This window comes from Salinarimonas rosea DSM 21201 (assembly GCF_000429045.1).
Classification (GTDB): Bacteria; Pseudomonadota; Alphaproteobacteria; order Rhizobiales; family Beijerinckiaceae; genus Salinarimonas; species Salinarimonas rosea.
The window spans coordinates 57,672-114,839 of sequence record NZ_AUBC01000015.1 but is presented as its reverse complement, the minus strand read 5'-3'; the positions used below and the strand labels follow the sequence as shown (position 1 = coordinate 114,839).

49 protein-coding genes and 1 tRNA gene (2 of these 50 running past the window's edge) are annotated in these 57,168 nt (G+C 70.3%); 11 read left to right on the top strand and 39 right to left on the bottom strand.

The genetic code is table 11. The annotated features are described in order from the left end of the window. The 5 genes from G407_RS27575 to speB all read right to left on the bottom strand — a co-directional run. On the bottom strand, window positions 1–645 hold the 5' portion of the coding sequence (locus G407_RS27575; RefSeq protein WP_043539729.1) for an ABC transporter permease. 96 nt of this gene lie to the left of the window's left edge; only the first 645 of its 741 coding nucleotides appear in the window; its start codon is at window positions 643–645; the stop codon falls past the left edge of the window. Beyond that, window positions 645–1,367, bottom strand: coding sequence for an ABC transporter permease (locus tag G407_RS0113080; protein WP_029031155.1), 723 nt, complete (start codon window positions 1,365–1,367; stop codon window positions 645–647). Before G407_RS0113080 ends, G407_RS27575 begins: the two co-directional genes overlap by 1 nt. Before the next feature lie 55 nt (window positions 1,368–1,422). After that, window positions 1,423–2,280 (bottom strand): transporter substrate-binding domain-containing protein, encoded by an 858-nt coding sequence (locus G407_RS0113075; protein WP_029031154.1) that lies wholly within the window; start codon window positions 2,278–2,280, stop codon window positions 1,423–1,425. A 214-nt stretch (window positions 2,281–2,494) separates the two neighbouring features. Next, the gene (locus G407_RS0113070) at window positions 2,495–3,340 is read right to left on the bottom strand and encodes a lysine/arginine/ornithine ABC transporter substrate-binding protein (RefSeq protein WP_029031153.1); all 846 of its coding nucleotides are present in this window, start codon (window positions 3,338–3,340) and stop codon (window positions 2,495–2,497) included. Window positions 3,341–3,443: 103 nt separating this feature from the next. Further along, window positions 3,444–4,487 carry an agmatinase gene (gene speB, locus G407_RS0113065; protein ID WP_029031152.1) on the bottom strand — a complete coding sequence of 348 codons (1,044 nt, stop codon included), beginning with the start codon at window positions 4,485–4,487 and terminating at the stop codon, window positions 3,444–3,446. 153 nt (window positions 4,488–4,640) lie between these two features. Between speB and G407_RS0113060 the strand changes: the two genes are divergently transcribed. From G407_RS0113060 to G407_RS0113050, 3 genes are read left to right on the top strand one after another with little or no spacing between them, the layout of a single operon-like run. After that, window positions 4,641–6,794: a thiamine pyrophosphate-dependent enzyme gene (locus G407_RS0113060; protein ID WP_029031151.1), complete on the top strand. Its 2,154-nt coding sequence runs from the start codon at window positions 4,641–4,643 to the stop codon at window positions 6,792–6,794. Between the two features lie 11 nt (window positions 6,795–6,805). Next, window positions 6,806–8,365: an indolepyruvate oxidoreductase subunit beta family protein gene (locus G407_RS0113055; protein WP_029031150.1), complete on the top strand. Its 1,560-nt coding sequence runs from the start codon at window positions 6,806–6,808 to the stop codon at window positions 8,363–8,365. Window positions 8,366–8,417: 52 nt separating this feature from the next. Continuing rightward, complete coding sequence (locus G407_RS0113050; RefSeq protein WP_052341338.1) at window positions 8,418–9,077, top strand: DUF2238 domain-containing protein; 660 nt, start codon at window positions 8,418–8,420, stop codon at window positions 9,075–9,077. A gap of 70 nt (window positions 9,078–9,147) precedes the next feature. On the opposite strand, the gene G407_RS0113045 is transcribed toward G407_RS0113050, so the two are convergent. Together G407_RS0113045 and G407_RS31760 are read right to left on the bottom strand one after the other, a co-directional pair. Further along, complete coding sequence (locus tag G407_RS0113045; RefSeq protein WP_029031148.1) at window positions 9,148–9,939, bottom strand: cyclase family protein; 792 nt, start codon at window positions 9,937–9,939, stop codon at window positions 9,148–9,150. 116 nt (window positions 9,940–10,055) lie between these two features. Beyond that, window positions 10,056–11,015, bottom strand: a complete 960-nt coding sequence (locus G407_RS31760) for a ChaN family lipoprotein (RefSeq protein ID WP_029031147.1) — start codon at window positions 11,013–11,015, stop codon at window positions 10,056–10,058. A gap of 132 nt (window positions 11,016–11,147) precedes the next feature. Here G407_RS31760 and G407_RS27570 point away from each other — a divergent pair, with 132 nt between their 5' ends. Further along, window positions 11,148–13,112, top strand: coding sequence for a glycoside hydrolase family 15 protein (locus G407_RS27570; protein WP_052341324.1), 1,965 nt, complete (start codon window positions 11,148–11,150; stop codon window positions 13,110–13,112). 118 nt (window positions 13,113–13,230) lie between these two features. Beyond that, a complete protein-coding gene (locus G407_RS27565) occupies window positions 13,231–13,746 on the top strand; it encodes a flavin reductase family protein (RefSeq protein ID WP_043539727.1) in 516 nt (171 codons plus the stop codon). Between the two features lie 6 nt (window positions 13,747–13,752). Here the strand turns inward: G407_RS27565 and G407_RS27560 are convergent, their stop codons facing one another. Both G407_RS27560 and G407_RS31155 read right to left on the bottom strand, forming a co-directional pair. Further along, window positions 13,753–14,610, bottom strand: coding sequence for an ion transporter (locus tag G407_RS27560; protein WP_043539726.1), 858 nt, complete (start codon window positions 14,608–14,610; stop codon window positions 13,753–13,755). Window positions 14,611–14,700: 90 nt separating this feature from the next. Continuing rightward, entirely contained in the window at window positions 14,701–17,976 is a 3,276-nt protein-coding gene (locus G407_RS31155) for a toll/interleukin-1 receptor domain-containing protein (RefSeq protein ID WP_156917580.1), read from the bottom strand. Window positions 17,977–18,114: 138 nt separating this feature from the next. Between G407_RS31155 and G407_RS0113015 the strand changes: the two genes are divergently transcribed. After that, window positions 18,115–18,190: transfer RNA gene (locus G407_RS0113015), tRNA-Lys, on the top strand. 830 nt (window positions 18,191–19,020) lie between these two features. On the opposite strand, the gene G407_RS32155 is transcribed toward G407_RS0113015, so the two are convergent. The 20 genes from G407_RS32155 to G407_RS0112910 all read right to left on the bottom strand — a co-directional run bounded on the left by G407_RS32155 (window position 19,021) and on the right by G407_RS0112910 (window position 35,687). After that, complete coding sequence (locus G407_RS32155) at window positions 19,021–19,293, bottom strand: hypothetical protein (protein WP_029031146.1); 273 nt, start codon at window positions 19,291–19,293, stop codon at window positions 19,021–19,023. A gap of 128 nt (window positions 19,294–19,421) precedes the next feature. Beyond that, window positions 19,422–19,730, bottom strand: coding sequence for a hypothetical protein (locus G407_RS0113005; RefSeq protein ID WP_029031145.1), 309 nt, complete (start codon window positions 19,728–19,730; stop codon window positions 19,422–19,424). Beyond that, window positions 19,711–20,568 carry a hypothetical protein gene (locus G407_RS0113000; protein ID WP_029031144.1) on the bottom strand — a complete coding sequence of 286 codons (858 nt, stop codon included), beginning with the start codon at window positions 20,566–20,568 and terminating at the stop codon, window positions 19,711–19,713. Before G407_RS0113000 ends, G407_RS0113005 begins: the two co-directional genes overlap by 20 nt. A 309-nt stretch (window positions 20,569–20,877) precedes the next feature. Further along, on the bottom strand, window positions 20,878–21,246 hold the full coding sequence (locus G407_RS0112995) for a hypothetical protein (protein ID WP_029031143.1): 369 nt from the start codon (window positions 21,244–21,246) through the stop codon (window positions 20,878–20,880). A 124-nt stretch (window positions 21,247–21,370) separates the two neighbouring features. Beyond that, complete coding sequence (locus tag G407_RS0112990; protein WP_169728785.1) at window positions 21,371–21,829, bottom strand: HK97-gp10 family putative phage morphogenesis protein; 459 nt, start codon at window positions 21,827–21,829, stop codon at window positions 21,371–21,373. Window positions 21,830–21,864: 35 nt separating this feature from the next. Continuing rightward, window positions 21,865–22,188, bottom strand: a complete 324-nt coding sequence (locus G407_RS0112985) for a hypothetical protein (protein WP_029031141.1) — start codon at window positions 22,186–22,188, stop codon at window positions 21,865–21,867. Between the two features lie 2 nt (window positions 22,189–22,190). After that, complete coding sequence (locus G407_RS31755; RefSeq protein ID WP_156917578.1) at window positions 22,191–22,349, bottom strand: hypothetical protein; 159 nt, start codon at window positions 22,347–22,349, stop codon at window positions 22,191–22,193. Between the two features lie 2 nt (window positions 22,350–22,351). Then, window positions 22,352–24,358: a phage tail length tape measure family protein gene (locus G407_RS0112975; RefSeq protein WP_029031140.1), complete on the bottom strand. Its 2,007-nt coding sequence runs from the start codon at window positions 24,356–24,358 to the stop codon at window positions 22,352–22,354. Between the two features lie 176 nt (window positions 24,359–24,534). Beyond that, window positions 24,535–25,836, bottom strand: coding sequence for a phage major capsid protein (locus G407_RS0112970; RefSeq protein ID WP_029031139.1), 1,302 nt, complete (start codon window positions 25,834–25,836; stop codon window positions 24,535–24,537). After that, window positions 25,833–26,345: a hypothetical protein gene (locus G407_RS0112965; protein ID WP_029031138.1), complete on the bottom strand. Its 513-nt coding sequence runs from the start codon at window positions 26,343–26,345 to the stop codon at window positions 25,833–25,835. The genes G407_RS0112970 and G407_RS0112965 overlap by 4 nt, the downstream gene beginning before the upstream one ends. Window positions 26,346–26,427: 82 nt before the next feature. Continuing rightward, a complete protein-coding gene (locus tag G407_RS0112960; protein ID WP_029031137.1) occupies window positions 26,428–26,955 on the bottom strand; it encodes a hypothetical protein in 528 nt (175 codons plus the stop codon). Window positions 26,956–27,478: 523 nt separating this feature from the next. Beyond that, on the bottom strand, window positions 27,479–28,597 hold the full coding sequence (locus G407_RS27550; protein ID WP_084327508.1) for an AAA family ATPase: 1,119 nt from the start codon (window positions 28,595–28,597) through the stop codon (window positions 27,479–27,481). Further along, window positions 28,594–28,881: a hypothetical protein gene (locus G407_RS0112950; RefSeq protein ID WP_029031136.1), complete on the bottom strand. Its 288-nt coding sequence runs from the start codon at window positions 28,879–28,881 to the stop codon at window positions 28,594–28,596. The genes G407_RS27550 and G407_RS0112950 overlap by 4 nt, the downstream gene beginning before the upstream one ends. Next, window positions 28,878–29,096: a hypothetical protein gene (locus G407_RS0112945; RefSeq protein WP_043539724.1), complete on the bottom strand. Its 219-nt coding sequence runs from the start codon at window positions 29,094–29,096 to the stop codon at window positions 28,878–28,880. The genes G407_RS0112950 and G407_RS0112945 overlap by 4 nt, the downstream gene beginning before the upstream one ends. A 2-nt stretch (window positions 29,097–29,098) precedes the next feature. Continuing rightward, complete coding sequence (locus G407_RS27545) at window positions 29,099–29,365, bottom strand: helix-turn-helix transcriptional regulator (RefSeq protein ID WP_043539722.1); 267 nt, start codon at window positions 29,363–29,365, stop codon at window positions 29,099–29,101. A gap of 92 nt (window positions 29,366–29,457) precedes the next feature. Next, window positions 29,458–30,171: a hypothetical protein gene (locus G407_RS0112935; protein ID WP_029031134.1), complete on the bottom strand. Its 714-nt coding sequence runs from the start codon at window positions 30,169–30,171 to the stop codon at window positions 29,458–29,460. Then, on the bottom strand, window positions 30,168–31,442 hold the full coding sequence (locus G407_RS27540; protein WP_043539721.1) for a tyrosine-type recombinase/integrase: 1,275 nt from the start codon (window positions 31,440–31,442) through the stop codon (window positions 30,168–30,170). The genes G407_RS0112935 and G407_RS27540 overlap by 4 nt, the downstream gene beginning before the upstream one ends. 867 nt (window positions 31,443–32,309) lie before the next feature. Then, window positions 32,310–33,131 (bottom strand): class I SAM-dependent methyltransferase, encoded by an 822-nt coding sequence (locus tag G407_RS0112920; RefSeq protein WP_029031133.1) that lies wholly within the window; start codon window positions 33,129–33,131, stop codon window positions 32,310–32,312. Window positions 33,132–33,174: 43 nt separating this feature from the next. Then, a complete protein-coding gene (locus tag G407_RS0112915) occupies window positions 33,175–34,722 on the bottom strand; it encodes a hypothetical protein (RefSeq protein ID WP_029031132.1) in 1,548 nt (515 codons plus the stop codon). 158 nt (window positions 34,723–34,880) lie between these two features. Continuing rightward, window positions 34,881–35,687: a phytanoyl-CoA dioxygenase family protein gene (locus G407_RS0112910; protein WP_029031131.1), complete on the bottom strand. Its 807-nt coding sequence runs from the start codon at window positions 35,685–35,687 to the stop codon at window positions 34,881–34,883. 191 nt (window positions 35,688–35,878) lie between these two features. Here G407_RS0112910 and G407_RS0112905 point away from each other — a divergent pair, with 191 nt between their 5' ends. The 4 genes from G407_RS0112905 to G407_RS0112890 all read left to right on the top strand — a co-directional run bounded on the left by G407_RS0112905 (window position 35,879) and on the right by G407_RS0112890 (window position 38,679). After that, window positions 35,879–36,193 carry a hypothetical protein gene (locus G407_RS0112905; RefSeq protein ID WP_029031130.1) on the top strand — a complete coding sequence of 105 codons (315 nt, stop codon included), beginning with the start codon at window positions 35,879–35,881 and terminating at the stop codon, window positions 36,191–36,193. Continuing rightward, window positions 36,190–37,131 carry a glycosyltransferase family 2 protein gene (locus G407_RS0112900; RefSeq protein ID WP_029031129.1) on the top strand — a complete coding sequence of 314 codons (942 nt, stop codon included), beginning with the start codon at window positions 36,190–36,192 and terminating at the stop codon, window positions 37,129–37,131. Before G407_RS0112905 ends, G407_RS0112900 begins: the two co-directional genes overlap by 4 nt. A 146-nt stretch (window positions 37,132–37,277) precedes the next feature. Next, on the top strand, window positions 37,278–38,261 hold the full coding sequence (locus G407_RS0112895) for a class I SAM-dependent methyltransferase (RefSeq protein WP_029031128.1): 984 nt from the start codon (window positions 37,278–37,280) through the stop codon (window positions 38,259–38,261). Between the two features lie 43 nt (window positions 38,262–38,304). Continuing rightward, on the top strand, window positions 38,305–38,679 hold the full coding sequence (locus G407_RS0112890; RefSeq protein WP_052341323.1) for a DMT family transporter: 375 nt from the start codon (window positions 38,305–38,307) through the stop codon (window positions 38,677–38,679). Between the two features lie 10 nt (window positions 38,680–38,689). Here the strand turns inward: G407_RS0112890 and G407_RS0112885 are convergent, their stop codons facing one another. The 6 genes from G407_RS0112885 to rfbB all read right to left on the bottom strand — a co-directional run bounded on the left by G407_RS0112885 (window position 38,690) and on the right by rfbB (window position 43,805). Next, window positions 38,690–39,628, bottom strand: a complete 939-nt coding sequence (locus tag G407_RS0112885) for a glycoside hydrolase family protein (protein WP_029031126.1) — start codon at window positions 39,626–39,628, stop codon at window positions 38,690–38,692. Window positions 39,629–39,630: 2 nt separating this feature from the next. Next, window positions 39,631–40,296, bottom strand: coding sequence for an acetyltransferase (locus G407_RS0112880; protein WP_029031125.1), 666 nt, complete (start codon window positions 40,294–40,296; stop codon window positions 39,631–39,633). Continuing rightward, window positions 40,293–40,970, bottom strand: coding sequence for a class I SAM-dependent methyltransferase (locus G407_RS0112875; RefSeq protein WP_052341322.1), 678 nt, complete (start codon window positions 40,968–40,970; stop codon window positions 40,293–40,295). Before G407_RS0112875 ends, G407_RS0112880 begins: the two co-directional genes overlap by 4 nt. A 98-nt stretch (window positions 40,971–41,068) precedes the next feature. Further along, window positions 41,069–41,797 (bottom strand): WbqC family protein, encoded by a 729-nt coding sequence (locus G407_RS0112870; protein WP_084327506.1) that lies wholly within the window; start codon window positions 41,795–41,797, stop codon window positions 41,069–41,071. Then, the gene (locus G407_RS0112865) at window positions 41,794–42,702 is read right to left on the bottom strand and encodes a sugar nucleotidyltransferase (RefSeq protein WP_029031122.1); all 909 of its coding nucleotides are present in this window, start codon (window positions 42,700–42,702) and stop codon (window positions 41,794–41,796) included. The genes G407_RS0112870 and G407_RS0112865 overlap by 4 nt, the downstream gene beginning before the upstream one ends. Further along, window positions 42,699–43,805, bottom strand: coding sequence for a dTDP-glucose 4,6-dehydratase (gene rfbB, locus G407_RS27535; RefSeq protein ID WP_043539720.1), 1,107 nt, complete (start codon window positions 43,803–43,805; stop codon window positions 42,699–42,701). Before rfbB ends, G407_RS0112865 begins: the two co-directional genes overlap by 4 nt. A 184-nt stretch (window positions 43,806–43,989) precedes the next feature. Here rfbB and rffA point away from each other — a divergent pair, with 184 nt between their 5' ends. Further along, complete coding sequence (gene rffA, locus G407_RS0112855) at window positions 43,990–45,120, top strand: dTDP-4-amino-4,6-dideoxygalactose transaminase (RefSeq protein ID WP_029031121.1); 1,131 nt, start codon at window positions 43,990–43,992, stop codon at window positions 45,118–45,120. A gap of 224 nt (window positions 45,121–45,344) precedes the next feature. On the opposite strand, the gene G407_RS27530 is transcribed toward rffA, so the two are convergent. The 4 genes from G407_RS27530 to G407_RS32555 all read right to left on the bottom strand — a co-directional run. Continuing rightward, complete coding sequence (locus G407_RS27530) at window positions 45,345–45,998, bottom strand: toxin-activating lysine-acyltransferase (protein ID WP_052341321.1); 654 nt, start codon at window positions 45,996–45,998, stop codon at window positions 45,345–45,347. Between the two features lie 94 nt (window positions 45,999–46,092). Then, entirely contained in the window at window positions 46,093–47,559 is a 1,467-nt protein-coding gene (locus G407_RS0112845) for an HlyD family type I secretion periplasmic adaptor subunit (protein WP_052341320.1), read from the bottom strand. A gap of 2 nt (window positions 47,560–47,561) precedes the next feature. Beyond that, the gene (locus tag G407_RS27525) at window positions 47,562–49,268 is read right to left on the bottom strand and encodes a type I secretion system permease/ATPase (protein ID WP_156917576.1); all 1,707 of its coding nucleotides are present in this window, start codon (window positions 49,266–49,268) and stop codon (window positions 47,562–47,564) included. 15 nt (window positions 49,269–49,283) lie between these two features. Next, window positions 49,284–57,168, bottom strand: partial view of a tandem-95 repeat protein gene (locus tag G407_RS32555; RefSeq protein WP_169728784.1) — the 3' portion only. 2,321 nt of this gene lie beyond the right edge of the window; 7,885 of the gene's 10,206 nt are visible here — the last part of the coding sequence; the start codon falls outside the window, past its right edge; its stop codon occupies window positions 49,284–49,286.

Below are 57,168 nucleotides of genomic sequence, written 5' to 3'. Positions count from 1 at the left end.
GATCGCGCGGGTGACGGCGAAGTTGATGAAGAGATAGATCGCACCCGCGACGACGAACACCTCCACCGCGCGGAAGCTCTGCGCGATCAGCCTGTGGGCGAGGCCGGTGACCTCCATCAGCGTGATGACCGAGGCGAGCGAGGTCGCCTTGACCATCAGGATGATCTCGTTGCCGTAGGCCGGCAGCGCCTGGCGGACGGCGATGGGCAGGGTGATGCGCCGGAAGCGCTGGAGGCGCGACATGCCGCAGGCCTTCGCCGCCTCGATCTGGCCGTGCGGCACCGAGAGGAGGCCGCCGCGGAAGATCTCGGCGGCATAGGCGGCGGTGTTGAGGGTGAGCGCGAAGACGGCGCAGTAGAACGGCTCGCGGAAGAACCACCACAGCCCGACCTCCTGCAGCGCCGGGCGGAACTGCCCGAGGCCGTAGTAGATCAGGAAGATCTGCACGAGGAGCGGCGTGCCGCGGAAGACGAAGATGTAGGACTGCGCCGTCCAGTCGAGCACGCCGACGCCGGACAGCCGCATCGTGGCGAGCAGCAGCGCGAACACGGCGCCGATCGAGAGCGACAGGCCGGCGAGCTCGAGCAGCAGCGGCACGCCCTCGATCAGCGTCAGGAAGGTGCGGCCCATGAAGGCGAGATCCATCAGCCCGCCCTCCGCACGCCGCGCATGGCGCGGTTCTCCGCCTTCTGGAAGGCGATGGTCGAGATCGTGGTGAGGGCGAGATACAGGATCGCCGCCGCCAGGAAGAAGTAGAACGGCTGGCGGGTGGAGCCCGCGCCGATCTGCGCCTGGCGCAGCAGCTCGACGAGGCCGATCACCGAGATCAGCGCCGACTCCTTCAGGGCCAGCTGCCAGACGTTGCCGAGACCGGGGATGGCGTAGCGCATGACCTGGGGCACGACGATGCGCCGGAACATCAGGAAGCGGCTCATGCCGACCGAGCGCGCCGCCTCGAGCTCGCCCTTCGACAGAGAGAGATAGGCGCCGCGGAAGACCTCCGCCTGGTAGGCGCCGTTGACGACGCCGATCGCGAGCGCGCCGGTGACGAAGACGGGCAGGCCCAGGAAGCCGTCGTAGCCGAGCATCCGGCCGATATTGGTCAGTGCCAGCGATCCGCCGAAATAGAACAGGTAGATGACGAGCAGGTCCGGGATGCCGCGCAGGACGGTGGTGTAGAAGTCCCCGATCGCGGCGGCGAGCCGCAGCCCGGACAGCTTCGCGGCCGCGGCGAGCGCGCCCAGCACCGAGCCGACGAGGAAGCCGCACACCGCGACCGCCAGCGTGACGCCGGTCGCCAAGAGGAGCGCGGGCCCCCAGCCGCGCTCACCGAACCCGACGATCTCGAAGAAACCGAGTGGTGTCATGTGGTCCCGCAGCGTCCCGGCGCCGGCGCGGTGCCGGGACGTCCGTTGGGCGGCGTCAGCCCGCCGGGGTCATGTCGAGGCCGAACCACTTCTCCGACAGCTCCTTGATGGTGCCGTCGGCCTTGGCGTCCTCGATCGCCTTGGTGAACATGTCGCGCAGGTCGTCGTTCTCCTGGCGCAGGCCCACCGCCACCCCGCGGCCGAGCACGCCGCCCGACAGGCCCGGCCCGACGATCTTCATGTCCGCGAACTCGGGCTTCTGCATCGTGGCGTTGAAGGCGGAATGCGCCGCGAAGATGCCGTCGAGCCGCCCGGCGGAGAGGTCGAGGTCGTGCTGCTCGGTGGTGCCGTACTCGCGGATCTCGACGATGTCGCCGAGGTATTCCGTGAGGAAGTTCGCGTTCGTGGTCGAGCCCTGCACGCCGATCACCTTGCCTTCCAGCATCGGCGTCCACTCGGCGATCAGCGCCGCGACCGCGTCGGGATCGCTGTCGAGGGAGAGGCGACCCTCGCCCGGCAGGTCCGCGAGCGGGCTGTCGGCCATCACCGCGAGCCCGTGCGGGCCGCCGGCGTAGGGGATCGAGAAGTCGATCACCTCCATCCGCTGGTCGGTGATGTTCATGCCCGCCATGATGGCGTCGTACTTGCCGGCCTGGAGCGCGGGGATGATGCCCGCCCAGTCCTGGACCACGATCTCGCAGGTGACCTCCATGCGCGCGCACAGGTCGTTGGCGAGATCGATCTCGAAGCCGGCGAGCGAGCCGTCGGCGTTGGAGAAGTTCCACGGCGCATAGGCGCCTTCCGTCGCGATGCGGACGGTCTCCCAGCCCTGCGCCGCGACCGGCTGCGTCGCGAGCGCGAGCGCCACGACGGCGCCCGCGAGCCCCGGCCCGAAGGCCTTCGACTTCGACATGCTTTCGTTCCCCTCTGGAGGGATCCGCTTCCCGCGGATCTCCTGTCCCGGGCGCTCCGGGCGTCCGTTGCTGCCTACCTAACAGGCAGCGGCCGCGGGCTGGCAAGCACTACTTTTTTGCTAGGGAGGCGACGAACCGCCGAAAAAACGGGCTTTAGAAACTCGAGGTGGCGGAACCAGGGGTTCCGCCACCTCGTACCGAAGCCCCAACGGCTCACATCGCGGGCGTCAGGTCCGTGCCGAACCACTTCTCGGAGAGCTCCTTGATCGTGCCGTCGGCGGCCGCAGCGGCGATCGCCTCGTCGAAGCGGTTGCGCAGCGCCTCGTCCTCCTGGCGGATGCCGACGCCCACGCCCCGGCCGAGGATGCCGCCCACGTAGCCCGGCCCGACGATCGAGAACTCGCCCTGGAATTCCGGCTTCTGCATCGTCGCCTGGAGGGTCGGCGCGTCGGCGAGCACCGCGTCGATGCGGCCGGCCTGCAGGTCGAGGTCGTGCTGCTCGGTGGTGCCGTACTCGCGGATCTCGGCGATGTCGGCGAGGTACTCGCGGGCGAAGTTGGCGTGCGTGGTCGAGCCCTGGACGCCGATCGTCTTGCCCTCGAGCAGCGGCTTCACCTCCTCGAGCGCCGCCATGGCGGCCTCGGTGTTGGTGTCGAGATTGAAGCGCTCGCCGGTTCCCGGCATCTCGGCGAGGTCCGAGCCGTTGGGCACGAGGAAGCCGTTGGGCGAGAGCGTGTAGGGGCTCGAGAAGGAGATCACCTCCTCGCGCTCCTCCGTGATCGACATGCCGGCCATGATGGCGTCGTAGCGGCCGGCGGTCAGGCCGGGGATGATGCCGTTCCAGTCCTGCGCGATGATCTCGCAATCGACGCCCATGCGCTCGCACAGGTCGCGGGCGAGCTCGATCTCGAAGCCGTCGAGCGTGCCGTCGGGATTGGAGAAGTTCCACGGGGCGTAGGCGCCCTCGGTTGCGATCGTGACCTTCTCCTGCGCCGTCGCAGCGCCGAGCGCGAAGGCGGAGGCGGCGACCGCGAGGCCGAGCGTCTTGAGAAAGCGCATGTCGTTCTTCCCTCGTATCTCTTGGTTTTCCGGCCCCGAACGGGGCGGGGCGGGCCCCCTCGGCCCGCGGATGGCGCAACTCAAGCCGTTCGGGCGCCCGCGGTCAATCGCGCTCAGACGGCGCCCTGCTCATCAGCGACAGAATCTCCAGCAGCATCTGCCCGGCGACGTGGGCGGTGTTCGTGGTGGCGTCGTATTGCGGAGCGACCTCGACCACGTCGCCGCCGACGATGTCGAGCCCGGCGCAACCCCGCATCAGCGCGAGCACCTCCCGCGGCGTGAGCCCGCCGACCTCGGGCGTCCCCGTGCCCGGCGCGAAGGCCGGGTCGATCGAATCGATGTCGAAGGAGAGATAGGTCGGCCCCTCGCCGACGACGGCGCGCGCCTTCTCCACGATGGCCGGGATGCCGAGCGTATCGACCTCCTCGGCGTGGATCACCGTCATGCCGCTCTCCGTCGAGAACTCCCAGAGCCAGTCCGCCGAGCCGCGGATGCCGATCTGGATCGTACGCTCGGGATCGAGCACGCCGTCGAGCACCGCCTGGCGGAAGGGGCCGCCGTGGTGGAACTTGGTGTCCTCGTAGGGGCCGGACGTGTCGGCGTGGGCGTCGATGTGGATCATGCCCACCGGACGGCTCGCGCCGCCCGCCTTCAGGATCGGCAGCGAGATCGAATGGTCGCCGCCCACCGCCAGCGTGCGCACGCCCGCCTCGACGATGCGCCGGGCATAGGCCTCGATGTCGACGTGGCAGCGCGCGAGCGAGAAGCGGCTCTCCATCGGCACGTCGCCGACGTCGGCGACCCGCAGCTCGTAGGTCGGCAGCGCCTTCAGGACGTGCTCGTAGGGGCCGATCCGCTCGATGCCGCGCACCGCCCGCGGGCCGAAGCGCGTGCCCGTGCGGTTCGTGACGCCGAGGTCCATCGGCACGCCGAAGATCGCCACGTCCAGATCGGAGAAGCCGTCCTCGAGCGCGTTCGGGCGCCAGGGTGCGCCGAGAAAGGTCGCGACATCGGCGAAGGGCCAGCGCCGGCGCTCGCCGTCGCGAAACTGCGTGTCCGCCACCGCCTTGAAGGCGGGATCGTGGATGTCCCCGCCCTTGGCCTCGCCGTAGCGGGCGCGCAGGCGCGCGAGCTTGTCCTCGTCCATTCCGGTTCTCGCCTTCGGTCGGTCTCGATGCGCCGGCGATCAAAGCACCGTGCACGACCGCTGGGAAGGCCGACCGTGACAAGCGGGCGGGGCCACAATACGACTATGTCGGCGCACCCAGCCGGGGGTACGCGCTCCGGCGGGAGGGAGGCGATGGCGGAACGCTCGTTCGCGCGCGAGGTCGAGCACCTGAAGCTCGGAGACGGCGACGTCTTCCGCGGCGAGGGCATCCTCGCCATCACCAAGGCGCTCCTGCAGGCGGGCGTCTCCTATGTCGGCGGCTACCAGGGCGCCCCGATCTCGCACCTCATGGACGTGCTCGCCGACGCCGAGGACGTGCTCGACGAACTCGGCGTGCATTTCGAGAGCTCCGCCTCCGAGGCCACCGCGGCCGCGACGCTGGCGGCGTCCGTGATGTACCCGATCCGTGGCGCGGTCACCTTCAAGTCGACGGTCGGCACCAACGTCGCCTCCGACGCGCTCGCGAACCTCGCCTCCGGCGGCGTGACCGGCGGCGCGATGATCATCGTCGGCGAGGATTACGGCGAGGGCTCCTCCATCATGCAGGAGCGCTCGCACGCCTTCGCGATGAAGTCGCAGATCTGGCTGCTCGACCCGCGCCCCAATCTCGAGACCATCGTGAAGATGGTCGAGGAAGGCTTCGAGCTCTCCGAGGCGTCGAACACGCCCGTCATGCTCGAGGTGCGCATCCGCACCTGCCACGTCCACGGTCACTTCAGGACGAAGGACAACAGGAAGCCGAGCTTCACGCTGCGCCAGGCGCTCGAGAACCCCAAGCGGGACGTCGGCCGCATCGTGCTGCCGCCCGCCTCCTACCTGCACGAGAAGGAGAAGATCGAGAAGCGCTGGCCCGCCGCCGTCCGGTTCGTCGCGGAGCGCAAGCTCAACGAGCACTTCGGCCCGGCCGAGGGCGAGACCGGGATCATCGTCCAGGGCGGCATGTTCAACAACACCATGCGCGCGCTCCAGCTGCTGGGCCTCGCCGACCTCTACGGCGAGACGACGGTGCCGGTGCACGTCCTCAACGTCACCTACCCGCTGGTGGAGGACGAGCTCGCCGCCTTCTGTGCCGGCAAGGCGGCGGTCCTGATGGTCGAGGAGGGCCAGCCCGAGTTCCTCGAGCAGGCGCTCGCCCACATCCTGCGCAAGCGCGACATCCAGACGAAGCTGTCGGGCAAGGACGTGCTGCCGATGGCGGGGGAGTACACGACCCAGGTGCTGCTGAAGGGGCTCGAGGCCTTCTTCGCCGCGCACGATCGCCCTGTGCTCGGCAACGAGCCGCCGATCCCCGATCCGGAGCCGGTGCTCTCCGACCCGACCGTGAAGGCGCTGGCCGAGGTGGTGCCGCCGCGCCCGCCGGGATTCTGCACCGGCTGCCCGGAGCGGCCGATCTTCGCTGCGATGAAGCTCGTGGAGCAGGAGCTCGGCCAGCACCACGTCGCCGCCGATATCGGCTGCCACCTGTTCTCGATCCTGCCGCCCTTCGACATCGGCGCGACGACGATGGGCTACGGGCTCGGGCCCGCCTCGGCCTCGGCCTTCAACGTCGAGGCGGACAAGCGGCCGATCTCGATCATGGGAGACGGCGGCTTCTGGCACAACGGCCTGAGTTCCTCCGTCGGCAACGCCGCCTACAACAAGCACGACGGCGTCATCATGATCGTCGACAACTATTATTCCGCCGCCACCGGCGGGCAGGACATCATGTCCTCGCGGGCGCAGAGCAAACGGCGCGCGACGAACAACTCGATCGTCGACGCGGTGAAGGGCGTTGGCGTGAAATGGGTGCGCCAGATCGACCGGACCTACGACGTCGCCAAGATGCGCGATACGCTCCGTGAGGCGCTGACGACCGAGGAGAAGGGCCCGAAGGTCATCGTCGCCTCCTCCGAATGCATGCTCAACAAGCAGCGTCGGGTGAAGCCGCTCCTCGCCGAGGCCGCGAAGGCGGGCAAGCGGCTGGTGCGGGAACGCTTCGGCGTCGACGAGGACGTCTGCACCGGCGATCACGCCTGCATCCGGCTCTCCGGCTGCCCGTCTTTGTCGATGAAGCACCTCGACGACCCGCTGCGGGACGATCCCGTGGCGTCGATCGACCAGTCCTGCGTCGGCTGCGGCAATTGCGGCGAGGTGGCGGAGGCGGCCGTGCTCTGCCCGTCCTTCTACCGGGCGGACGTGATCGTGAACCCGACGGGGCGCGACCGCCTCCTCGCGCGGGTGCGCCGCGCCGTGATCTCCTGGCTCGCCGCGCGCCGCGACCGGCGCCGCATCGCCTTCCCGGGCTGAGGACGCGCGCGATGACCCGCCACGAGACGTTCGCACAAGCGCTCTCCACGGACCGGCCGATCACGATCGCGATCCTCGCCATGGGCGGGCAGGGCGGCGGCGTGCTGGCCGACTGGATCGTCGGCATGGCCGAGGCGCAGGGCTGGACGGCCCAGTCCACCTCCGTCCCCGGCGTCGCCCAGCGCACGGGCGCGACGATCTACTACATCGAGATGGTCGAGGCGCCGGACGGCGCCGTGCCGATCCTCGCGCTGATGCCCACGCCCGGCGACGTCGACGTGGTGCTCGCCGCGGAGTTCATGGAGGCGGGGCGCTCGATCCTGCGCGGTCTCGTCACCCCCGACCGCACGACGCTGATCGCCTCGACGCACCGGTCCTACGCCGTCGCCGAGAAGCAGAAGCCCGGCGACGGCGCCGCCGACCCGCAGGCGGTCGTCCGGGCGGCCCGCGTGGCGTCGAAGCGGGTGATCGCCTCGGACCTGGACGCGCTCGCGGCGCGCCACGGCAGCGTGATCTCGGCGGCGCTGTTCGGCTCGCTGGCGGGGGCCGACGTGCTGCCCTTCCCGCGCGAGGCCTTCGAGGGCGCGATCCGCGCCGGCGGCAAGGGCGTGAGCGCGAGCCTCGCCGCGTTCTCCGCCGCCTTCGACCGTGCGCGCCACCCCGAGGCCCATGCCGAAGCCCATGCCGAGCCGCCGGCGCCGGCGAAGCCCGATCCGCTCGGCGACGTCGGCCACGCCGGCTACGACGCGCTGCTGGCGCGGGTGCGCGCGGACTTCCCCGCCGAGGCGCAGCCGCTGCTCGCGGCGGGGCTGCGCAAGGTGGTGGACTTCCAGGATCTCGCCTATGGCGGCGCCTATCTCGACCGGATGCGCGACCTCCTCGCCGCCGATCGCGCCGCGGGCGGCGCGGCGCAGGGCCACGCCTTCGGCACGGCCTGCGCCAAGTATCTCGCCGTGGCCATGGCCTACGACGACGTGATCCGCGTCGCGGATCTCAAGACCCGCGCCAGCCGCCACGAGCGGGTGTCGCGCGAGGTCGGCGTGAAGGGCGAGGAGATCCTCTACACGACCGAGTTCATGCATCCGCGCATGGAGGAGGTGATCGGCACGATGCCCGCACGCCTGGGCCGCTGGCTCGAGGCGCGCCCGGGGCTGGTGCGGCGCCTCGATCGCGTCGTCTCGCGCGGACGACGGGTGCGCACGGGGACGATCCGCTGGTACCTCACCCTCTACGCCGTGGCAGGATTGAAGCGCATGCGCCTGAAGACGCTGCGCCATTCCCGCGAGACGGCGCATATCGACGCCTGGCTCGGCCGGGCGCTGGAGGTGCTGCCGCGGAACTACGCGCTCGCCGTCGAGATGGTCGGCTGCCGCCGGCTGGTGAAGGGCTATTCCGGCACGCACGCCCGGGGCGAGGCCAAGTTCGACAGGGTTCTCTCCGCGGTGCCTCTCCTCGTCGCCCGCGAGGATGGGGCCGACTGGCTGCGACGCCTGAAGCAGGCCGCGCTGATGGACGAGGAGGGCACCGCGCTCGACGGCGCGCTGAGGACCGTGCAGTCGCTGGCGGACTGAGCAGCGCCACGGCCGGCTTCACCCCGCGAGCGCCTCGCGTATAGTGCTCCGCATGAGCGACGATCCGCGAGACGAGCCGTCCTGGGCGCGCCGCCAGCACGGGGTCACCTACCTGGTCTGGGCCCTGCTCGGGATCGCGGCGGGCGGGTCCGCCTGGGTCGGCAACTGGGCCACCGCCTTCGTGGCCCTCGCGACCTTCGCGCTGACGCTGCTGCCGATCCTGGCGCAGGACTGGACCGGCGTTCGGCTTCCGGCGGGCTTCGTCGGGGCCGTCGCGGTGTTCATCGTCGGCACGCTCTTTCTCGGCGAGGTCGGCGACTTCTACGAGCGGTTCTGGTGGTGGGACGTGCTGATGCACAGCGGCTCGGCGGTCGGCTTCGGCATGATCGGCACCGTGCTCGTGCTCCTGATCGTGCGCGGCGATCGCCTGCGGGCACCGCCCTTCCTCGGGGGGCTCCTCGCCTTCACCTTCGCGGTGGCGATCGGCGCGCTGTGGGAGATCTTCGAGTACACGATGGACCAGGTCTTCGGGCTGAACATGCAGAAGTCCGGCCTGCGGGACACGATGTGGGACCTGATCGTCGATTGCGTCGGCGGTCTCGTCGGCGCGCTCGCCGGGTACGGCTATCTTCGCGGACGCGGGGGCGGCCGGCTCGCGCGCGTGATCGCCCGCTTCGTCGAGGACAACCTGCACCGCCGCGACGGCGCCTGAGGCGCGACGGGCGTGCGCGCTCGTCGTCGGGTTCGGAGGCGCGCAGCGCCTCGGCGAGGTCCCGCGCCCGTCAGCCGGGCACGAGGGCGAGGACGCGCACCGGGCTGCCGGTGCCGTTGACGAGCTTCAGCGGCGCGGCGACCAGGATCGCGCCCTTGGGCGGCAGGCGGTCGAGATGGGCGAGGCTGGCGAGGCCGTAGCGGTTGGCCTGATGCATCAGGTAATGCGCCGGGAAGGGCGGGTTCATCCCCGCGGCCGCGCCCGCGTCGGTGCCGACGCACTCCGTGCCCCAGCCCATGATGCCTTTCGAGACGAGATATTCCATGCAGTCGACCGACGGTCCCGGCGAATGCGGCCCGTTCTCGTCGGCGTTGAGGAACGTCGCGGCGCTGCCGTTGCGGCGATGCCAGTCGGTGCGCATGAGCACCCAGCTGTCGCGCTCGATCGGCCCGTGCTCGCCCTCCCAGGCCTTCACGCCCTCCGCGGTGAGCAGGAAGTCCGGGTTCTCGGCCGCCTCGCGCGAGCAGTCGACGACGTTGACGGGACCGACGAAGTTGCGCGGCGGGATCGTGTCCGTCGAGCCGTCGCTCGTGTGGTCGCGCCCGGAGATCCAATGGATCGGGGCGTCGAAATGCGTGCCGGTGTGCTCGCCGAGCTTGAGCCAGCGCCAGGCCCAGTAGGGGCCTTTTTCATTGTACCAGGAGATCTCGTGCATCTCGACGTTCGGCGTGTTCACGCCGATCTCGGGCGGCAGGTAGAGCACCGGCGTGTCCGGCCCCAGCGGCGCGGAGAGGTCGACGACGGTGATGGACCCGCCCGCCAGCCCGGCGGCGAGGTCGGTGAGCGTCTGGCGTGCGGTCATGCGTGCCTCCCGGTGCGTCGTTCTTCTCGCCGCTCCGGTGGCGCCCGGGGCGGACGGACATCGTACGTGCGACGTCCGCGAATGCAAGGAACGGCCGTGCTTCGGCGGGAGGCGCCTCAGCCCCCGCCGAAGCGCGCCCGCAGGTCGGCGCAGACGTCGCCGCGCTCCACCCCCGGCGTGAACCAGGCGACGTCGTAGGGTGCATCCGGCCCGCCGAAGCCGGCGACGAGATCCGCCGGCTCGACGACACCCGGGGGCACCTCGACGAAGGCGATGGAGAGAACCTCGCGCTCGGGCGCACGGGCGTCGAGATAGAAGGGCACCGCCTCGGTGCCGACGTGACCGGCGCCCGCGATCAGGACGGCGGGGGAGGGGGCGGCGAGGAGCGCGTCGGCGAGCACGGCGTCGCGCAGGCGCTGGGCGACGGCGAAGCCCGGCACCGCCGCCTCCGGCAGGAGCCCGCAATGACCGTCGACGATCGCCTGCTCCATGCGCAGCCGGCCCGGCTCCGGCAGCGGCCGATCGAGCGCCAGGCGGGCGCGCTCGTCCGGTGCGAGCGCGTCGGCGTCGCCCTGCGCCAGCGCCGTCATCAGGGTGCGCTCGACGTCGCCGGCGTGGAGCGTCCAGCCGGCGTCGAGGGCGGCCTCGAGCACGGGCGCGTACATCGAGAAGTCCGGCCAGCCGCTCTCCTCCCAGCCGAGCGCCTCCCCGAGTGCCGTGACGTCACCGGCCTCGGCCTCGGCGAGCGGCCCGCCCTCGTCGCGGCGCACCATCTCCAGCACGAGCCCGCCCGCGGGCGCCTCCGCCGCGGCGACCGCCACGGCCCAGGCCTGGAGGGCATGATGGTCCGGGTTGTCGTGCCGCTCGCCGAGGAGGACGATCTCCGCGCCCGCGATCCGCGCGGCGACGTCGGCGGGCGTCAGCGCCGCGCCGGTGCGGGCGTCCCGGATCGCCCCGACGAGCGGCGCGTCCGCCGGCGTCCCGCCGACGAAGGCGGGAGGCGCGGGGGCACCGGCGGCGGGCGAGGCGATGGCGGCGGCGAGGCCGGCGAGGAGGGCGGTCGTGATCGGGCGCATCGGCGGCACATAGCGCGACGCGGCGCATCGCGCGAGGGCACTGCGACCTCCGGCCTCTCCCGCGCCGACGGCGCAGGCGAACGGCCACGCTCGCCATGCGTTGTCCGTCCGTCCCGCGATCGAGGAGAGCGCATGGCCGCCGAGATACCGCCGAACGACGTCCCGCCCTACGTCCAGCCGCCGATCGAGGATTATGCGCTCATCGGCGATTGCCACGGCGCCGCGCTCGTGTCGCGCGCCGGCGCCATCGATTGGCTCGCGCTCCTGCGCTTCGACGACGACCCGACCTTCTTCCGCCTGCTCGACGGCGGGCAGATGGGCGACCATGGCGGCGGCGCCTGGGAGATCCTGCCCGACGGCGTCCGCGAGGTCCGCCGCGCCTATGTCGAGCGTACCAACGTGCTGCGCACCACCTTCGTCTGCGAGACCGGCGTGCTCGAGGTCACCGACTTCATGCCCGTGGGGCGCACCCGCGCCGCGACGGTGCACGACTACGTCGACCTGAACGCCCCGGGCTGGCTGGTGCGGCGCCTCGCCTGCACCGAAGGGCGCGTCGGCGTGACCACCCGGTTCTCCCCGCGCGGACCCGGCTTCTCGAAGGAGCCGCTCCGGCTCGTGGCCGAGGAGGGGCGCATCGCCGCCCGGGGCGGGCTGATGCTCTGGTGCGGCGGAGACGTCACCGAGCGCGACGGCGCGGCGCTGATCCGCCACGAGATCGCCGCGGGCGAGGTGGTGCCCACCGTCCTCACCCACGTGATGCCGCTGTTCGACCCGCGCGAGCGGGTGGAGCACCTGCTCGAGGTCACCTGCGCCTTCTGGCGCGAATGGGCGGCCTACGTGCGCTATCGCGGTCCCTATGCCGAGCACGTCACGCGCTCGGCGCTGGCGCTCAAGTGCCTGACCTACGCGCCCACCGGCGCGCTGGTCGCCGCGGCGACGACCTCGCTTCCGGAGGAGCTCGGCGGCGGGCGCAACTGGGACTACCGCTTCTCCTGGCTGCGCGACGCGTGCTTCGCGCTGTTCTCGCTCTCGACGCTCGGATTCAGCGGCGAGGCGGCGCGGTTCTCGGACTTCCTGACCCGGCGCTGCCTGCGCGAGGGCTCGACCATGCGCATCGTCTACGGCATCGACGGCCAGCCCTTCCTGCCCGAGAGCACGCGCGACGACCTCGCCGGCTATCGCGGCGCACGGCCGGTCCGCGTCGGCAACGAGGCGGCCGAGCAGCGCCAGCTCGACGTCTTCGGCGAGGTGCTCGACTGGGCGGACCTGCGCCGGGCGCTCGGCGCCGACCTCGGCGCGGACGAGCGCTCGCTCATGGCCTCGATCGCCGACCACGTCTGCCTGACCTGGCACCTGCCCGACCAGGGGCTGTGGGAGATGCGCTCCGGGCCGCAGGACTTCGTCCAGGGCAAGGCCATGGCCTGGGTCACGCTCGACCGCGCGGCGAAGATCCTCGGCGACCGCCCGCTCTGGCGCGAGAACCGCGACGCGATCCTCGCCGCCATCCTGGAGAAGGGAACGGCGGGCGACCCGCCCTACCTCACCCAGGCCTTCGGCACGGACGCGGTCGACGCCGCGCTGCTGCAGGTGCCGCTGCTCGGCCTGCCGCTCGACGCGGAGATCCTGGCCGAGACGGTGCGCCGGGTGGAGGCGGACCTCAGGGTCGGCGACCTCGTCTACCGCTACCGCGGCGAGGACGGGCTCACCGGCGGGGAGGGCGCCTTCATGATCACCAGCTTCTGGCTGGTCGAGGCCTACCTGACGATGGGGCGCGGGGAGGAGGCGCGCGCCCTGTTCGAGCGGCTGCTGGCGCGCGCCAACGACGTCGGTCTCTACGCCGAGGAGATCGACCCGGCCACCGGAGGCTTCCTCGGCAACTTCCCGCAGGCCTTCACGCACCTCTCGCTGATCTCGAGCGCGGCGCTCCTGCATCTCTACGAGATCGGCGGCGCGGAGGCGACCCGCGGCACCAACGCCGACCGGGCGCGCGCGCTCGTCGGCGCGACGGAGGGCGCCAAGGCGCTCGTCTACGCGCTCGTGCGCAACCGGTCGGTGAAGCTGTTCTCCTCGCGCGAGAGCGTGCTCGCCCTCGACTGAGAGCGCCCGCGCGCGCGTCCTCGAGCCTTCCCTTCGCGGGCGGGAAAGCCATATTGGGGCAGAGACGTCCGTTGATCCCGCGCCCGCCCGCGCCCACAGCCCGCGAGAAGGATCGCCCTTGAGCGCCCGCCCCGATGCCGCCGCCGACCCCGAGGCCCTGGACGCCGGCGCCTTCCGCGAGGCGATGAGCCGCGTGCCCGGCGCCGTCCACGTGGTGACGACGCGCGGGCCGCAGGGGCGCGCCGGCTTCACGGCGACCGCCGTCACCGCCGTCTCGGACCATCCGCCGTCGCTGCTCGTGTGCGCCAACGCCGGCAGCGAGAGCACGCAGGCGCTCGTCGAGAGCGGGATCTTCTGCGTCAACACCCTGTCCTGGGACGACGAGCCGCTGGCGAGCCTGTTCGCCGGACGCACGGAGCTGCGCGGCGACGCCCGCTTCGCCCACGGCCGCTGGAGCGCGCTGACCACCGGGGCACCGGTGCTGGAGAGCGCGCTCGTGTCCTTCGACTGCCGGCTGGTCTCCGCCGAGATCGTGGGCACGCACCACGTGGCGGTGGGCGAGGTGGTGGACGTGCGGGTGGGCCGGCATGCGCGCGCGCTGGTCTACCGCGAGCGCGCCTTCCACGGCCTGTGAGGCCGGCTATTCCGCAGCGTCGCTGCGCCCGCTGTGGTCGCGCAGCGCCGCCACCTCGCGCCGCAGCGCCCTGATCTCGTCGAGCAAGACGGAGTTCACCTCCTGCATCGCGCCCGCGGCGGCGGCGACCTCCTCGCTCGCGGCCTTCTCCGCCGCGATCGCCTCGGCGCGCTCCGCCTTGGTCTCCTCCTCGTGCACCGCCTGCATGGCCGAGACCACGATGCCGATGAACAGGTTGAGCACCGTGAAGGTGGTCACCACGATGAAGGGCACGAAGAACAGCCAGGCGTAGGGGTAGACCTCCATCACCGGGCGCACGATGCCCATCGACCAGCTCTCCAGGGTCATCACCTGGAACAGCGTGTAGGCCGAGGCCGGGATCGAGCCGAACCAGTCCGGGAAGGAGGCGCCGAACAGCTTCGTCGCCATCACCGAGAAGACGTAGAAGACGAGGGTCAGCAGCACGATCACCGACCCCATCCCCGGCAGCGCCCCCACCATCGCCCCGACCACGCGCCTGAGCGATGGCACGATGGTGACGAGGCGAAGCAGGCGCAGCACGCGCAGCGCCCGCAGCACGGAGAAGGCTCCGGTCGCCGGCACCAGCGCGATGCCCACGACGAGGAAGTCGAACACGTTCCAGGCGTTCGTGAAGAAGCGCAGGCGATGCACGAGAAGCCGCGCGCCGATCTCCACCACGAACACGGCGAGGATCGCCTTGTCGAGCGCCAGCAGCACGGCCCCGAACCGCTCCATCGCCGCCGGCACCGTCTCGAGCCCGAGCGTGACCGCATTGACGAGGATGAGCACCATGATCACCCGCTCGACGACGCGGGATTCGACGAAGGATTTCAGGCGGTCCACGGGGGCGGGTCTCCGAAGCGCGAGGGTGGCGCGGGAGGGAGATGCGGGGGGCGGGGCGGTTCGTCAAGCGGCGGATGATCGAGCGGCGACTCAATCGAGCGCGGTCAGCCTGGCCCGCACAAACGTCGGCAGGGCGTCGTACTGGGACGGCAGCTTGCCGCTCGATTCGAGGGGCGCGATCAAGGACAACGCCTCTTGGAGATTACGTTTCGCTCCTGGATCAGTATCGATCTCTGCAATTCTCACGAGCTTCAAGGCAACATCTATTGTCCATAGAACATTCTCCGGATCAGAAGCGGATACTATCCGTGCAATTTCAAGACTCTTGGCATATGTCTCGCGTGCAGCGTCCAATTCAGCGAGCGCTACGAAAAGATCTCCGAGGGACGAGTATCCGGCCGAAAGGTCACGCTTCCAAAGGGTGTTGCTCGAGTCGGAGTCAACAAGTCCTCGACTAAGATCTATCCCTTGTTCGTAGAAAGTTTTTGACCGAGGATCTGCGAGATCCTGCATCACCTGGCCAATTTTATAATAAGTGATTGCTAAATCACGTTTCGGTTCGGGGTAGTCCGGATATTGGCTATGGATCTGTTCCTGTATTCGTGCGGTCTCTTGAAAGGCGGCGAGTGCTCGAGGCAGTTCTTTGTGCAGTGCGTGCATATCTCCGATCCTCGCGTGCGCAATCGAAATACCTCGTTGCCAGTCCAAGCTCCCCGGCTCCTTACTGGCAAGATGCTCCATTATCTCAAGAGATTTTTCATAATCTGCCAATGCTCCTGGATAATCTCCACTCATACGCTTAAGGTCGGCACGGTTCAACAAAACGACGCTTATGTCGTGCGAGAGAATAAGTTTGTCAGGAGCCGCTTCTGAAAGTTTCGCAAAAATACTTAAACTCTCATCGTATGCATCATTTGCCGATTCGACATCGAACATGGACGAGTAAACATTCCCGAGTCTACTCAAGGCTACAGCGCGGCTGCGCTGAAGCTCCGGGTCGTCCGGGAAGTTCTTGCTCAAATCTTCCTGTAGCTGGCGCGCCACGTTGAGGATGGTCGTCTGCGTCGCAGCAGGAATTCCACTGTTTCGAAATCCAATCGCTAGCTCGAATACGAGCGTATTTGCCGCATTCGTCGCGTCACGAAGTGCGGTTCTCTCTCTAGCACTCGCTTCTTTTGCAGTATCGAGTGCCACAAGTGCTGCATTCCGCTGCGTGAAGGCATATGCTCCGACTCCGGCCGAAACCGCCAGGAGGAACAGCGATGCGACGAGCCCGCCGACCAGCCACTGCCGCTCGCGCCGCTCCGCCTCGGCGCGCCGTTGCTGCTCGTCGGCGATCCGTCGAGCGTCGGCGATCTTCTGGCTTTGCCGCGCGTCGTCCGCCTTCCGGCAGGCGGCGAGATAGGCCCTCTCCACCATCCCGAGGCGCGCCCACAGGTCCGGCCGTTCGCTCAGCGCTTCCGCGTCCTGCAGGCGGTCGGTCGCGTGGGCGAGGCGGCTGTCGGCGTGGCCGGCGTCCTCCCATTCACGCGTGGCCTGCAGCACGCGTTCGAGGGTCACCAGGCGCCCGGCATCCTCCGCCAGCCAGCCGCGCAGCGCCCCCCATTGCCGCAGGAGCGATTCGTGCGCCGGCTCCACCACGGGCTCGCGCGCCTCGTCGGCGGTGACGTCCGTCGTGAGCAGGCGAACCTCCACCAGCCGCTGGATCAGCGGCCGCGCCTCTTCCGGGATCTCCGAGAGCCGCGCGATGCGCCGGCGCAGCTCCTTGGTCGCCATGTCTATGCCGGCGAGCCAGGGGATCAGCCCCCGGCGCAGGCGAACGAGCCGTTCGGCGGCATCGCGCGGCACCTCCGGGTCGGCGTCCGCCGCGGCGAGGGCGCGGGCCACCGCGGCCTCGATGGCGCCGCCGAGCCGGCCGGAGCTCTCGTAGTCCGCCAGCGTCAGCCGGCCCGCGGCGCCGAAGTCGCGATACAGCCGCTCCAGCGTGAAGGCGAGGAGCGGCAGCGCGTCCGGGCCGGCGTCGCGCTCGACGTCCTCGAGCAGCGCCGCCGTCAGCGCCGGCTCGACGACGAGCGGGCTGCGGGTCGCCGCCGTGCGACGGCGGGCGGGGCCCTCGATCACGGTCTCGAACGCGCCGCGCGGCATCGGCGCGAGGCTGAAGGTCGCCTGCGCGATCCCCTCCAGCGCCGGCGCGGACTGGAGCGGCGCGTAGGCGTCGGTGCGGATCGTCGCCAGCGCGAGCACGCGCAGCGCCGCGCCGCGCGCGCCCGCGGGCACGTCCCGTTCGAGCAGCGTACGAAGCAGGTCGAGGAAGCGCGCGCTCTCGTCCGCGCCGTCGGCCTGGAACAGCTCCTCCGCCTGGTCCACCGGCAGCACGATCAGGGGCGGGGGCGCCGGCGCCTCGCCCGGCAGCGGCGGCACCGCGACCGCCTCCGCCAGCGCCGAGAGCGCGCCGGCGAGCGCCTCCTGGTCATCGGTGAGATTTTTCACGGCCGCGCGCGCCGTCGGCATGCCGGCCTCCGCGAAGGCGCGGACCAGCGATTCGACGAGACCGGTCGTGCCCGACAGTGCCGCGCCGGCGGGACGCACCACGGGCAACGGGCGGAACAGCCGGTCCTCGCGGGCCAGCCGCGGCATCAGCCCCGCACGCAGGAGCGAGGACTTGCCCGCTCCCGATGCGCCCTGCACCACCAGGAGCCGCGGCGCCGCCCGCTCGGCGAGGCCGCGCAGCGTGTCCAGCGCCCCCATGAGCGCCGCCTCGCGCCCGTAGAAGATGCCGGCGTCCTCCGCCTCGAGCGGCGCGAGGCCGCGATAGGGCGCGCGGTCCGGCTCTCCCTCCGGCGGCCAGGCGAACCAGCGCGGGTCGAGCCCGGCCTTGGTCAGGCCGGCCTTCAGCCGCGCGAGGCCCGCGCGCGAGAAGGTGACGTGCGCCTCCCGGCCGTCCAGCGGCACGGCGACGCGGTGGATCTCGTGGTCCTCGCCCGCGCACAGGTCGGTGAGCTGCCAGGTGCCGGAGAAGCGCTCCGGCAGGTCGCCGGGGCGCAGGTCGTCGATCAGCACGCCGAACAGGCGCTTGTCGAGCTTCCGCGCCAGGTCGAATTCGCGCCCGCACCAGCCCGAGGCGAGCCAGTTCCGGCTCACCAGGAAGACCACCGCCTCGCAGCGGTCCGCCGCCTCGTGCAGTGCCCGCTCCCAGCGCTCGCCGGCGGCGATGCCGCGCGCGGGCTCGAAGTCGACGAAGACGTCGTTCCAACCGTTGGCCATGAGCCAGCCGTCCAGCGCCTTCGCCTCGGCGTTGTCCCTGCTCGAATGGCTGACGAAGATCCGCACCATGCCCGCCCCCGTTGCGTGCCGCAGCGGCATCATGGCACGAACGTCCAGGTACGCAACCCTCGGGGCGTGCCGCGCCACCGGGCCGTCCCCACGCGATCCCCCGCCGCGCCCCCTCTCCCGCGCATCCGTGTTGACCCGCAGGCCCGATCCGCTTAACCAGTGCCCCTCGGGGAGCGCGTAGCTCAGCTGGTAGAGCAACGGACTTTTAATCTGTAGGTCCTGGGTTCGAGCCCCAGCGCGCTCACCACGCAAACCCTTGCACAGAAACGAAGATCAGCATCGCCGCCGGGGTAACTCCGCATGCGATTGAGTGTCGGGGTAACGTCTGGGGTAACGCGCGACGGGGTGTCACGGGTGACGAGCGGCGCGCCGCGCGCCGGCATCTGAACGAGAGCCAGCGCGCGATGGTCGCGGCGAAGCTGGCGAACCTTAATCACGGCGTCCGCGCAGACCGTAGACCGGCAGATGTGCCGCTCTTCGAGAGCCCGACCTTCCCGGCCCCCGCCGGTGACGAATAAGTGGGGGACTTGCTCGCCAAATCGGGCGAGCGAGTTCGCGCTCGCCGGGCGCAAACCTGCCCAGCTGTCAGGTTTTCCCCGGATCTGGGGAATTTGGGCGCTGCCCATAATTGTCGCCCTCGACGACAATGTGGGAATTTCCCAGGATGCCGACAATCTGGTTTTCGCCCGATCCGGCGAGAACCTGCGCGGCTGTCACAGCCCCTCAGGTCTGCGCGGTCGTTTCGACCGTGCTGATCGAACCTGCATCTCCGTTACGGAGACGCGGCACCTGCACCGCCGTGTCGGAGGTGGAAGTCCGGGGGATGTGCGTCACGCACACGCCGTCGGTCGCGGCCCCACCCAGGGGATGGCCACCATGGCCACACCTCTCCCGCCGAGGTGCCTGTATCATGCAGCCCCCCCGGGCCGAGGCGGAGGGATTGCCATGATGACAACACCCTTCGGCCGGCGGCACATGCCCGCAATTCTGCGGGGATGCGACGTGCGCTCAGAATTGCGCAGGCGTTCCGGGAGGGGGATTCCTCAATTCTGAGGGCATGCCCGCAACAAGTCGCGCCTATCGCTGATGCACGGAAACGACGCGTCCATCTTCGATCGAGACGTAAACCATCGGGACGCCGTACACCCTGCAGAATCCAAGTTGCTCACGCGTTCCGATGGAGGTGGTCGTCGCGCTTCGCGAGGCCGGCGCGCCGCACTTCTCGACGAGTGCATCGCGCGAAAGGCCCATCAGCGCCGGTGCGTATCTGCATTCGACGCACGCGTCCTGAGCCGACGTCGGCGACGTCAGAAGGGGCAGCGCCGCGAACATGAGGGGGAAGACGCGCATCCGCTGGTTCTCCAATGTCGAGGGCCGGGGACAGCATGCACCGATGATGTGCGTCAAGAGAAGCCCCGCCGCGGCGAACCGGGCGGGGCGGGTGACAGGTCGGCCGGATCGTCAGCGCGCGGCGGGACCTACTCGACGTGCACCGTCGAGAACCGCATGCCCTGCTCGAGGAGCCCGTCGAGATCGGCCATGCCGTTGTCGTCGGTCATCTCGTGCTCGCGATCGTCTTCGTGCTCCAGGTCGTCGCCGGGCGTGTGGCAGCCGTAGCGGTCCTCGCCCACCGTCGCCGCGAGATAGGGCTCGGCGTCCGGGTCGCCGTCCAGATCGTCGAGAACCGCCATCATGCGCTCGATGTGCGCTTCGATGCGGGCTCGCACCTCCGGACCGACGGGACGCGCGAGGGCGTCGAGGTCGAGATCAACCGGCAACGCGCGCATGGGCGGCCTCCCCCGGTGTCGGCGCCACGAGATTGGCGGACGCCACCCGCGCCGCGTTGACGAGCCGCCGGACGCGCTCCCCCACATCCTCATCGCACACGGTCCCGTCGTTCTCGGTGTAGATGGCCTGGACGACGTCGAGCAGCACCATGATGTCGTGCGGCCCTTCGGCGCGAACCTGCATCATCGTCGCCTCGAGCAGCGCGATCCGCGCGGATCGCGCGTCGACGATGGCGTCGACGTCCTCGTCACGCTCGGCGTCGACCGCGAGCATGCCGCACCGCATGTCCTCACGGCGCCACGCGCGGAAGAGGGTGGCGAGCAGCGTCTCGTTCGAAGCGGGATCGAGCAGCGCGATCGAGAACTCGGGGAATCCCGCTGCCGCGGGAAGGACCTTCACGGCGAGAGCCGGGTCGAGGAAGCCCGTTCCGACGTTGTCGCCCGCCGTGCGGGGCTCGCGGGACGGGGCCGCGGCCTCGCGCCCGAACATGCGCTCCAGGCCCGCCTTGGCGTCCGCCATGACGTGGCGCTCGGTCTCGCCGCGGTCGTAATGCGCGGGCGCCGTGGTGGCGTCGGCGATCTCGCGCAGCTCGTGCCGCGCCGCCTCCAGCGTCTCCCGGGCGCTCGTCAGCACGTGCGTCGCCGAGCCGATCACGGCCGCGAGTGCTTCCGCTTCGCGCCCGCTGGGAAGCTCCTCGGTCGCCATCGCGGCGGCGTTGATCAGGTGCCGCCCGCGGTAGAGGGTGTCTACCGCCTCGAGAAGGCGTGCCGCGACGCCGCCAAGCGGCGAGGTGGCACGCGCACTCGGCGCCGCTGGGATGTGGGTGTTGGTGTTCATGGTGGTTCTCGCGAGATAGCCGGCTTCTCAGGGCCGGGTGCCAGCGATCGGCACTGGCGCCGGGAGCCTGAGAACACGCTCGCGAGAACGTGCGCCACGGCCTTCGCGCGAAGGCTCTTGTATAGCCGTGGCACTCCCGGCATAGTGGTGCCGGTCACGCCCACGGCAATGGGCGCGTCAGTATTCAGCGCACGGATGGCCGGCAAGCCGCCGCAGCGCCTATCGCGAGAGAGGTGCCAGCCCCGGCAAGGGCCCACCTCGGGAGTTCTCAGGCTCCGCGATCACGTTCCCTGATTTGCCCCGCAAGAGTCAAGAGCCGCCCCTCACGGGGTGGTGCGACGTTTCGCGTGTCCTTTCGGCGAGCTCGCTCTCCGCGCCCGGGTATGTGCGCGCGAGCCGCACGCCCGGCCCGAACCGCCCCGCCGCGGGGATGAACTCGACGAAGTCGCCCCGCATCATGCGCGCGACCCGTCGACGGTCGACCATGGCGCGCGCCCGGCTCTCGTGCGGCGCGGTCTGGTCATCGTCCTTCATGGCGCGGCGCACGCGGTCCACTGGCGTTTGGGTCTCCCGGGCGGCGGTCGCGGCGTTCCAGCCGAGAAGCGCGAGCGCGGCCCGGATCTGCGCGGCGGCGGGGGTGGCGTAGTCGTCTTCGGGGATCGCGGCGGCGCGAGGCATGGCGGGCTTCCTCGTGATCATGATGACGATGGGGGAGGCGCGCCCGGCGCGGCCCGTGCATCGGGCGTCGGGCCGGACGCGCCGGCATCGGCATGGGGCCGATCTGGGAAGCGCGAGCCGGGCGTCAGCGGCGGCGCCGGCCGCCGCCTGCCTTCCTCGCTTCGCGGGCGAGCTCCCGGACATAGCCGGCGCGCAGCTCACGGAGGATGGTCGACAGGGCACGCGCGCCACCGTGCTTGTCCCAGGCGGGGCGCATGTACGGCGACGGCGGAATGTCCGCGGTCCCGAACTCGCGCAGATGGGCTTGCGGGAGAGGGCCGGCGCCGACGTAGAGCTTGACGAAGTCGCGCCGACCCGCCGCGCGGTCCGCCCGCCGCTGCTGCGCGGCCTGGCGACGGCTGAGGCGCGACCCGTAGCGAATCGACTCCTGCAGGTCGCCCCGGAACTCGGGAGCGAGGCTCGCGGCTTCGTCGGCGATGGGCTTCGCCGCCGCCACGAGAGCGCGGCGCATGATCCCCCGCGCCTGGTTCTTGCCCAGCGCTGCGAGGGCGCGGTCGACGTTGCGCAGCCCTTCGACCTTCATGCGGACCATCCCGTCACGCGCCATCGTCGCCGTCCTCAGTTCGGCCGCCGGCCCGCGGCGTCGTCGGCTGCCGAGATGCGAGCGCGCGCGTCCGCGCAGATCCGCCGGATCTCGGCGCGGGTCGCGTCGTCGATCGCGCTGCGCATGATCGGATCGGAGCCGGACGGGTGCGCGATCGGCTGCGCGGCGAGTTGCCCCTCGAGGTCCGCGAGCGCCGTGAGCCCGCCCGGGCGCGAGAAGGACGCCGACAGGAAGAGCGCGAGCATGAAACGGAGCGCCGTCACGCTGCCCATGAGGCGCGCCATCTCGGCGCGATCGTGGGAGAGGGTGACGTTCGGAGGCGGGTCCTTCCACGGCATGATCAACCGCTCCTTTTCTGCACGTCCGCCACGATGCCGGGGATCGCCCGGTTGTTGAACTGGACGATCTGGATCGTCTGACCCGCGCCGAGAGAGCGCGGGCCGCGCAGGATCTGGTACGCGCGAGGCGTGAGCCCCGCGGGCCACGTCGGCGTGGTCATGGTCAGCGCCTCGCGAGCTGCGGCGAAAGCCCGCCGTTGGCCTGGAGCGCACGCCTGGACGCCGAGCCCGGGGTGCCGATCTTGTCCGCGACCATCTCATCCACGATCACGTCGAGGGTCTTCCCGCCCGCGGTCTGCCGCTCACGGGTCCGGACGTCCGTCTTCGCGTTGTTGATGATGTTGACCTGGACGTTGCCTCCCCCGGCGGCGCCCATGAGATCGTGGTTCGGGATCACCGTCCCCGCGGCGCGGGGCACGATGAGTTCGGGGCCACGCTCGCCAACCAGGTAGGGACTCCCCGCCGCGATCGGCCCGCCCATGGCGCGGGGCGTGATGAAAGAAGCGAGGTTGAGCGGCGCGCCGGCCTTGCCGCCGACGCTCCCGAAGATGCCATCCATGAGCGCAGAAACGCCGCGGCGGAAGAACATCCGCGCCACGTCGTTCGCGAACGCCCGAAGCGTCTTGCCCAGATCGAACGTGCCCTGAAGGATCGAGTCGAACGCGGAGTTGATCGAGCCCTCGAGCGTCTGCGCAAAGTCGTTCCCGGCGAGCTGCGCCTCGCTGAACGCGTCCTGCGCCTGCTTGACGGCGCGCGAGTAGGTGTCCTGGTTGATCGCGCCGGCTTGCACCAGTTCGCCGAGGCGCGTCATCTCGGCGTTCAGCGCCTCCAGCGGCGTGCGCGTCGACTCGAAGACGGCTTCGCCCGCGGCGCGCATCTCTTCCTGCACGCGGCTCGCCTGAGAGGCCGCGGCGCCGGTGGATGCCGTGAGGCGGTCCAGCTCGAACACCTTCGCCCGGATGGCCTGCGCCTCCGCCGAGTCGAGCGCGACGCCGGCCTCCGTTATCCGAGCGCGGGCCATGTTCTCGGCAGCCGAGCGGCTCGCGGCGGCGATCTCCTCGTTGAGCGCGCCCATGACGTCGCCGATCCGCTGCGCTTGTTCCTGCGCGGCCGCGGCTTCGGCCCGGCGCGCCACGATGATCTCGGCGTGCGCGTCCTGGACGCGATAGGCGTTCTCGGCTTGGCGCATGCCGCGAAGGCGCGCCTCTTGCGTCGCGATGGCCGCCTCGAGCCGCCGGACTTCCTCGAGCGCGGCACCGGACGGCGAGACGCGGCCGCGGGTCAGCCGATCGTACTGCGCGCGCAACTCGCCGAGCGCCTGCGTCGTGAGGCGGATCTCCTCCTGCGTCCCCCGGAGCCCACCATCGGCGCGCAGGTTGTCCGATCGCAGGATCGCGGTCACGCCCGCGACGACTTCGCCGAGCCGCGTGAACTCGGCGATGGCCGCGCCGGCCCTGCGCGTGGTCTGCGCGATTTCTTCGGAGAGCCCATCGAAGGCGCCGGCCAGCCCACCGCCGGCCGCGTTGCCGGCGCCGCCGACCTGTCCCTCGACGGCCTCCAGGATGACGCGCTGCGCATCGGCGACGCGCCCCATCTCGACGAACCCGCGGATCAGCTCCCGTTGATCGGCGGTGAACGAGACGCCGACGCGGCGTAGCGCCGTGAGGCCGTTGATCGGGTCCTCGAGCGCCTTGCCCAGCTGGACCGTCGAGGATTCGAGCGTGCCGAACCCGACCGCGGCGAGATCCTGCGCGGCGCGGATCGTGCGATCGAAGGTGTCGCCCTGGACCGACTTGAAGGTGAGAAGCTGGGCGATGGCGTTGCGGACGCCCTCCGTCGACGCGAGGCTCTCGAATCCGACGTCACGCGCGAGGTTCTCCAGTTGCTCCCGCGTCCGGCCCGCGGCGAAGCCCGTGGCCTCGAGGGTGGCCTGCATCGTCCGCTGCGCGCGATCGAACTCGGCGTAGGCGGCGACCGCATTCTGGACCGCCGCGCCGATTGCTGCCGTCGAGAGCGCGCCGGCAAGCATGGTCCCGACGCTCGCGAACGACTTCCCGAGCCCCGCGAGCGTGCCTTGCGCCTTCTTGGCGTCACGGCCGAACTGCGCGCTATCCATCCCGAGGTCGACGCGCAGGGCGCCGATTACCGCGTTGCTCGCCATGGTCAGCATTCCTCATTCGCGAGAGGGAGCGGCGGGCGGGTCCTCACGGCCCGGGGGCCGTGTGCCTGGCGAACCCGCCCGCCTGGACCGCCCGCGCGCGGGAGCGAGGTGCGCACCCCTGAGGGTCACGCGCGCGGTTTCGGGGCCGGCCCTACGCCCCGCCATATCCCCCTCAGGGGAGCCGGTCAGTAGGTCACGCCGGTGATCACGGAGCCGGCCGCGGCGCGCTGGAGCCGCAAGTCGCCCGCCATCTCGACGTGGAAGAGCATCTCGTTGTGCTGGAAGCAGGAGCGCGGGCTCCCGGCGGCGTCGATGTACGTCGCCTCGGTCGAGATCCGCGCCTCTGCGTCCCCGCCCTGCGCGATGACGATGCTCGGCCCGTGGAAGAACATGATCTCGCCCTCGTTGCCGCCGCCGCCGAGGTTGCTCGGCACCTGGTTCGTGTCGAGGATCAGGTGACCCTTGAGCGTGCCGTTGATCTCGATCGACGGGAACACCTTGTTGCCGTTGGCGTCGCGAAGGTCCGCGAGATGAGACCGCGTGCGGTGCGGCATGATCCAGAACCCGGTTTCGCGGGTCAGCGGAATGTTCGCGTTCGCGAGCGCGACCGTCGCGGCGGAGAGGTCCGCCTCGATGCTCACCGACGTCGTGCCGGTGATCGCGTTGACGTTCGCCGGCGCGACCTGCGAGCGCAGACCGAGCGGGACGTAGGCGGTGCCCGAACCGCGCAGGTAGCCCGCATCCTCGTTGACGCGCAGCTTCTCGACGAGGCGCGCCATGAGGGTCTGCTCGAGGTTCCGCACCGCCGACATGCCGCTCGTCGACTGGCGAATGAGGGAGCGCGAGACGACGATCTCCACGGCGAGGCGGCGCGGGTCGAGGCGGACGTCGCCGAACTCGAAATTGCCGGGCGTGGGGCGGTCGTTCTCGCCGAGCCACGAGCCCGCCGGCGCATTGTCCTCGCGCGGCATGATCAGCGTGCCGGCTATGTTGAAGATCTGCGGATTCATCCGGCGCACGACGGTCCGATTCTCGAGGCCGGCGATCAGCGTCGAGGCGAAGTCGGGAAGCGAGAGCGCGCCGCCGCTGGCGAAGTCGGACAGCGCGTGCGTGCCCTTGCGCGACGCGATCGCGTCGCCGATCGCCTTCACCGTCTTTACGACGTCGGCGGGGTACGCCCTCTCGACGATGGCGAGCACGCCGGGCGACGAGCCGCCGAGCGCGTCGCGCAGGTCGGCATCGATGGCCTTCGCGGCGAGAAGGGCGAGGCCGGCCTTCGCCAGCGCCTCGCGGGAGAGATCGTTCATGGGTGCGGCCTCCGGGCTCGCCGGCGCGCTCGCGCCGATCGTGGAAGGGACGGGGAGCGGCGTGGAAGGCGCGCCGCCGCCGTTGTGCTTGACGGCGGGCGTGGCGCCCTTGAGGTAGCAGCGGCTCACCTTCATGCAGACGTGGGGGCCTTCGCAGTCCGCGCAGCGTTCGAAGCTCATCGGGCGCCCTCCGTGCGCATGGTCGTGATCATCTCGCGCAGCGCTTCCGCGGCGCGCTCGTGGGTGCGGTGGGGCGGGTGGTCGCCGTTCGGCAGGAAGTGGGCTTGATGCTCCGGGCGCTCGCGGAACTCGCGACACTCGGCGAGCGCCGACTCGAACTCGACGAGCGCGTGTTCCAGGGTCTCCAGGCGATCGGCGTAGGCTTCCCGGACCGCGCGGCGCTCGGCTGCCGTCTCGCGCCCCACGGCCGCCGCATGGGCTTCCTCGAGACGGGGAACGGCGACGTCCAGGCGCTCCAGCGCCAGCGACAGGCGCGCCCGCTCGTCATCCATCGCGAGCACGGCGTCATCGTCGAGGTCGAGAAGCCGCGCCTCGCGCTCGCGCCGCAGCTCGAGCACGCGATCTTCCGCGGCGCGCCGCTCGGCACGGGCTTCGTCGAGGCGGCGCGCGAGTGCGTCGGCGGATTCGGTCTCGGGCTTCGCGGATCGGAACCAGTCGAGGAAGGGCATCGGGTGAACCTCCGTGAGCTTCACCGTGCCGCGATCGGCTGGCCAGCGCCCCGCGCCGCTCGTGGCCAAGCTCGCGCACCGGTCACCCAGGGTCCGCCTCGACCCCGATGCGCTCGCCGAGCGCTCGCCGGATCGTCCGGGCCGATGGTGGTTGCCCGCCGTTCTCCACGAGCGCCGCGAACTCCAGGCGCCGCGTCTCTCGGGTCGTCGCCGGCATGCCGGCTCGCCGATCGTGCCGGAAGGTCGAGGCGGCGTAGCGCTCCAGCCGCTCGGCGATCAGCTCGGCGCGCCGTGCCGTCGAGCCCTCGACGATCGCCGCGAGCGCGCGCAGGGCGTCGTCGCGCCGCATCCGCCGGGCTTCCTCGTGCCAGGCCCGACACCCGGGGGCGGGAGAGACGCCGAGCGCGAGGTCGAGATCCACGCCGAGCGGGGCGTCGGTGAGGAATGCGCGCAGGCCCCTAGCGTGCGCACGCGCGTCGGGATCGTCCAGCCGCTCCAGGATGGCAGCGACCCGAGCCGCCCGCGCCGCGCTCGCCAGCGGCGCCGACACGGGCGCGGTGGGATCGATCCGCCGAAGCAGGTCCAGGAGATCGTCATCGGGCGCCGTCACGGCGCCACCTCCGATGATCGATGGCGTGCGGCGCGCCCGGTCGCTTGATTTCGCGGCGACGCGAAAAAATCAAACGCTGCGAGGCGCGTGAAGCCGGGATTTCCCTTGCGAGAGAGATGCTTGAGCACGTCGAGCGAGCATGCCGACAGCCCCGGAAAATCAACCGCGGAAGAAAAAAACCCGTGCGTGTTGTCCCCCGCCGGTCCGGACTCGGCGCGGTCCTTGAGGTCGTCGCACCCCCTACCCTTGAGGGCGTCGGCGCAAGGCGAGCATGGACGCGGCGCGATCGGTTCGGCTCTCGTGCAAGGATCAGGACACGCCGAAGCCGGCGAGCGGTGCGTCGTCGCCACCGGTTCACGCGGCGCGGCTCGCTCGGAAGAGCGCGCCCGCGTGTAGGGGGTATGGGGGTTGGAACACACAGGGGGTTGGAAGCCGTTGGCACCCCGTTCGAAGCCTGTCGGAAGGGCGTCGGAAGGGCGTTGGCATGCAACCATTGCTGACGTTGGAAGGGCGTTGGAAGGCATCAGTTCGCCTCCGGGTTGGTATTTCGCACGATGCGTTGACGCCGCTTGGATGGGGGGCCTGTCTCGGCGGTGGCGAGCGTGCCGGCTGCGAACAGGGCGTTCATCGCTGCGATGAGAGCGCCCTTCGGGATGCCCTGAGCGCGGGGGTCGCGGGCGAACTGCGTGGGGGCGTAGGAGGCGCTTGGGCTCGGCGAGACGGCCCGTCCCTCTGCGCTGTAGGCGTCGACCAGGTCGAGGAAGACACGCTCGGCGCGGGCGGCTTGCGTCATGCGGTCGAGGGTCGAGGGGGTCGCGGTCTCTTCGGCGACGAACACCCCGTCTCGCCAGCGGAGCGGGATCGTCTCGCCGGTGCGGCCGTAGTTCGCCTTCATGGTCGAGAGCGTGCGCAAGTCGGGATCGGGCTCGAGGATCGACCCGCCTTCGTTCGTGGTCACGCGCTTGAGGTAGAGGCGGGATCGCACGCTGTTGCTCCAGGCGGTCGACCCCGACGTGCCCGACCCGCTCGCCATGCCGGCGACGGACGGATGCGATAGGAGGACGATCGCGGCCCCCGTTTCGATCGCAAGGCCGCGCAGCATCCCGACGAACTGCCGCACCTGCGCGCGGTTGTTCTCGTCTCCCCCGAAGACGTCCGCGCTGTTGTCGAGGATGATCAGCGCGGGCTCGAGCGTCACGGCCTGAAATCGCAGCCCGCGCCACAGGGGCGTTTCCTTGATGAGCCCGTTGCGTCCGTCCGGCGCGGCGAGCACGGCATCCTCACCAGCGAGAGGCGCGATCACGAGGCCGTCGAGATCCGCGAGGCTCACGTCTTCGGCCCTGGCGATGTCCACGAGCCGGCGGTGGATTTCGTCCCGATCGTCTTCGGCCGAAAGGTACAGCACACGGCCGCCGACGCATGGCCTGCCCAGCCACGGGCGCGCGAGGATCGTCGCGGCGCCCAGCTGCTTCGCGATGAGGCTCTTGCCGGTTCCCCCGTCGCCGTTGACGATGGTCACGGTGCCGCTGGGAATGAGCCCGTCGACGTGCCAGGCCCGCGGCGGGACGGGCTTGCCGTAGAGCGCCGACGCGTCGAGCGTGGCGAGCGCGCGCACGGCCGCTTCGTCGAGGGGGTCGCTCATCTCGGGTCCGCCCCCGTCGTGGCGCCGATCTCGGCGGCGTCTTCCGCTGCTTCGGCCATGGTCTCGCGGATCACGCGCAGGCGCCGGGTCGCCTCGTTGGTGGCATGCGTCGCGCCGAGCCTGTCACCGGCCGCGGCGAGCCGTTCCAGCACTTCGGCATAGGTCCGGAGCATCGCGGCGTTCTCGGCGACGAAGTCGAGCCGTTGTCGCTGGCGATCGGCGAACATGGCGCGGGCCTCGCGCGAGCTCGCAGCGGGGGAGGGAGCTTCGGCGAGCGCCGTCATGCCGCGGCCTCGCGCATCTCGCGGGCCTTGGCGTCGGCTGCCGAGACGGCGCGCATCGCGGCGCGGCGGTCGTTCTCAGGGAACGAGGCGATGTAGATCCCTTCGGCGTCGTACGCCTCGAGCTTGCCGGCGCGGGGAACGAGGTTCCCGATTCGGCGCGTGCCGTCGTAGACCGCGAGGGAGCCCGCGCAGTGGGTGAAGGTCGGCGCGGCCATGGTCACGCCCCCATGGTCGCCGGCGCGGCCTGGACGGCGCCGGAAGGCCCGGGGCGGCTCGCCTCGCGTTGCTTCGCGTCGAAGGCGTCGAGATCCGAGGCGAGCCAGTAGCGGCGCTTCCGACGGTATTCGGGTTGCGGGAAGCCGAGCGCCGGATCTCGCAACCAACGCCATATGGTCATATCGGCGACGCCGCCGTATCGGGCGCGAACCTGCGAGGCGGTGAGGTAGACCGGGCCGGCCTGCGGCGTCGGGACGGGCGAAGCCATGAGCACACTCCGTTGTTAGGACGTGTGCGATTGATGGCGAACGCCTTGAGCGGCGTCCGCTGGAAACGGAATCTCTACCAGTCGAGACGTGATCAGGCCGCGGGCTCGGTGAACGTCGCCGGCTCGACCTGGACGAGATCAGGGAGCCGGGCCGCGCCGCGGATGATTGGACCTTCCGCGCTACGCGCCGGGGTCGCGGCTTCCCCGGCAAGCCGGAACCGCTCGGCTATACTGAGGAAAGAAGGAAGATGTTCAGGTAAACATGGCACGTTCTGAGGTGCAGATGTGTTCTCGCACATATATCGATACGCCGCCCATAGATGTAGAACGGGCCTAAATAATTGATTAGCTTTCCTGTAACTCGCTTCCGATACTGAGAAATAGCGCTTGCGTCCGTCGTGCAAATCGGGGCGAGCCGCCCGCGCCGCGCCTTCGGAACGGCTGAAAGCCCTGATCGCACGTGCGATTTCGGTCGCGATCGATGGCGAGCCGTCGTTGGTATGCCGCAAGATCGCAAAGCCGACGACGTCGCCGACGAAGACGCCTTGAAGCATTCGCGTCTCGGCGACCGGCTGCAGGTGATGCACCCGGTCGCGCGTCTCGACGACGAACCGGGCGAAGGCACGAGCTTCGTCGGCGCTCATCGTGTCGAGCCGGTTCCCCCAATCCTCGACGATGACCGCCCGAATCCATGCCGCGCGTGCCCGCTCGTCATCCGGCCATATCATCGCCGCCGCGACGGCCGCGACGTCCACCGCCGACGGGGCATGCATGCAGGTCCGCGAGAGCGCGATCGTGAACGTCATGACCCGGCCCTCCGAAGCGCCACGACGTTCGCCGGGGCGTTGCCGGTGATCTCGGCGACGAGCCCGGCGAGCGCCGCCAGGGCCCGGCGCTTCTCGTCGGCGTAGGAGAATCGGTTGTAGACGCCAGCGACGCCGCCGGCCTTCCCCGTGCGATGGTTCAGGACGGCCTCGACGTGCTCTTGCGGGATGCCGAGCCGGGCCATGAGGGTAGAAGCCGTGCGTCGCAGGTCGTGGAGCCGCCAGGGCGCGGGTTCTGCGCCGAGCGCCGCCGTCATCTCCCGATGGGCGATGTCCTTCGCCTTGGACAGCCCGGAGACGGGCGTCTTGCCGGTCGTGGTGAAGACGAAGGGCGAAGGCTTCTCCGCGCCGTTCTCGGCGGCGAAGGTCGAGCGAGGGAGGCCGCGCAGGATCTCGACCACGGCGGGGGAGAGCGGCACGACGTGCGCCGTGTCGTTCTTCGTCCGGCTGCGCTCCAGTGTCCACCGCGGGGCGCCGCCGTCGAGGTCCAGTTCCTCCCACCGCATGCCGGTGACTTCCTCGCGCCGTTGGCCGGTGAGAAGCAGCACGCGCACGAGCGGCCCCATCGGGTAGCCCATGCCGCCCGTGGCGCTCCAGAGGGCCGCTATCTCCCGATCCTCGAGGAACCGATCCCGGCTCGTCTCGCGCGCCGGCGGCTTCACGCCGAGCACCGGCGACGTCTCGACCATGTCGCGGCTTGCCAACCAGCCGTAGAACACCCGCACGAGCGCGAGTGTCCGGTTCGCCGAGATCGGCGCGCGCTCGGCGATGCCGTCGAGAAGGGCGATCACGTCGCGCCGGCGCACGTCCTGGACCTTGCGGGAGCCGAGCGCGGGCTTGATCAGGCGCTCGGCGAGCCGCCGGTATTCGGCCGCGGTGCGCTCGCGCAAGGGACGGGTCGAGAGGAAGCGGTCTAGGAGCACCGCGACCGTGTCGGACGTGTCCCGCGCGGCCGCGATCGTCGCGGCCCTGGCGGCGCTGCGCTCGGCGCTCGGGTCGCGTCCCTCGCTCACGGCTGCCAGCGCGTCGCGCGCGGCCTTGCGGGCGTCCGCGAGCGCTTCGGGCGGTACGCCCTTCAAGGTGAGCTTGACCGGCTTCCCGGTGACGGGGGAACGGTAGCGCACCGCCCACGACTTCACGCCGCTCGGCTGGACGATGAGGTACAGGCCGGCGCATCCCCCGTCCGGGATCTCGCGTCGAGCGTCGCTCGGCTTGGCGCTCTCGACGGCGCGCACGGTGAGGGCCTTCGGCATCGGATCGGCTCCCGGGGTAACGCCGGGGTAACGGATCGGGGGTGTTAGCGGCCGTTACCCTGAGTGACTAACAGTGCCGAACATAGAGCCAAAAATCAGACGCCGCAAGGGCTTGAAGGGGAGCGGATGCGCAGATTTGTTAGGGTAGGTGAGGGAGCCGGAACCGACTTTTAATCTGTAGGTCCTGGGTTCGAGCCCCAGCGCGCTCACCACCTAAGCCCTTCAGAAGAAACAGTTTTCGATCGCCTGGATATTGCCTGCTTCCTGAGAGACCGTCGCGGAAGCACCGAAGCGTACCAGGCGCCCGGAATGTGGAGCGTTTCGACACGTTTCCTCCGTCGCTTCGACCAATTGCCCTTGGGAGCGCGACTGGATCGAAACGGAGATGAGCCCGAGCGATATGGACAAGATTCGCCGCACAGGGGAAACAGTCGGGTACGCCTGCAGCTCGTCGAGCGGAAATTCACCGACTGTTTCGCCATAGCCGTGAACCTCGTCGATTATGTTGCACCAAGTCGAGCTGCGCCGGTCGGGGGCGCAGGCTCCGTTCGCAACAAGCCTCGCATTCGCGCTCAACGACGCGGCCACAGCCCACGTCGGCACGGCCGATCAGCGAGCCGAAGGCGCCAGTCCGCTTCGCCTTGTGCGCCACCGTGCGGCACACGATGGCGTCTTTGTAGTTGCGCTTGACTCTCGTCGACAGTCTTTGAGACGCGGTGTCCAGGGCAAATCCGCGCCTTGCGACGCGCCAAAACGAATGCTGAACGAGGGTGGTAGCGCCGCTCCGCACCTCGCGTCGAGTGAGCGATGCCCGATTGTGCGACCTCTCGCACCCGTGTGCGCAGGACCATCGAGTTCACAGCCGGATCAGATGTGGATGACAGCCTTCATGTACGGGGCGATGTCGGCCGGCATGACCTGGAGAAGCCGTGCGATGCGCATGCGCACGAGGAGGCGTGCGACGTTGGCCATCGCGCCCTGGCGTCGGGCGAATTCGGGGTCGTTGTCCAGTCGAGCGAGCATCCGTTCCATGATGCCACGATCGAAGGTGACGCTGACGCCGCGCGCCCTGCAATGGCGCCGCACTGCAGGGATCGTGATGAAATTCAGCGAATCCCAGAGCGAAGCCGCGTCGAGCTCCCGCTCGAGCCGCTCGATGCGACGCCGGAAGAGCGCGCGCGTCGGGCCCGGTCCTAGAACGATCGGTATGCCGAAGTGCGACTCGTAGGGAAACGCATAGTTCGGGCACAGGACGAGCATGCGCCCCCCCGGTGACAGGAGCGCTACGGAGCGATCGAGCGCCTGGCGCCAGTCGGTGAGGTGCTCGAACACGTTGACGGAGAAGACGAGGTCGAACTCGCCTGCGCCGGGCTCCAGACCAAAGCCCTCGATCGGCGCGCGGTGGATCCTGATGCCGCGGTATGATTCCGCCACCTGGGTCAACGCGTGCTCGAACTTGGCGAATCCCTTCCCGATCGGCTCGAGCCCTTCGAACGCGAGGTCGGGCCGCAGGACTGAGAGCCGGGCCAGGAGGCATCCCGTCCCGCAGCCGATCTCGAGGACCCGTGCCCCCGCGGGTAGCCGCTCGATCTCGTCGCGGATCTCGCGCAGGCCGAAACCGGCCTCTGCCCGGATGCGAGCACGCTCGCCGACGTCCTCGATGAAGCTCTCGGGCTCGTCGATCGGCATCAGGACACCGCTGCCGCCGTCGAGCGGAGCGCGCGAAGAGGGTTCATCGCAGTATCCATGCAAAGATGTCTCCGTCGAGCGGCTGGATGGTGATCTCCCGCGTCGGGTCGACGTCGGTGCAGGGGGGACCCTCGAGATCCTCGGGCGAGAGCGTGTCGGCGACCGAGAGGACGTCGCTCATCCACCTGTCGAGGTCGGGCAGCCACTCGGTGAGACGCGGGTCGTCGCGGTTTGCCTCGACATAGGCCGCGGCCGCTCGCAGCGCGGGCACGGCTTCCGGGCACGCCTTCAGGTACCAGGGATAGGCGTAGGTATGCGCAAAGGGGGGCGCGAGCGCCCGCGGCGCCATCAGCGCGACGTAGCCCGACAGGACAGGGCTCGGAACGATCGTGGTCAGGGAGGCCTCGCGCAGGCGCGCGAGGTCCTCGGGCGGAAGATCGTGATTGATCACGATGAAGTACCGCCCACGCTCCAGGTCGAGACCCTGGGCGGAATGATGCGAGACGAGGATCCAGAGCGAGCAGGCGGCGGCGCCGACTGCAACTGCCGCCCGCGCGTCCGGGCGCGTCGCGCGCAGCAGAGCGGCTTCGAGCAGGAGCACGAGCGCGAAGGCGGAGCCGCAGGTGCCGACGACCGACTGCAGCATGGTCGGATGGATCGCGGCTCCCGAGAGCACCTGCTGCAACGCGATGAAGGCCTGGAGCAGGACGACGGTGACGCCGGCCACGATCCACCGAGTGCGCCGTGTGCCGTCCAGGATCGGCGACGCGGCAGCGAGTGCGGCACCCACGGCCGCGATGGTCCAGATCAGGTTGACGGAGAGGAAGGGTGCGTGGGTCAGTGCTCCGAGGCCGAACTCTCCGGCTTCGTCGAAGTCGACGACGAGGCGTGCCGCCACGAAGGCGGACACGCCCGCGAGCCAGACGAGTGCGTTGCACGCCAGGACTCGGACGACGGGAGGGTGCGCGGTCCCGATGCCGAAGCGCTCGAGACCCCGCCACAGGATGAAGACCCCGACGACATAGCCGTACCCCACGGCGACGGGAAAATAGAGGAGCGGCACCGGCAGGAGCAGGATCGCGGGCTGGCGGAACCGTCCAAGGGCGGCGACGGCCAGCGCGACCCAGAGCAGGCTGAGCTGCGGCTCGGGCGTTCGCAGGAAGGGGTGGAACCCCTCCCAGGCGACGGCCCAGAATGTGTCCTCGAAGCGCAGGTTGGGGAATGCCCCCAGGAGCAGTGGATTCGACTGGTTGAACAGGACGAGGCCGATGAAGCCGAACCACACCGCACGGAGCCCGGCGGACGGGCCTGCGAAACGTCGCACCAGGGCGAAGGTGAGGGCGCTGCCGACGAGGAGCGCGAGCCCGTCCATCACCAGGTTTTGGATCTCCCCGGAGACGCCTAGCTCGTGGAGCCACGTGACGACGTGACCGGAGGCGAACCGCACGGGATGGTGCGCCGCCGCGCGGGCCCCCTGATAGGTCAGGTAGGTCGTCTCGTCCCACCCGTTCTCGTAGGCCAGGTAGGGGCGCAGCAGATAGACGAGCGCTGGCTCCAGCGCCATCGCCATGAGGCCGAGGATGATCAGCACGACTAGAACCGGTCGCGACAGGACCAGGGACGAGTTAGGGGGAGAACGCACGTCGATACCGCTTTCCGCATCGTGGGGAAACGTCCCGGTGGGGCGATGTCACTCGCACCCGACGAGAGTGGACGGGTCCCGAAGACTGCCGGCCGCGGCGGCGCCGCTCACTGCTTCGCTTCGCGCTGCGCGATGTATGCCTCGACGCCCCGCGGCACACTCATGCCGTAGCCGAGCAGCCATCTCGTTTCGGTGTCCTCGGTGAAGCTCGGCCCGAGAGCTAGGGGAATGTCGATCTGCTGCTTGATCACGGGCGTCGTGTAGACGTGGTTGACCGCCCGCCTGTCCCGTTCCGTCGCATTGCTCCCGCCGGAGTGGAAGGCCATGCAGTCGAGCACGATGAACGTGCCCCGCGGAGCGGAGATCGGCAGCGCGTGCGCAGCGATGAACGGCTCCGACGGGAATTCCTCGATACGGTGGCTGGCGGGCAGGACGATCGTGCCGCCATTGTCGACGGTGAAATCGTCGACGCAGAAGAGCGCGTTGATCGCGAGCGGACGGCTCGACGTGAAATGCTGATAGGGCAGGTCGCGGTGGAACGCACCCTGGTTGTAGGGGCCGCCGCCGCCGGGGTTGACGACGCCGTTCTGCTGGCTGAGGACCACCGGCCCGATCATCTCACGGCACAAGGCGAGGATCATGGGGTGCGTCGCGAGTTCCAGGAACACGCGGTCGTACAACATGGGCAAGCGAATTGTGTTGTGCTCGTCGACAGCCTCCAGGCGCGAGCGCCCGAACCGCTCCTCGCTCGCTACACGCGCTCGCATAAAGGAAGCCTCGATCCGGTCGAGCGCGGCGTCGGGGTAGCCCGAGTCGACGAGCGTGTACCCGAAGGTCGCAAGTTCCTCTGCCGCCCTCTGGACCTCGCCCGCGATCTCCCGCTGCTTCAGGATACCGTAGCGCCGAACGCTCATGCGACCACCTCAGGGACACCGTCGCCTCGCGCGGAACATGTGCCGGCTGCACCCGGCGAGTCAAGGAGATGGCGCGTCGCACAACGGCTGCAGTCGGGACCGCCCCACCGCACTCCGCTTCGAATTCGCTGGCCACGAAAGTCCCGCGCGGCTATGCGGAACCCTGGGCGAAGTGAACCATCGAGCGCACCATGGCGGAACGGATGAGCGGTCTCCACCGCAGCGTGACCATGCCGGCCCAGTACGAGGCGGTCCAGCGCCTCGTCGGCTACGATCGAGGCAGCCGCAGCATGGCATCGATCGTGGTGGAATGGCTCGGGGGGAAACCCGCCGCGGAGATCGATCGCGTTCGGGATGGCTGGGTTCGTCGTCTCAAGCACCTCTCGGGGCATCGCGGGATCGCCGACCTTTGGACGGACCCGATGCGCGTCCCCCGTTTCGATCGCCTGCTGCGAGCCGCCAAGCTCCGCAGCGCATGTCATTCGGGAGTCGAGACGCGGCCGTGAAGATCTCGTTCGTGACCACCATCTACCGCACGGCGGGCTGCATAGAGCCGTTTGCACAGCGGGCCTTCGCCGCCGCGGAGGAAATGGGCTGCGCGTGCGAGGTCGTCTTCGTCGACGACGGCTCGCCGGACGACGGGGCCGCCGTGGCGCGCGCGCTTGCCGAACGGGACCCGCGCGTGATCCTCGTGGCACTTGCCCGGAACTACGGACAGCACAAGGCGCTCTGGACCGGCCTGGAGCACGCCGGCGGCGATCTCGTCATGATGCTCGACGGCGATCTCGAGGAGGACCCCGGCTGGGCGGTCGCCTTCAGGGAGCGGATGCGCGAGACCGGTGCGGACGTCGTCTACGGGCTGCAGAGCAAGCCCAAGGGCGGCTTCGTCTATCGTCAGTGCCGCCGCGCCTTCTACGGGCTGCTCGCCGCGCTCAGCGACGTGAGCTTCCCGAAGGACGTCATGACGGCGCGACTGATGAGCCGTCGCTACCTCGATCAGCTGCTGCGCTTCGAGGAGCGCGAGCTCTTCCTCGTGGGCGTGATGCACGTGGCCGGCTTCCGGCAGGAGCCCTGCGCCATGCACAAGCCGTCCCTACGCCCGACGAAGTACACCCTGCGCAAGCTCGCCTGGCTGTTCATCATGGCGGTGACGGCCTTCTCGATCCGCCCCCTCCTGATGGTGTTCTTCATCGGGCTGGCGATCAGCGCGCTCTCCGCGCTCTTCGTCGCCTACCTCCTCGTGCGCTACGCCGCCTTCGGCGTCGGCGTCGAGGGCTGGACGTCGGTCATGGCTGCGCTCTTCCTGATCATGGGCGTGACGACGTCGTTCACCGGCCTGATCGCGATCTACGTGGGCACGATCTTCCTCGAGGTGAAGCGGCGCCCGCGCACGCTGATCCGCGAGGTTGTCGCCACCCGGCCCCTCGACGCGGCGGGCGCGTGATGGACGGTTGCCCCGCCTGCGGCGCCCGGACACTGCCCGCGCTCCATCGATCGCCGCATCAGTGCCGATCGGTGCTCAGCAGCGGTCGGGTAATCGCCCGAGGGCTCTACCGGGCGACCTGCCTCGCGTGCGGCTATGGCTATCAGGTGCCGCAGCCGACCGCCGAGGACACGGCGGCAATCTATGCGGACGGCTACACGCTCGGCGCGGAGGCAGGCGTGGAGGCGGGCCGCGCCCGGCTCGTCCGCGACCTCCTTCGGGACGCGCTCGGCGGCAGGCGGCCCGGGCGCATCCTCGAGATCGGCAGCGGACGCGGTCATCTCCTCGCCGAGCTCGGCGCCACCTACCCCGATGCACGGGTGGAGGGAATCGAGCCGGCTACGGCGCTGGCGCGCGAGGCGCGCGAGCGCGGCGTGATCGTCTGCGAAGGTGGGCTCGAAGCCCGCGCCGATCGGGCGCGTGCCGCGGGCGAGCGGTTTGGCGCGATCGTCGCGGTCAACGTGATGGAGCACATGTTCGATCCCGTCGGGAGCCACGCCCTGGTCGCGGCGCTGCTGGAGCCGAACGGGGTCTTCCTCTCGATCACCCCGGACGGCGAGCGCGCGGGGATCGAGCTCCTCTTCGCCGACCATGTCTCCTCGTTCACGGCCGCGTCGCTCTCTCACGTCGCAGGGCGCGCGGGCCTGTCGCTCGTGTCGAGCGTCGCGCTCGACGGCGACCTGAGCGAGTTCCGGGCGAGCTGCATGCGCCTGCGGACGTGTACGCCGAACGCGGCCTGTTCTGCGGATCGCCCGACGACGGACGCCGCAGCGGTCGCCCGCGACCGTGCGGCGTTCCTGGGACGCATCGGCGATGCTGTTGCGCTGGAGCGGCCCTTCTTCGTCTTCGGCGCCGGCGAGGCGGCGGACCTGCTCGCCGGATACGCTCCGGACATCGTTGCCGCAGCGGAGGCCTTCGTCGTGGACGCGCCGACCCGGTCCGCCGTCCACGGCCGGCCACTCGTCGCCCTGGAGACAATCCCTCCGCGCTCGCGCCTGCTGCTGTGTGTGCATGCGCGCAGCGTGGACTCGGTCGCGCGGCGTCTCTCCGAGTCGGGGCATCTCGTCGCCCCTCCACCCTGGCGCGCCTGAGCGGCGCGCGAACGGCCCACCCCGGGCGCAACGAGGAGCGAGCATGCTGCTGGCGTGGTCGATGGTGGTCTCGACGATCGGGCTGACGGTGGTCGCCCAGCTGCTGGTGAAATGGCGCGTGGGTAGCGTCGCGCCCCCAGCTGGCGGAGCGGGCGACTATGCGCTGTGGATCCTGCGCGTGTTCACGGATCCGTACGTGGTGGCCGCCTTCCTCATGGCCGGCACCGCCGCGGCCGCCTGGTTCGTCGCCATGACCCGCCTGCCGCTCAGCCTGGCCTACCCGTTCATGGCTCTGACGTTCCCGATGGTCGTGCTGGGCAGCTGGGCCTTCTTCGACGATACGGTCTCGACGCTCCAGATCGCCGGCGTCGCGCTCATCGTCGGCGGCGTCGCTTTCGTCGGTCTCGGCGCGCGCTGAGGTCGCGCGCCTACCGCTGCAGGACGGCGAGGCCGAAGCCGGTCCGGCCGTAGCCGTCGCCGTTGTAGAGCATGTAGCGTTCGCCCCCATGGTCGAACACCATGGGATAGGTTCGCTCGGTCGCCTCCCAGGCATCCGGAGCCCCGAAGATCACGAGCGCATCGTCGCGCCGCTCCCAGGTCTCGCCGCCGTCGGGAGACCATGCATGACCGAGGGCGTAGCCGGGCCGGCGCCGCGCGTACCACATCGACAGCGTCCCGTCCGGCTCGCGCACGACGCAGGGCCGCGAGATCGCGAACTCCCCCGGGTCGGCAGTGCCCGCCAGCCCGATCACGACGCGCGGCGACTGCGTCCAGGACAGCCCGTCGCGCGAGCGCGCCTCCTTGACGACATGCTCCATCGCGAGCCGCTCCTCGCCCCACGAGAGGTGGCTGCCGAACCACATCCTGTAATCGCCCACTCCCATCTCGACGACCCATGGGTAGCCGACGGTGAGCGGGTTCGCCTCCGAACGGCCGACGATCGGTGTCGCGCCGACGCGCACAAAAGGTGCGCCGGGGCGATCGGCGACGGCCAGGCCGATGAAGTTCGTGAACGGGACCGAGACTCCAACCGTCCAGCCCAGATAGTAGGCGTGGAGGCGGCGGCCGATCGGGAGGACGCAGCCGACGGTCACGCCGTCGGCATCGAACGCGCCGCGCGGCCCCGGCTCGAGGAGCGGCCCTTCGACGGGCCCGACCCGCTCGTACCGGGTGCCGTCGAGCGCGACTCGCACGCACGCCAGCGAGGATCGCTGCGCCCCGTCGCGAACCGAGAAGTAGATGTCGACGGTCCCGTCCTGGCGTGTGACGGCGGTCGGGTAGGCGGCATGGCTCGTCCACCACCCGTCGGTCGGCCGCGGCTCCAGCACGCGCCCCAGGGGTAGCCAAGTCTGCCGCCCCCCGCGCATGCTCACAGCCGCTTCAGGCGCGTGGAGGGCACCGCACGCTTCTCGGCGCTGAACGGCAGGACGTAGACTCCCTCCGGCTCGGTGTCGCTCGCGATCGGAACGCCGGCGCCGGCGAGCGTGAAGGGCGCGATCGTCACATGATCCGTAACCGTCACGTTGACGCCGAGAAAGCTGTTCGCGCCGATACGGCAGGAGCCGGAGACGACCACGTGCGACGACACGAAGACATTGTCCTCGATAATCGAATGATGGCCGATGTGGTTGCCGGACCAAAGGACCACGTTCTCGCCGATGCGCGTGAACGGCTGGACGGTATTGTTCTCCAGGATCAGGCAGTTGTCGCCGATCGCGTCGGTGAACACGTTCGCCTTCGGGCTGACGTAGCTGGTGAGCCGGTAGCCGGCGCCACGCATGGCCGCGACCTTATCCGCACGGACCCGGTTCATCCGCGCGTAGGACAAGGCGACGAAGCCGTCGTGCTCGGCGGGATCGAAACGGCGCGCCACCTCCTCGAAGGGAAGCACGGGCCGGCCGAAATGCGTCGGCTCTTTCAGGTAGGCGGCATCCACTGTGAAGGCCGCGACGGTACGCGACAGCGTGCGCTCGAAATAGAAGGCCGCGACCTCGGCGATCTCGCCGGCCCCGAAAACGACGATCGGACGGGTCACGCTGCGGCCTCCTCGAAGCGGACGCGGACGGTGAATTCCCACATTCCGTAATCGTGGGCAAGGGTGACGCGATTGCCGAAACGCGCGATGCAGCGGCCGAGGATCATCCCGGGGTCCGGATACCACAGCGTCCGCCGCATGCGGTCCGCGTCCGAGTATCGCGTGAGGCAGTTGAAGGCGATCCCCTTGCGCGCGCGTTCGCCCATCGTCTCGATGGTCGCGAAGACGTGAGCCTCCCAGTCCTTGTCGGGGATGTCGAGCCGCACATTGAAGATGCCGCTTGCGAGCAGGTAGTCATGCGGTTCGCTCGGGACCGAGCCGACGACGAACCGGACGGCCGTGAGGCCCTCGCAATGGCGCATCGCCGCCGCGATCATCTCGGGAGCGACGTCGAGCCCGAGGTAGGGGCCGTTCAGCCCGTGGCGCCGGAGGTGGTGGGCGAGTGCGCCGTAGCCGCAGCCGATCTCGGCGACGGACGCGGTCGCGTCGTGGCCGATGACGTGCGACAGCTCGCGGAAGCGGCGCTCCTGCCCCTCCTCGTCCCGCCAGTCGACACCACGCGCCGTCGGGCCGTGGGCAGACAGCGTCCCGGCGTAGTAGCGCGCGATCCGCTCGAGGTGGGTGGTCCCGAGCGGTGCCGCGCGGGAGTCCTCGCGGGCGACGTCAGACGGCATCGGCGTCCTCCTGCTGGTGGCCTTCACCCGCGATCCCGCCCTACAGGAATGTCGTTCCACGGGCAAGCTGGTCTGGCGGGTCCTGCGGGTCGCGCATCCTAGCCCGTGATTCGGCGACCTCCCTCGGCGGAGCCGACGTTAAGGACGAGATCCAAGATCGAGACCGCCGGCTCGAACCCGCCCCAGCACTGGGGATAGGGAGCCAGGCCGCTGTAGTCCATCCATTCCACGAGGATGCCCGCGCGCTCGAAGAGCGCCACGTCGAGGTAGTCGCGCGCTGCCGGGCCACTGAGGTAGCGCGTGGCGCCGAGCGCGCGGCACAGCTCCAGGAGCCGCCGGCTCGGATCCATGGCGAGCAAATCCGCACGCGGCAAGACGGCATCGCACGGCACGATCGGCGTGGCGATGCCGAGACGCCGGGCGAACGCGACCAGAAGCTCGCGGTTGATCACGCTCAGCATGTCCTCGCGCCCCACCGCCTCGTACGCGTCGGCGATCCAGCGGAACTCGGCCTCGAACGCAGCCGCGCGCCGATAGCTCGCGTCCAGGGACCGCAGATGAGCCTGCGCCCAGGATGGGTCGGAGACCCGCGTCTCGTCGATGGCCTGCTGAAACCGGCCCCTGCTCTCCACCGGGATCGTCAGCCAGGCGAGCCCATTAGGCGTCTTGATCCGATTGCGGTTGCGCCAGTCCCGTCGCGTGAACTGAACGCAATCGAGGAGAACGAACGTCGAGGCTCGGCGCATCTGGGCGAAGTAGCCGCGCCAGGGCACGTAGTTCGACTGGGTGGCGACGACGACGGTTTCCCCCGCAGGCTCCTGCATCATAGGACACCGACCTCGCGCCGCGTGCGCTCGCCGGCCACGACACTGAGGTAGTCCGCGTAGCTGCTCGCGGGCATGCCGGCCACGAGCGCGGCGAACTGTGCATCGTCGATAAAGCCCATGTTGAGCGCGACCTCTTCCGGGCAGGCGATCTTGATGCCGGTGCGTTCCTCCAGGACCCGCACGAGTTGCCCCGCCTCGAACAGATCCTCGGGCGTGCCGCAATCGAGCCAGGCGCAGCCGCGTCCGAGCATCTCGAGCCGCAGGTCGCCGCGCTCGAGATAGATCCGGTTGAGATCGGTGATCTCGAGCTCGCCGCGAGCCGAGGGACGCAGCGTGCGCGCCAGCTCCAAGGCGTCCGCGCCATAGAAATAGAGTCCGGGCACCGCATGATTCCCGACGAAGGTCTTGGGCTTCTCGACGAGCCGCAGCGGCCGTCCGTCGTCGTCGAGCACGACGATGCCGAAGCGCTCGGGCTTGGCTACGGGAAGAGCGAAGATCGTCGCGCCGTCCTCCACCTCCGCGGCCTTGCGGAGCATGTCCCCGAGCCCCGTCCGGAAGAAGATGTTGTCACCCAGGATCAGCGCCACCGGACCGTCGATGAGACTTGCGCACAGCAGGATCGCCTGCGCTATTCCATCCGGGCTCGGCTGGACCACGTAGTGGATCTCGATCCCCAGGTGCTCGCCGTTCCCGAGGCAGCGCCGCAGCTCCGGGAGCCATTGCGGCGTCGACACGATCGCCACGCGCCGGATGCCCGCGAGCATCAGTGTCGAGAGCGAGTAATATATCAGCGGCTTGTCGTAGACCGGAAGGATCTGCTTGTTGACCATGCTCGTCAGCGGGTAGAGGCGAGAGCCCGTCCCGCCCGCGAGGATGATGCCCAGCCTGCTCGCCTGCACGCTCATGAATCCGCCGCCTTCTCGCGGGACGAGACGATCCCGCGACGCACGAGCCCGCTCTCCCGCAGCCGCGACGCGTAGCGCCCAAAGTTCGCGACGTACCAGGCAACAGTGCGTTCGAGCCCTTCGCTCAGGGTGAAGCGCGGATGCCAGCCGAGCTCGGTGCGTAGCGGCTCGGGATCCACGTCGTAGCGCAAGTCGTGACCCGGGCGATCGGCGACGAACGCGATCAACCGCTCGTAGGGACCGTTCTTGTCGGGCGCAATGCGGTCGAGGGCGGCGCAGATCATGCTTACGAGGGCGATGTTGCTGGTGGCGCCGTAGCCGCCCGCGAGGTACTGGGCCCCGGGCCTGCCCCGATGCCGCACGGCGAGCAACGCATCGACGTGATCCTCGACGAACAGCCAGTCACGCACGTTGACGCCGCGACCGTAGACGGGCAGCGGGGCTCCCGAGAGGGCTGCGAGGACGATGGTCGGAATCAGCTTCTCGGGATGCTGCCAGGGACCGAAGTTGTTCGAGGCGTTGCTGACGACGACCGGCAGGCCGTAGGTCCGCCACCAGGCTCGCGCGAGGTGGTCCGCTCCGGCCTTGGACGCCGCGTAGGGCGAGTTGGGGGCGTAGGGATCACCGATCCGGAACCGCGCCTCTCCCTCGAGCGGCAGCGTTCCGAAGACCTCATCCGTCGATACGTGGACGAGGCGAAAGGCGTCCCGCCGCTGGCTGTCGAGCGCGGACCAGTATGCCCTCGCGGCCTCGAGCACGCAGGCCGTGCCCAGGAGGTTCGTACGCACGACGTCCATGGGCCCGTCAATCGAGCGATCGACGTGGGATTCAGCGGCGAGGTGGTAGATCACGTCGGGCTGGAAGTCGGCGAGCGACGCAGCCAGCGCCTCGCCGTCGCAGATGTCGATCCGGGCATGGCGGTAGAGCGGCGAGCGGCTGGCATCGCCGAGGCTTTGCGGATCGCTCGCGTAGGTCAGCTTGTCCACATTGAGAACCGGCATGCCTTCGTCGAGCACGAGCCTCCTCACGAGACTCGAGCCGATGAAGCCGCATCCGCCGGTCACGAGGGCCCGACCGCTAGCTCGCCCGCTGTATCCTCCCATCTGCACCTGCTCCCGCTCGCCGCGGCACTGACCGCCTTCCACTCGCACGCGCACCGATCCTCGTAAAGGCCTTCGGCCGCGTGGCATCGCTTGCACCGGGCCGCCGGCGCGCGTAACGCTCGCATCGGTGAACTGGAGCAGGCGGCGCCTTGCTCCGTCGCCGAAGCGCATGGGAGCAGTTTGCTTGATTCCCCTCCACAAGCCCCTCATCGCCGGTCGCGAGGCGGAAAATGTCGCGCAGGCGCTCGCCTCGGGACGGGTCTCGGGCCATGGCCCCTTCACGCTGGCCTGCCAAGATCGCCTGCGCGACCAGATCGGCTCGGCCAAGGTCCTGCTGACCCATTCCTGCACCGCGGCGCTGGAAATGTCGGCGATGCTCGCCGACGTCGGTCCGGGCGACGAGGTGATCATGCCGTCGTTCACCTTCGTGAGCACGGCGAACGCTTTCGTGCTGAGGGGCGCGACGCCGGTCTTCGTGGATATTCGCGAGGACACGCTGAACCTGAACGAGGCCGAGATCGAGAGGGCGATCGGACCGCGGACGCGCGCCATCTGCGTCGTTCACTACGCCGGAGTCGGTGCCGACATGGCTGCCATCGAGGGGATCGCGCGCCGCCACGGCCTGACCCTGATCGAGGATGCCGCGCAGGGACTGAACGCCTGGGTCCAGGGCAGGCCGCTCGGCTCGATCGGCGCGCTCGCGGCGCTGAGTTTCCACGAGACGAAGAACGTTGTCAGCGGCGAGGGCGGCGCGCTCCTTGTCAACGATCCCGGACTCGTCGAGCGCGCGGAGATCATCTGGGAGAAAGGGACCGACCGGACCCGCTTTGTTCGCGGCGAAGTCGACAAATATACCTGGATCGACATAGGCAGCTCATATCTGCCGAGCGACATCGTCGCGGCGGTCCTTCTCGCCCAGCTCGACGCGGCTCCAGCAATTACCGCGGAGCGCCGACGCATCTGGCGGCGCTACGACGAGGCGTTCGCCGAGCTGGTCGAGCGCCGGCGGTTCGGCGTCCTGGGACCACCAAGCTATGCCGAGCATAATGCCCACATCTTCGCGCTCCTTCTTAGAGATGAGACGGAACGCGAAGCGCTTAGGGCTTTCTTGAAGGCGCGTGGCATCGGAGCGGCGAGCCACTACGTACCTTTGCATTCGGCGCCCGCTGGGCGTCGCTTCGGGCGCGAGTCCGGGCGGCTTTCGGTTACCGAGCAAGTCGCCGGCGGGCTGCTCAGGCTCCCGCTTTTCGCGGGCATGGGCGATGCGGAAGTCGATGTCGTGATTGCCGCGGTTCGCTCGTATTTCGACCCCTGACCAAAATGCTCGCGCTGGGGCGGAGCGGCCCTGTCCCGCGCTTAACGAGACATGGGGCGCTTCATGGCTCGGGTCGCGCGAGCGGACGACATCTGGAAGCCGCATAGCGCGCGCGCCTTCGTCAGCGGCAAGGCATCGCACAGCCGAGTGCAGCGGCCTCGCGGACGACCTCATCCGCATGCGCGTCGTGATCGAGCCCTAGCCTCGCGATCGTGACGGCATCCTCACCGTTGCCCCCCACCCCCATCCTCCGCCGCCGGCGCGTCCGCGCGCCGTGCGCCGAGCTTCTCCAGCGCCTCGCGGTCGACCTGGCGGGCGACGACCGGGTGGATCAGCACCGCGCGGCCCTTGGCCACCTGGCGGAAGTTCGCCAGCACGGAGGTGGCGAGGCGCTGGTTGGGGGCGATGACGTCGAGGAGCCAGACCGCGTCGCCGCTCGCCCAGTCCTCGGGCTTGAGGCGGACGGGGAAGACGCCGGCCTTGATCTGCTCGCGGATCTTCGCGTCGACCTCGGGCGAGACGCTCGCCCAGATGGCGATGCCGGCGAGCGCGCCCAGATCGACGCTGGGCTTCTCGGCGCTCTCGTCGCCCTCGCCGGCGCGGGGCGTCGCGATGGCAATGCGGTCGCGCACCAGCGGCTCGAGCACGAGGGACTGCAGGTCGGCGAGGCTCTGGTGGCGATAGCGCGGCAGGCCGGCGAGCGCGAGCGTCACCTGGCCCACCGCCCCGAGCAGCCGGCCGCGCACCTCCGCGATCTTCGCGAGCGCCTCCGCGGAGGCCTGCGGCTTCGCGCCATCGGCGGGCGGGGTCGCGGCAGGCGTCTCGGCCGCGCGGCCGTTGGCGTGGCCGTTCGTCTGCCCGTTGGTCTGGCCGGTCATGGGCGAAGGTCCTCTCGTGTGGTCGGCGCGTCATCGCTATCCGACGGTGTCGCGGGGTGCAAGCGGCGGCCGACACCGCCGCTCGAAGGCGGGCTCAGCGCTCGCGCAGCGCCTGCTCCAGGTGGTCGGTGACCGGCTTGAACAGGTAGCTGAGGATCGAGCGCTGCTCGGTGGTGATGAAGACGTCGGCGGGCATGCCGGGCACGAGAACGCGGCCCTCGAGCCGCGCCAGCTCCTCGGCCTCGAGCCGCACGACGACGCGGTAGAAGGAGGCGCCCGTCGCCTCGTCGACGACGCTGTTCGCCGAGATTCGCGACACGCGACCGACGAGCTCGGGCGTCGTGCGGGCGTTGAAGGCGGAGAAGCGGATGAAGGAGCTCTGATCCACCGCCACGCGGTCGATCGCCATCGGCTCGACGCTCGCCTCGATCTCGAGCCCGTCCTCGCGGGAGATGATCTGCGCCACTGTTGCGCCCGGCGCGACGACGCCGCCGATCGTGTTGAGCGCGAGCTCGTGCACGACGCCGGCGACCGGCGCCCGGATCTCGATGCGCTCCAGCTGCTTGCGGGTGGCGACGATCTGCTGGGCGAGTTCGCTCGCCTCGAGCGATACGTCGCGCAGCTCGGAGAGGACCGCCTCCTTGAACTCGCGCTCGATCTGGAGGACGGCGATCTCGGTCTCCGCCTTGGCGTTGTCGATGCGCGCGAGCTCGGCCTCCTCGCGGGTGCGCGCGCCGACGAGGTCGGAGCGCTCGCGCTCCATGGCCAGCAGGCGCGTGCGCTGGGCGAAGCCCTTCTCGACGAGGTCGCGCAGGCCGCCGATCTCGTCGTCGTAGGAGCTGATCTGCTCGGCCAGCGAGGCGACGAGGCCCTCGACGCCGCGACGCTGGTTGGCGAGCTGCTCGATCTTCTCGCGCGCCTGCTGGATCTGCCCCTCGCGCGCGGCCCGGCGCGCCTCGAACAGCGAGACCTGGGCCAGGAGGTGCGCGTCCCGCGGCAGGACGGCGACGACCGAGTCTGGCCCCGCTAGCGGCCGGACCTCCCGCGCGCCGTCGCGCTCGGCCTCGAGCCGCGCCTGGCGCGCAATGGCCTCGCGCCAGCGGTTCTCGTAGATCGCGAGGTTCGCCGCGAGCGCCGTGTCGTCGAGGCGCACCAGGACGGCGCCCCGCGCGACGAGGTCGCCCTCGGCGGCCAGGATCTCGTCCACGACGCCGCCGTCGAGGTGCTGCACGCTGCGCGGGCGGCCCTCGAGCGCGACCGTGCCCGGCGCGACAACCGCGCCGGCGATCTCGGCATGGGCGAGATAGGCGCCCACGCCTCCGAACAGCGCCACGAAGGCGACCGCGCCGGTGATCATCGCGCCGCGATAGCCCGTGCGCGGGCCGCGCTCGGCGGGAGCCGGCGGCGTGGCCGCAGACGGCTCGCCCTCGTCCGTCCGGTCCTTCGCGGCGGCCGCGGCGTGGGCGGCTGCGGTGCGCACGCCGGGGAAGGGAGTCGGTTCGGCGGCGCCGATAGGGCGCTTCTCGTCGTCGTTCTCGCTGGGCGGGACGCGCTCGCTCATGGTCAGGCCTCCACCACCCGGGCGACGCGCGAGAGCACCTCGGACTTCGGCCCGAAATCGGCCTGGCGCCCGGTGTTGAGCATCAGGATCGTGTCCACCGCCGCGATGGCGCTCGGGCGGTGGGCGATGACGACGACCGTCGTGCCGCGCTTGCGCAGGGCGAGGATGGCGTCGCGCAAGGCGGCGTCGCCCTCGGCGTCGAGGTTGGCGTTGGGCTCGTCGAGCACGACGAGGGCGGGCGTGCCGTAGACCGCGCGGGCGAGCGCGATGCGCTGCGTCTGCCCACCCGAGAGCGGGCTCGGGCCGTAGCCGATGCGCGTGGCGTAGCCCTCCGGCAGGCCGAGCACGAGGCGGTGCACGCCCGCGAGCTTCGCCGCCTCGACCACGTCGGCGTTCGAGGCCTGCGGGTCGAAGCGCGCGATGTTCTGCGCGATGGTGCCGGGCAGGAGATCGACCTGCTGGGGCAGGTAGCCGATGTGTCGGCCGATCACGTCGCGGTCCCACTGGTCGTAGGGCGCGCCGTCGAGGCGCACCGAGCCGGAATCCGGCTCCCAGACGCCGACGAGGAGGCGCGCGAGCGTCGACTTGCCCGCCGTGCTCGGCCCGATGACGCCGAGCCCGTCGCCGGGCTTCAGGTCGAAGGTGATGCCGTCGAGGATCACCCGCGGCTGGCCGCGCGCGCCGCCGTCCGGCGCGAGCTTGCGCAGGCCGCGCACGGAGATCTGGCCCTGCGGCGCCGGCAGCTGGAGCTTCGGCTCCGCCGTATCGCTCCGCCCGAGATGCTCGCCGAGCCGGCGATAGGCGGCGCGCGCCTTCACCAGCATGCGCCATTGGCCGACCACCTGGTCGATGGGCGCGAGCGCGCGGCCGGCGATGATCGAGGCGGCGATGATCATGCCCGGCGTGATCTCCTGGTGGATCGCGAGATAGGCGCCGAGCCCGAGGATCGCCGACTGCATCAGGAGCCGCCAGGCCTTGGAGAAGGCGCCGATCGCCTCCGTGCGCTCGGTACCCGTCTGCGCCACGGCGCCGCCGGCGCCAGCGGTTGCGCCCCAATGGTCCCGCACGCGCCCGAGCATGCCCATGGCGAGGATGCTCTCCGCGTGGCGCAGGCTCTGCTCGGCGAAGCGGCTCGCCTTGATCTCGGCCACGGCGGCCTGCCCGAAGGCGTTGCGGGTCGCCACCTCGCCGATGATCGCGAGCACGACGGCCACCGCGATTCCGGCGAGCGTGAGGAGCCCGAGGTCGAGATGGAGCAGGAAGACGACACCGACGAAGAGCGGCACGAAGGGCAGATCGAACAGGGCGACGAAGCCGGGCGAGCTCATCACGCCGCGCACGGTAGCGAGGTCCGCGAGCGGCCGCGCGCTCGCGCCCGTCGTCGACAGGCCCTGGAGGATCCAGATCTGGAAGGTCGGGTTGCCGAGCTTGTGCTCCAGCGCGTGCCCGACCCGCGACATCACCCGCTGGCGCAGCAGGTCGAACAGGCCCATGAAGGCGAAGAGCCCGACCGTGAGGCCGAACAGGACGACGAGGGTGGGCACCGAGCGGCTCGCCAGCACCCGGTCGTAGACCTGGAGCATGAACAGCGGGCCGGTCAGCATCAGGACGTTGACCGCTGCCCCGAGCACGAGCGCGCCTACGAAGGCGAAGCGCACGGAGCGCATCGCCTCCGCGAGCTGGGTGGGTCCGGACGGGGACGCTGGCACGCGGGTACGCTCCACTCAGTAGAAGCTGAAGCTGTCGCGGTCGAGCGCCGCGAGCTGGGTTCCGGAAAGGAAGAGCTCGTCGCCGCCGCCGAAGGCGAACAGCACCCCGCCCTCGGCCTGCTCGGCGGTCGCCATCAGGTCCTCGAAGGTGTCGATGCCCTCGACGTCGATCTCGATCGCGTCGCCGGCGATGGTGAAGAAGCGGCCCGACCGCGTCTCGCGGAAGTCGAGGATGATGTCGGACCCGTCGCCCGAGGCGAAGCGGAAGGTGTCCGACCCGGCGCCGCCGATGAGGAGGTCGTCGCCGGCGTCGCCCGAGAGGACGTCGGCGCCGGCCATGCCGAGCAGGAGGTCGTCGTCCTCGCCGCCGGAGAGCACGTCGTTGCCGCCGAGGCCCAGCAGGACGTCGTCGCCCGCACCGCCCGCGAGCTGGTCGTTGCGGAAGCCGCCGGTGAGGAGGTCGCTCCCGTCGCCGCCGAAGATGGCATTCTCGCGGAAGAGGCTGCCGAGGAGCACGTCGTCGCCCGCGCCGCCCTGCTCCCAGCCGGCATAGGGGTCGACGACCTCGACGAGGACCGTCGCGGTGGCGACCTCGTCGCCGTCCGAGATCGTGTAGACGAAGGTGTCCTGGCCGACGAAGCCGGTGGCGGCCTGGTAGACGACGTTGCCGGCGACGTCGAGCGAGACGCTGGCGTTGCCGGTGCCCTGGACGTCTACGATGCGGACTGCGTCGCCGTCGGGATCGCCGTCGTTGGCCATCAGCGCCGCGCCGGTGAGCGTGATCGCCTGGCCGGCGGCGACGTTCGCCACGGTGTCGTCGGTCGCCACCGGTGCGTCGTTCACAGGGGCGATCGCGAGCCGGAACGTGTCGGCGATCGTGTTGGTGCCGTCGGATGCGCTCACCCGGATGTCGAGCGCGCCGTAGGCGTCGCGCGGCGGCTGGCCGGTGAAGCGGCCCGCCGCCGGATCGAAGGCGAGCCAGGCCGGCAGGGCGCTCCCGTCGGCGAGGCTCGCCGCGAGCGTCAGCGCATCCCCGTCGCCGTCGCGGAAGCTGCCGGCGGGGATCGAGATGTCGACGAAGGTGTCCTCGGCGATGGTCACGTCCGGGAGCGGGGTCGCGACGACCGGTGCGTCGGCCACCGGCGTGATCTCCAGGCGGAAGCCGTCGGAGACGGACAGCGCGCCATCGCTCGCGGTCACGAGCATGTCGAGTGCGCCGTTGGCGTCGCGCGGCGGCTGGCCGGTGAAGCGGCCCGTCACCGGGTCGAAGGCGAGCCAGGCCGGCAGCGCCGCGCCGTCCGCCAGCGTCGCCGTGAGGGCGAGCGGATCACCGTCCACGTCGGCGAAGGTGTCGGCCGGGATCGTGATCGAGACCGGCGTGTCCTCGGCGAAGGCGACGTCGGCGAGTGGTGCCCCGACCACCGGCGCGTCGTTCACCGCGCCGATCGTAAGGTCGAACGCGTCGGAGATCGTCGCCGCGCCGTCCGAGATCACCATGCGCAGCGCAATCGTGCCGGAATAGTCCGAAGGCGGCGTGCCGGAGAGCGTGAAGGCCTGCGGATCGAAGACGAGCCAGGAGGGCAGGGCCGTGCCGTCGGCACGGCGCACGTCGTAGGTGATCGTGTCGCCGTCGACGTCGGAGACGAGCCCGGTCTGCAGCGCGATCGAGAACGCCGTGTCCTCGGTGGCGAAGCGGTTCGAGAACGGCGCGGACAGGACCGGCAGGTCGTTCACCGGCGCGATCACGAGGTCGAAGTCGCGGCTCGTGGAGACGAGGCCGTCGAAGGCCGTCAAGGTGAGCGAGATCGTGCCGTTGACGTTCTCCGGCGGGCGGCCCGTGAGGGTGCGCGTCGCCGCATCGAACGAGAGCCACGAGGGGAGCGTCGATCCGCCGGTGCGGGTGACGCCGAGCGTGAGGGCGTCCCCGTCCGCGTCGACGACGACGTCCGCCGGCAGAGCGAGGGCGACGTCCGCGTCCTCGTCCGTGACGAGTGCCGCGATCTCGGCGATCTCGGGGGCACGGTTCGACGGCACGAGCGAGACGCGCAGCGTGCCCGTGTCGGTGAGCGCGCCGTCGGTGACGACATAGCCGATCTCGATCTCACCCGACAGCGCCGGATCGCGATCGATGACGAGGTTGCCGGCGCCGTCGAGCGCGACGCTGAAGCCTGGCCCGCCGGCAACGCTCACGATCGAGAGCGCGTCGCCCTCGGCGTCGGTGTCGTTGGCGAGGAGCAGCGCCAGCGGCACGGTGACGATCCGCTGGTCGCCACCGTCGAAGACGTCGTCCGCGGCCACCGGCGCATCGTCGACAGGCGCGATCGCGATGCGGAAGGAATCGGAAACCTCGAGGGCACCGTCGCTTGCGACCACGCGCACGTCGAGGGTGCCGTTGAAGTCCGCCGGGGGCTGGCCGGTGAAGCGGCCGGCGGCCGGGTCGAAGGCGAGCCATGCGGGGAGGGGCGTGTCGTCGGCGAGCATCGCCGAGAGCGTCAGCGCGTCGCCGTCGACGTCGGTGAAGGCGTCCGCCGGCAGCGCTGCGTCGAGGAGGCCGTCCTCGTCGAGCGCCACGTCGGCGAGCGGGATCGCCGAGATCGGCGCGTCGTTCACCGGCGCGATGGTCAGCGTGACGGGGACGACCGTCTCGGCCTGCCCGTCGGAGACGGCGATCTCGAGCGCCACGGCACCGTGGAAGTCCTGCGGCGGGCGTCCGGAGAGGGTGAGCAGGCCGCGCTCGAAGAACAGCCAGTCGGGGAGGGGCCCGCCGCCCTCCGCGCGGATGTCGGGGGCGAGCGGGTCGCCCTCGGTGTCGCGGAAGATCGCCCAGTTGAACGTGATGGAGAAGTCGCCGTCCTCGACGCCGGCGAGGACCGGGACCGGGTCGATCCCGGGCGCGTCGTTGACGCCGGCGATCGAGAGGGTGACCCGCGCCTGCGCGGTGGCCCCCGACGAGTCGACCACCTCGTAGACGAAGTGCGCCGGGCCGGCGAGATCGGCGTCGGGCGTCACGGTGATCCGCCCCGCGTCGTCCACCGCGACGGAAACGCCCTCCGCCGCGATGATCCGCGAGAACACCAACGCCTGGAGATCGGCGTCGTCGTCGTTCGCGAGCAGCGCCGAGACGAGGATCGTCAGCGGCGTGTCCTCGGACATGGCGTAGCTGTCGTCTCCGGCCACCGGGTCGTCCGGCGTCGGCAGGACCTCGATCGTGACCGTGGTGGCGACGCCGAGGCCGGAGGCGTCGGCGATGCGGTAGGTGACGACGTGCTCGCCGAAAAAGTCCGCCGCCGGGGTAACCCGCCAAAGGCCGTTGTCGAGCAGCTCGGCCCCTGTGACGCCGAGAAAGACGAGCGCATCGCCGTCGGGATCGACGTCGTTGGCCATGAGCACGGCGGGTTCGAGGTCGATGAGGCCGTCCTCGAGCATGGTGAAGCCGGCGTCGGAGACCGCGATCGGCAGGTCGTTGCCGGGGCGGATCGACAGCGAGGCGTAGCCGGTGCCGCGGGCGCCGTTGGTATCCTCGACGACGTAGGAGAAGCCGCCGTTGCCGAAGTAGTCCGCCCGGGGCGTGAACACGATCCGCCCATCGACGAGGGCGACCTCGCCGTTGTCGCCGTCGAAGACGGAGACGACGGTGAAGGCGTCGCCCTCGACGTCGCGATCGTTGACGATCAGCGCCGCCGGTTCGATGACGAGGGGCACGTCCTCCTCGCCGACGAACCCGTCGTCCGGGTTGGCGATCGGCGCGTCGTTGACGGGGGCGAGCGTGATCCAGATCTCCCCCGTGTCCGAGCGGCGCCCGTCGCCGATCGTGTAGGTGAAGACGATCGTGCCGGTGACGTTCTCGTCGGGCTGGAACTCGATCAGCCCGCCCGGCCGGACGAAGGCACGGCCGTCGTCGCCGCCGAAGACGTCGACGAAGGTGAAGGCGTCGAGATCGGGGTCGCTGTCGTTCGCCAGGAGATCGGCGATGGCGATCGTCAGCGGCGTGTCCTCCACGCCGTCGAAGGCGTCGGCGACGGCGATCGGCGCCCGGTTCGTCGAGGCGACGTTGACGCGTACGCGCCCGGTGTCCGAACCGTCGGCGCCGTCGTCGACCACATAGTCGAAGTAGGCTTCGCCGTCGAAGTTCGGCGTCGGCGTGAAGATGATTGCGCCGTTCTCCAGGATGACCGTCCCGTTTACCGCGTTCGAGACCGAGAGCACGGTCAGCGGGTCGTCGTCGACGTCGGTGTCGTTCGCGAGGAGCGTCGCCGGGTCGATGACGAGCACCGTGTCCTCCACCCCGGCGAGGCGGTCGTCGAAGGCGTCGGGCGGGTCGTTCACCGGCGAGACGGTGACCGAGACCGCGCCCTGTGCGGTGCCCTGCGCGTCGTCGGTGATCGTGTAGGTGAAGCCGTCCGCGCCGGTGTAGGCCGGCTTCGGCGTGTAGGTCAGCGTCGCGCCTGCGTTCCCGTCGAAGGACTGCTCGAGTGTCGCGCTCGCGCTCTCGTCGGCGTTGGCGACCGAGACGAGGATCGCCAGCGTCGTCTTCACGTGGAGCGGCGGCATCGCCGTGATCCGCCCGGTCGCCGGGTCGATCGTCATCCAGGTCGGGAGGGCCGCGCCGTCGGCGAGCGTCGCCGAATAGGTCGCCTCCGAGAGCGACGGAAGCTCCGCCGGCGGGTCGATCTCCACGGTGGCGAGCGTGACCGCCACCGTGCCGTTCGCCGGCTGGGAGATCGACAGGAGCCGGATCGGGTCGCCGTCGTCGTCGCGGTCGTTGGCGAGGAGCTGGAGGACCGAGATCGTGATCGCCGTGTCCTCGGGCAGGGTCAGCGCGTCGGTCAGGGCGTCGGGTCGTTCGGGCCGGGGCAGGACGTTGAGGACGATGAGTGCGGGCTCCTCGGAGACGGCACCCTTCTCGTCGCCCGCCGTATAGGACACGACGACCGCGCCGTTGAAGTCTTCCGGCGCGTCGACGAAGACGTACTCGCCGTCGGTCGTCGCCGAGAAGCCGCCGAAGCCCGCGACGGAGAACGTCTCGTCGACCACGACGTCGGTGATGACGGAGAAGCTCGGCAGGCCGGCCCCATCCCCGGTCACGTCGATGCGCACCGGCACCGCACCGACGTAGACCGGTGGCGGCGTGCCCTCGAAGGTCAGGCTCTCCGGATCGAAGGCGAGCCAGGTCGGGAGGTCGGCGCGGCTCTCGCGCGCCGCCTCGATCGTGGTCGCGGCCGAGAGGTCGAGCGCGAACAGCCCCTGCGCCGCGAAGAAGGCGTTGTTGGAGAGCAGCGTCTCGATCGCGGGGTCGAGCGGCTGGGCCGGGTCGATCAGGAACTCGAGCGCGAAGCCGCGCTCCGTCGAGGCGTAGGTCCCGTCCGGCAGGTCGGTCGGCGTCGGCGTGAAGATCACCTGCACGCGGGCGAGTTCTGCCTCGGGCTCCGGCTCGATCGCGGTGCGCACGAGGCGCATCGTCTCGGCGTCGAAGGCGAGCCAGGCGGGCAGCGGGCGGCCGTTGGCCAGGGTCGCCGCGAAGCTGCCTTCCCCGAGCTCCAGGAGCACCACGTCGCTGTCGTAGGGCACCCCTTCGGCGAGCGCGCCGGCGTCGGCGGGGTCGATCGCGACCGTGTCCACGAACTGCGTGACGACGCTGGTGTCGGGGTCGGTGCGGGTGAAGGTCAGCGCCACCTCGAGGGGCGCCGGCGGCGGCTCGGCGGGATCGCTTTCCGGCGGCGTGCCGGTGAAGGTCAGCGTCGCGGTGTCGAAGGTCAGCCACGCCGGCAGCGTCGTGCCGTCGGCGAGCGTCGCGGCGACGGTGACGGCGTCCGTGAGGTCGTCGGCGCCGAACTCGTGCTGTGCGCTCGTGGGCGTGCGCACGACGTAGTCCGGCAGATCGACGTCGAGCCGCAGGCCCGTGGCGAGCGCACCGGCATCCTCGGCATCGAGGGAGACCTGCTCCTTGAAGGTGCGCCCGACCTCCGCGTAGCGGAACCAGACGTCGATCTCCACCGGCGCGGCGAGGTCCGCCGGCATCGTGCCCGAGAAGGTCAGTGTCTGCGAGTCGAAGGTCAGCCAATCCGGCAGCCCGCCGCCGTCGCGGGCGAGCGCCTCGATCACCACGGGAGCCGCCGTGAAGGCCTGCGTCAGCACACCGACGACCCGGACGTCCTCGAAGAAGATCACGTCGCCGTCGGGCTCGATGTCGTTGCCGAAGGCCTCGCCCGGCAGGATCACGAGCGGCTCGTCCTCGATGCCGATCGCGAGGTCGTCGCGCAGAATCGGGGCGTCGTTGTCGGGGATGATGGTGATCGAGACGAAGGCCTCGTCCCAGCCGCCGCGGCCGTCCTCGACGCGGTACCAGAAGCCCGCCCCGCCGTTGTAGTCGGCCCGCGGCGTGAACACGATCGAGCCGTCCGCGCCGAAGGCGACGCGGCCGTTGTCCGGGAAGCGTTGGAGCGCGGTGATGGTGAGGACGTCGCCGTTGGGGTCGCTGTCGTTGGCGAGCAGCGTGTCCGGGTCGATGACGAGCGGGGTGTCCTCGATCGTCACGAACCCGGAATCGTCGCGGGCTCGCGGGGGATCGTTGAGCGGGATGGCGGTGAGGTCCAGCGTGAGCCGCGCCTCCGCGCCGCGCTCGTCGATCACGTCGAAAGTGATCGACGCCGCGCCCAGCGCCTCGGGCGTGAACGCGATCGTGCCGGCGTCCGCATCGAGCACGGCGGTCCCGTTCGTGTCGCCGACGAGGCCGACGAAGGTGATCGCGTCGTCCTCGATGTCGAAGGTCTGGGCGAGCAGCTCTTCGATCGTGAGCATGCGCGTGGTCTCGAGCCGCACCCGGCCGAGATCGCCGAAGGCGCGCGGCGCGTCGTTGACGGGCTCGATCCACAGCTCCACCGCTGCCGTGGTGGTCGCGCCCGACGGGTCCGAGACGATGTAGCGGAAGCCGGCGAAGCCGAAGTGGTCGGGCAGCGGCTCGAACTCGATATAGCCGCCCGAGACGTTTCCGCGGCCGTTCGTGGCCGGCCAGCCACCGGACGAGTGGAGCGGGTTGCCGTCCGCGTCGAGCAGCGCCGAGAGCCCGACGATTGTCAGCGGGTCCCCGTCGACGTCGCTGTCGTTGGCCAGCAGCACGTGGACCGGGATGCGCAGGATCGTGTCCTCGAAGCCCGTGAAGGGCGGATCGTCGGCGGCGACGGGCGCATCGTTGACGGGCGCGAGGTTGACCTCGACCCGCGCGGTCGACTCGCGGCCGAACGTGTCGCGGACCGTGTAGGTGAAGAACGCGTCGCCGTTGTGGTCCTTGGCGCCCAGGAACGAGATCGAGCCGTCCGCCTCGATCGTAGCGACGCCGTCGACGAAGCCCTGCACGGAGACGAGCTCGAGATCGTCGACGCCCTCCGTGGCGTCGTTGGCGATGAGGTCGGCTATCTCGATCCGCGCCGGCTCGTCCTCGATGCCGAGCCGGAAGATGTCGTCCTCGGCGTTGAAGCGGCCGAGCCTCTGCAGCGCGTCGATCGTGTCGCGGTCCCAAACTGTGCCGTCGTCGAAGACGATCTCCTCGATGCCGGTCTCGCGGCCGAGGAAGTGGCCCGCGACGAGCATCGTGTCGATGAGCAGCCCGTCGTCGCGCTCGAGCTCGATCAGCAGGTCGTCGCCCTGGCGCACCACGGAGACGTCCTTGGGTGCGAGCTCCGGCTCGATCACGACGCGGTCCACGTCGGCGGCGTCGCCGTTCTCGCTCACCGTGTCCGCGCCGCTGTCGAAACCGAGCACGTAGCTGTCCGAGCCCGTCCCGCCGGCGATGGCGTCGTCGCCGAAGCCGCCGTCGAACCAATCGTCGCCAGCGGAGCCGACGAAGGTGTCGGCCCAGTTCGAGCCGATCAGCATCTCGATCGACACGAGCGTGTCGCCCAGA

Bases quoted from the DNA above. Each gene is read 5' to 3' on its own strand.
- G407_RS0113080 (WP_029031155.1), bottom strand. From the start codon at position 1,367: ATGACACCACTCGGTTTCTTCGAGATCGTCGGGTTCGGTGAGCGCGGC.
- G407_RS0112905 (WP_029031130.1), top strand. From the start codon at position 35,879: ATGGCGGAACGGATGAGCGGTCTCCACCGCAGCGTGACCATGCCGGCC.
- G407_RS0112935 (WP_029031134.1), bottom strand. From the start codon at position 30,171: ATGACGTTCACGATCGCGCTCTCGCGGACCTGCATGCATGCCCCGTCG.
- G407_RS0112870 (WP_084327506.1), bottom strand. From the start codon at position 41,797: ATGATGCAGGAGCCTGCGGGGGAAACCGTCGTCGTCGCCACCCAGTCG.
- G407_RS0112995 (WP_029031143.1), bottom strand. From the start codon at position 21,246: ATGCCTCGCGCCGCCGCGATCCCCGAAGACGACTACGCCACCCCCGCC.
- G407_RS0112885 (WP_029031126.1), bottom strand. From the start codon at position 39,628: ATGCGCGGGGGGCGGCAGACTTGGCTACCCCTGGGGCGCGTGCTGGAG.
- G407_RS31755 (WP_156917578.1), bottom strand. From the start codon at position 22,349: ATGACCACGCCGACGTGGCCCGCGGGGCTCACGCCTCGCGCGTACCAG.
- G407_RS0113060 (WP_029031151.1), top strand. From the start codon at position 4,641: ATGGCGGAACGCTCGTTCGCGCGCGAGGTCGAGCACCTGAAGCTCGGA.
- rfbB (WP_043539720.1), bottom strand. From the start codon at position 43,805: ATGGGAGGATACAGCGGGCGAGCTAGCGGTCGGGCCCTCGTGACCGGC.
- G407_RS0113055 (WP_029031150.1), top strand. From the start codon at position 6,806: ATGACCCGCCACGAGACGTTCGCACAAGCGCTCTCCACGGACCGGCCG.
- G407_RS0113070 (WP_029031153.1), bottom strand. From the start codon at position 3,340: ATGCGCTTTCTCAAGACGCTCGGCCTCGCGGTCGCCGCCTCCGCCTTC.
- G407_RS0113050 (WP_052341338.1), top strand. From the start codon at position 8,418: ATGAGCGACGATCCGCGAGACGAGCCGTCCTGGGCGCGCCGCCAGCAC.
- G407_RS27570 (WP_052341324.1), top strand. From the start codon at position 11,148: ATGGCCGCCGAGATACCGCCGAACGACGTCCCGCCCTACGTCCAGCCG.
- G407_RS0112985 (WP_029031141.1), bottom strand. From the start codon at position 22,188: ATGCCGTGGAAGGACCCGCCTCCGAACGTCACCCTCTCCCACGATCGC.
- G407_RS0112945 (WP_043539724.1), bottom strand. From the start codon at position 29,096: ATGGCCGCGCCGACCTTCACCCACTGCGCGGGCTCCCTCGCGGTCTAC.
- G407_RS0112890 (WP_052341323.1), top strand. From the start codon at position 38,305: ATGCTGCTGGCGTGGTCGATGGTGGTCTCGACGATCGGGCTGACGGTG.
- G407_RS0112910 (WP_029031131.1), bottom strand. From the start codon at position 35,687: ATGAGCGTTCGGCGCTACGGTATCCTGAAGCAGCGGGAGATCGCGGGC.
- G407_RS27545 (WP_043539722.1), bottom strand. From the start codon at position 29,365: ATGGCTTCGCCCGTCCCGACGCCGCAGGCCGGCCCGGTCTACCTCACC.
- G407_RS0112920 (WP_029031133.1), bottom strand. From the start codon at position 33,131: ATGCCGATCGACGAGCCCGAGAGCTTCATCGAGGACGTCGGCGAGCGT.
- G407_RS27530 (WP_052341321.1), bottom strand. From the start codon at position 45,998: ATGACCGGCCAGACCAACGGGCAGACGAACGGCCACGCCAACGGCCGC.
- G407_RS0112950 (WP_029031136.1), bottom strand. From the start codon at position 28,881: ATGACGGCGCTCGCCGAAGCTCCCTCCCCCGCTGCGAGCTCGCGCGAG.
- G407_RS0112865 (WP_029031122.1), bottom strand. From the start codon at position 42,702: ATGAGCGTGCAGGCGAGCAGGCTGGGCATCATCCTCGCGGGCGGGACG.
- G407_RS0112965 (WP_029031138.1), bottom strand. From the start codon at position 26,345: ATGCCCTTCCTCGACTGGTTCCGATCCGCGAAGCCCGAGACCGAATCC.
- G407_RS0113005 (WP_029031145.1), bottom strand. From the start codon at position 19,730: ATGCGCGCGTTGCCGGTTGATCTCGACCTCGACGCCCTCGCGCGTCCC.
- G407_RS0112875 (WP_052341322.1), bottom strand. From the start codon at position 40,970: ATGCCGTCTGACGTCGCCCGCGAGGACTCCCGCGCGGCACCGCTCGGG.
- G407_RS0112975 (WP_029031140.1), bottom strand. From the start codon at position 24,358: ATGCTGACCATGGCGAGCAACGCGGTAATCGGCGCCCTGCGCGTCGAC.
- G407_RS32155 (WP_029031146.1), bottom strand. From the start codon at position 19,293: ATGCGCGTCTTCCCCCTCATGTTCGCGGCGCTGCCCCTTCTGACGTCG.
- G407_RS0112970 (WP_029031139.1), bottom strand. From the start codon at position 25,836: ATGAGCTTCGAACGCTGCGCGGACTGCGAAGGCCCCCACGTCTGCATG.
- G407_RS0112990 (WP_169728785.1), bottom strand. From the start codon at position 21,829: ATGAAGGTCGAAGGGCTGCGCAACGTCGACCGCGCCCTCGCAGCGCTG.
- G407_RS31760 (WP_029031147.1), bottom strand. From the start codon at position 11,015: ATGCGCCCGATCACGACCGCCCTCCTCGCCGGCCTCGCCGCCGCCATC.
- speB (WP_029031152.1), bottom strand. From the start codon at position 4,487: ATGGACGAGGACAAGCTCGCGCGCCTGCGCGCCCGCTACGGCGAGGCC.
- G407_RS31155 (WP_156917580.1), bottom strand. From the start codon at position 17,976: ATGATGCCGCTGCGGCACGCAACGGGGGCGGGCATGGTGCGGATCTTC.
- G407_RS0113000 (WP_029031144.1), bottom strand. From the start codon at position 20,568: ATGAACACCAACACCCACATCCCAGCGGCGCCGAGTGCGCGTGCCACC.
- G407_RS27550 (WP_084327508.1), bottom strand. From the start codon at position 28,597: ATGAGCGACCCCCTCGACGAAGCGGCCGTGCGCGCGCTCGCCACGCTC.
- G407_RS0112845 (WP_052341320.1), bottom strand. From the start codon at position 47,559: ATGAGCGAGCGCGTCCCGCCCAGCGAGAACGACGACGAGAAGCGCCCT.
- G407_RS27540 (WP_043539721.1), bottom strand. From the start codon at position 31,442: ATGCCGAAGGCCCTCACCGTGCGCGCCGTCGAGAGCGCCAAGCCGAGC.
- G407_RS0113075 (WP_029031154.1), bottom strand. From the start codon at position 2,280: ATGTCGAAGTCGAAGGCCTTCGGGCCGGGGCTCGCGGGCGCCGTCGTG.
- G407_RS0113045 (WP_029031148.1), bottom strand. From the start codon at position 9,939: ATGACCGCACGCCAGACGCTCACCGACCTCGCCGCCGGGCTGGCGGGC.